Below are 48,346 nucleotides of genomic sequence, written 5' to 3' on the forward strand. Positions count from 1 at the left end.
ACGAAATCATAGATTTCTGTACTTCTCCCATGCAAGCGAGAGTCAAAACATTGAAAATAAAAGCTATTATGTCACAGAGTATTGAAATAATCATTATAGTTGCTAAAAAGGAGAAGAAATAAACACTATAGATTTTTATATTTTAGGTTCCTATCCATCAATCATAACTTTTCTGAAAAGACACCAGAGATGATATCATGAGAGAATCTACTATTATATGTTTCTTACGTTGAATCATAGAATTAGTATAGCTTTAATGGTAAATTATAAAGTAGAGACATATGAAATAATAAATCTATGCGTACTACAATTGAGAAATGAGGTTTAAATTATGGCTAGAAAAGTTGTAGTAGTTGATGACGAAAAACCAATTGCAGATATTTTAGAATTTAATTTGAAGAAAGAAGGTTATGAAGTGCACTGTGCTTACGACGGTAATGACGCAGTGGACTTAATCTATGATGAAGAACCGGACATCGTCTTACTCGACATTATGCTTCCTGGACGTGATGGTATGGAAGTATGTCGTGAAGTCCGCAAGAAATATGAAATGCCGATTATCATGTTAACAGCGAAAGACTCTGAGATTGATAAAGTATTGGGCTTAGAGTTAGGCGCAGATGACTACGTAACGAAACCATTCAGTACACGTGAGCTTATCGCGCGTGTGAAAGCGAACTTACGTCGTCATTATTCTAAACCAGCTCAAGAAGAAGACGATAATGCGACAAATGAAATTTCAATCAAAGACATCGTGGTTTATCCTGATGCATACTCCATTCGCAAGCGTGGTAAAAATATCGAATTAACACATCGTGAATTCGAATTATTCCATTATCTATCTAAACACATGGGTCAAGTGATGACACGTGAACACTTGCTACAAACGGTATGGGGCTATGATTACTTTGGTGACGTGCGTACTGTAGACGTAACGATTCGTCGCTTACGTGAAAAAATTGAAGATGATCCTTCTCATCCAGAATATATTGTGACGCGTCGTGGTGTTGGATATTTCCTTCAACAACATGACTAGAGGTCGTCTGAGATGAAATGGTTTAAACAGTTTCAATCACTTCATACTAAGCTGGTAATCGTCTATGTCCTACTCATTATTATTGGTATGCAGATCATTGGATTGTATTTTACCAATAGTTTGGAGAAAGAACAGACGCAAACGTTTAAAAGTAATATTTCCCAATATGCGAAACAGATTGAACTTGGCATAGAGAAAGTCTATCAAGATGACAAATCGGTCAACAGTCAAAAGGAAGTTCAGAACTTATTAAATGAGTATGCGAACCGTCAAGAAATCGAAGAAATTCGCTTCATCGATAAAGATCAAATCATTGTGGCGACGTCGAAGCAGTCTACCCGCAGTCTAATAAATCAAAAAGTGAACGATAATTCGATTCAAAAAGCATTATCTCTAGGTGAATCGAATAGTCATACTGTGCTTAAAGATTACGGTAACGGTAAGCAACGTGTCTGGGTTTACAATCTACCTGTAAAGACAAGCAAAGGTACGATTGGCAACATTTATATCGAATCAGACATCAATAACGTGTATGACCAACTGAATAATATCAACCAAATCTTTATCGTAGGTACGGCGATTTCACTCATCATCACGATTGTGCTCGGTTTCTTTATCGCGCGTACGATTACGAAGCCGATTACGGATATGCGTAACCAAACGATTGAGATGTCTAAAGGTAACTATACGCAGCGTGTGAAGATTTATGGTAACGACGAAATAGGTGAGCTCGCCCTCGCGTTCAACAACTTATCGAAACGTGTTCAAGAGGCACAAGCGAATACAGAAAGTGAGAAACGTCGACTGGATTCTGTCATCACGCACATGAGTGATGGTATTATTGCGACCGATCGTCGAGGTCGTGTGCGTATCGTCAATGATATGGCATTGAAGATGATGGGCATGATGAAAGATGAAATTATCGGTCAGCATATGCTTAACATTTTAAAGCTAGAAGAAGATTTCTCACTCGACGAGATACAAGAGAATAACGATAGTTTCTTGCTCGATATCAACGAAGCGGAAGGTATCATTGCCCGAATTAACTTTAGCCGTATCGTACAAGAGACAGGCTTTGTGACAGGTTATATCGCCGTGCTTCATGATGTTACTGAACAACAACAAGTTGAACGTGAACGTCGTGAGTTCGTAGCAAACGTGTCACACGAATTGCGTACGCCATTAACCTCAATGAATAGTTATATTGAAGCACTCGAAGAAGGTGCTTGGAGAGATGAAGAGATTGCGCCTAGTTTCTTAAACGTGACGCGTGAGGAGACAGAGCGAATGATTCGTCTCGTTAACGATTTACTACAACTCTCACGTATGGATAACGAATCCGATCAAATCACGAAAGAGATTGTCGACTTTAACATGTTTATCAACAAGATTATTAATCGTCATGAGATGTCGGCGAAAGATACGACGTTCGTGCGTGAAATTCCGAATGAGACTATTTTTACCGAAATCGATCCAGACAAGATGACGCAAGTGTTCGACAACGTCATTACCAATGCGATGAAATATTCTCGTGGCGAGAAGCGGGTTGAGTTTCACGTGAAACAGAATGCCGTTTACCACCGTATGACAATTCGCATCAAGGACAACGGTATCGGTATTCCAATCAACAAAGTAGATAAGATCTTCGACCGCTTCTACCGTGTGGACAAAGCTCGTACGCGTAAAATGGGTGGTACGGGTCTCGGTCTCGCGATTTCCAAAGAAATTGTTGAGGCACACAATGGTCGTATCTGGGCTAACAGTGTCGAAGGCCAAGGTACGTCAGTCTTTATCACGCTTCCATGTGAAGTCATAGAAGATGGTGATTGGGATGCGGAGTAAAGAACATATCAAGACGGTCATCCTAGCCCTACTTGTACTGATGAGCCTCGTTCTGACCTATATGACATGGAAGTTCACGCCAGACTTACAAACGGTTGATAAAGAGACGAATAAAGATCACGCTTCACAGTCGATAGGTAAGACGAATAACGTGGATATGAGCGAGGTGATCACACCTTATCAAATCATCTATTCGAAGGCGGATCATCCAGAAGGTATGGTCGCATCACGTCAGAACGTGTCGACCGTTCTGAAACCGCTTAAGAATCAGCACGTGACGCATTCAGATCAGATGCACAGCGATCACAACCTCATCATCCCTGATCTGACCGATGAGTTTCTCGTGCTCGATTTCACCTATGACATGCCGCTAGCGACATATCTCGGGGACGTGTTGAACATCAGTGCGAAAGTGCCGAGCAACTTTAAGTTTAATCGCTTATTGATTGATCAGTCGCATGACAATAAGATTCAGCTTTATGCGATTAGTAAAAACCGACATGACGTCGTTCGTATGACGTTATCTTCAAAAGCAAGTTCGGTTAATAAGACAGTTGCAGCCTTGAAGAAAGACATGGAACCTTATTCAGAGATGATTACGAATAAAGATACGATCGATAGTGCGACACATATCTTTGCGCCGAAATCACCGAAGCATCTGAAGTCTTATCGTACGATTTACAACCACATTAGTGTGGATAAAATGAATTCCGTACTCTTTAACGATTCCGTTGTCGTGCGCAGTGCGAAGAATGGAGCGACTATGTACAACAACAATACGGGCGTTGCTAACTATGACAATAAGACTGAGAAATATAAATACAATAACTTGTCTGAAGATAAAGCAACGTCGAAGAATATGCATGAAACGATTCCAGGTACGTTTGATTACATCAATGAACATGGCGGTTTCACAGATGACTTTAGACTGTTCCACACAGATAACAAGTCCGGTCAACTCACGTATCAGATGTTCCTCAACGGACGTCCGACGTTTAATTCAGGCGACTTAAATACAGTGAAAGTCTCCTGGAGCGAAGATGGTATCTATAGCTACGCACGTGCATTGTTGAAATCCAATGTCACGATTGATAGTGGCGAGAAAGATGAGAAACTGCAGGGTGCCGAAAAAGTACGCTCAGCCTTGGCCAATAACCCAAATATTGATTTTGAAAAGGTCAATAACATCACAATTGGTTACAAACGCGTCGATCAACCTGACAAAGACGATATCGAAGTGCAACGCAACAGTGAGTTCAAACCACATTGGTACATCGAATATGATGGCAAATGGTACGCCTATGACAATGATGGGGGGCTAGAATAAATGAATTGGAAATATGCAAAGACGTTATTTATCTTAGTATTTATTCTAGTGAACATCAGCCTCGTCGTCATTTACGTAGACAAAGTGAAGAAATCTCATATTCATGAGAGTAAAGAAGAGAACGAAGTGAATTTTAAACAAGAGCAGATTAAACTTCCGAATGATATCCCAAGTGTCGACGGTGTAAAGATGCAGCTACTGACGGCACGGTCCAATGATTTCACTCAAGCGGCGAAAGGGAATTCTGACAAGCATGTAGAGGATGACGGCGCGCATGTGAAGGTAGATATCGACAAGCAGGTGCCCGTGAGTGCGGACAACGTTTCGGATCTCAAGGATTACGTGAATAAGAACGTTTATGATGGCAAGCATTATCAGCTTAGTGATATGGATAGTAAAAGTGCCACGTTTGAACAAACATACGGTGGCTATCCGATTATGAATAACAAGAAAGCGCGACTAACGTTCAATATTGATAATGATAAAGCGAAAAGTTATCAACAGTCCGCGATGAAGACGATCGGGCCTTCTAAAGGTGAGAATAATGATGCGAAGCAAGTCATCAGTGCAAAGAAAGCGTTAGAGGCGATGTACTTTAATCGTTACTTGAAGCGGAATGATGAAGTCACTCAAATTCGTCTAGGCTATTACACAGTTGTGCGTGAACCAAATGTACAGGTGTTGCAAGCGAATTGGGAAGTGACCGTGAAGCATAAAGATGAAACGAAGACGTATTATGTCGAGGCGATTTCTGATAATCCTAAGATTATTAAAGAGTAGCTGAAGGATGATACGTGAAAATGAAAAAAGCGTACACACTGTGAGGCGGTGTGTACGCTTTTTTATTGGAAGGAGTGTAAAACTACTGTTTTCAAAATTTTAAGGATTTTCGTTGCGACCGTAATCCCTCAAGCGTCTCAAGCCGTCCTTAAAACAAAATAATGTTAACTCTTTTCCTCTTACCATCTACTTTTTATTTATTTAAAAAGTACAGAGATATATTATCACTCTCATGGAAGTATAGAGTTCGTGGTAATGTAGTTATTTTGAATTCATCTGCTGTGAATCGTAACGCATTTTACTCACAACGAATTAAACCATGCCTTGAATGCGTAGGACGATTTCTGCAACGACAGCTGAGCCTACATAAGTGCTAATCAAGACGACCATGCCGACGATAATCGTTCTCCAACCGAGCTTGAGGAAAGCTAACCAAGAGTTACCGATTGAGATACCGGCATAAGCTACTACAGGTGTCGCAAGTGCCATCAAATCAACTTGTTTCGTCCAATGTGCGATGTGAGCAGCACCTGGCACACCAGGAATTGTCAGGATTAAGCCTAGGACGCCGATGTAAGCGATACTTGGAATACTCAATGGAATGAGACGTCCCAAGAGCATTCCGATGAAAGCGATCGCCATCAGTGCCACAATTCCTGGCAGAGCTTTAAATGGGCCATGATGGTAACCGAACCAGTTGTTAATGAGTGAAATTAATCCTACGACAACGAGCGTCATGCTCCAATTTTTAATTTGAGAAGTCATTGTCCCACCCCTTTACTTGAGAGAATTTCCCTTTCACTTTCGTTAAAAGTGCATAGTATTTTTCAGTCAACGGTAAAGCAAAGACGATCGCCATGTATAGTCCAGTGACAGATGTCAGTAAGTTACTTGTACCTGAGAATGCAGCAAGGGTACTCGCTTGGTCTGGAAAGGCTTCTACCAATGGCCCTAGAGCTGCAGTCGTCATTACGCCACTTCCTACGCCAGTAGCCATAGCAAATGACAGTGGATGAAGCGGCAAGATTGAGATGAGCACGCCAGAGAAGACACTAAAGAAGATTGCCCCAAATATCGTGCCGAAGATATACATAGACATTACACCTTGCCACTCAGGTGAGTTCGTCTTGTATCTTTCAGTGATGAGTGCGAGATTGACTTCGCGACCGATAGAATGAGTCATTCCGATTGTTTCACGTTTCAAGCCAAGCAGGATTGCGATAGGCAGTGAGATGAGTATTGTCGCTAGGTTACCAAGTTCTTGTAAAATGAGTGCCGGTCCAGCAGCGATAATCTTAGGTAGTGCGGGCCCAGCTTCCACACCAAACTTTGCGATGAGTAGCGCGACGGCGATAAATACCATTGGTTCAGCGTTCTTAGCCTGTTTCTTTTTGACGAGCGGAGTAAAATACGCGATGAGACCTAGAATAACCGCGTAGACGACGGGCATTAATAAGAGGGACGTGGGTCCTAAATTAAATTTGTGCGTTCCGATACCTTCTGAAATGAGCACAATTATGAATGTTAACGTGTGTAGTCGCCAATCTTTCCAAAGTTGTATTTGCTTATTCATAAAAACGTCCCCCTTTATTACTATTTATCTAAAAAGTAAGAATTTTTAAAAATATAATGACTCTAGTCTAACGATAATTCATGAAAAAGAAAAGGGGGCTGTGAGGAAAATGAGAGAAAAATAGAGATTTAAAAATATATACTGATGTTTTTAGATGATTTTCGCTTGTCTAATGGACTACATTAATCTCGTTTTTTGTCGCTTAAATAGCTCGAAAAAATGGATTTTCATTGTAGCTTAGTTCACTCAAAAGCGTCTCGATACATCTTTAAAGCGCTTGTTTATTACAGTTTTAAGAATTGTTCTCTTATGTTTTCAAGAAACAGGTTGATTGCTCAAGCAGTTTTTAAACTGATATAGTATAATGTGATTGTTATTTAAAATCGGACGTAAATGAAGGAATAGTAGGCTTAAAGATACGACAGCAAAGCTTACTATTAATAAAGTCTTAAACGCTGAATACACAAGGGTTTAGGGCATAATTAAGATAGACAGGTCAGACTGCCGTATCACTGCAGGTAGTATGCCCGAAGTATAAATTTCAAAAAATAATATAGGTAGAGTTAGGAATATGAGAAAGGGTGAATCGCTTGATACGAATGAGTGTCTTAGCGAGTGGTAGTACTGGAAATGCCACTTATGTCGAAAGTGATAAAGGAAGCTTGTTGGTCGATGCAGGATTAACAGGCAAGAAGATGGAAGGGCTTTTTAGCCAAATAGATAAAGAGATTAAGAACGTCAATGGAATTCTCGTTACACATGAACACGCAGATCATATTAAAGGTTTAGGTGTGTTGGCTCGTAAATACGGACTACCGATTTATGCGAACGAGAAGACGTGGTCAGCAATTGAGAAGAAAGACAGTCGCATCCCGATGGATCAGAAATTCATTTTTAATCCTTATGAGACGAAATCTCTTGCAGGATTTGATGTGGAATCTTTTAATGTTTCACATGATGCGATCGATCCACAATTTTACGTGTTCCACAATAACGGCAAGAAATTTACGATTCTCACTGACACAGGTTACGTTTCAGATCGTATGAAAGGCATTATTAAAGGCAGTGACGCCTTTATGTTCGAGAGTAATCATGATGTGGATATGTTGCGCATGTGTCGCTACCCTTGGAAGACGAAACAACGTATCTTGAGTGATATGGGTCACGTATCGAACGAAGACGCGGGTCTTGCGATGACAGATGTGATAACTGATAACACGAAACGTATTTATCTTTCTCACTTATCTCAAGACAATAATATGAAAGATTTAGCACGTATGAGTGTTGGTCAAGTGTTGAAAGAGCATGATATTGATTCAGATAACGAAGTGAAGCTTTGCGATACAGATAAAGCGGAAGCAACGCCGATTTATACATTATAATAAGTGGAGCGCACGTCCCTGGTTTAAGGGGACGTGTTTTTTATGCAGTTAGAGGATAAAAATGGTTCAGTTTATTAAGAATCATACGGACTTAATTCAAATTTTTAACTTTAAGACGGTAGGTAGTATGACCCCTTTGCATACGTGAAAGTGTTATTGTATAAAGATAATAAGACACAGAAAGGTGATCGGATAAGGTTTCAACCTTAATATTGTAAAAATAACGTTAAGGTTGTGAATAAAAATGTAAGACCGACGGCAAGTTATCCACTAAATTGTGCAGAGTTATCCAGAGTTGTGAACAATTCACAGTCACATACCCACATTATTCACAGACTTATCCACATATACACAGAAAATCACTTTCTTTTTGTGTATAACTCGTAAATTTTGTAAAATTTATGATGTATAATAGAGATAACTAAGAGGGAATACTGTGAACAAGTGAATAACTTGTGGATAATTAGGATAACTCAAGTATTATCAACATGTGTAGGAGGTCAAATTGTGAAAATCACTATACTCGCAGTGGGAAAGCTCAAAGAAAAATACTGGAAACAAGCAATTGCAGAATATGAAAAACGTTTAGGTAGCTATACGAAGATTGATATTGTGGAAGTCCCTGACGAAAAAGCACCAGAGAACCTAAGTGACAAAGAAGTTGAACAAGTGAAAGCGAAAGAAGGAGAGCGCCTCCTTAATAAGATTAAACCCCAATCCACAGTCATTACTTTAGAAATTGAAGGAAAGATGCTGACATCAGAAGGGCTTGCGAAAGAACTGGATCGACGCATGACACAAGGTCAAAGCGACTTCACATTCATCATCGGAGGTTCAAATGGCTTACACCAGGACATCTTAAATCGCAGTGATTACGCACTTTCATTTAGCAAGATGACCTTTCCACATCAAATGATGCGGGTCGTCTTAATCGAGCAAGTCTATCGTGCGTTTAAGATTATGCGTGGAGAAAGTTATCATAAGTAGGTAGGGGAAAGGAGAGGTTAAATATGAAAGAAAGATTGTTTAATTGTCCTGTTGAAGCAATTATCAGTTTAATAGGAGGCAAATATAAACCGATTATTCTATGGTATTTATTGGATGATAAATTAAGATTTAATGAATTACAAAAGCGATTACCTCAAGCTACACCTAAGATGTTAAGCCAACAATTGAAAGAGTTACAACAAGATGGATTTATTGAAAAAGTGATTTATCCAGAAGTGCCTCCTAAGACAGAATATTACATCACAGAGTATGGTAAGACTTTAGAAACTATTTTAAATGAAATGTGTAACTGGGGAGAAGAATATATGGGAGATTCTATTATTCAACATAGCAATTATTAAACTGGTATAGTTACTTTTTGGGTACTAACTTACAAAAAAGTGCAGTCTTCTCAAGGAAATTAAACGGTGCTATATTTATCTCTACTTTAATAAATAGGAGAGATAATATGTTAAATGAAATTAATTGGCCACAAAAATGATTACCAGGTACTACTGATAATTTTGCTTCTAATGAAATAATAGTAAAAGATTTAAGTTTTGAAACTGTTATAGAAAATCTTATCGATACTTCAAAATGGGAACAATATTATAAAAATAGTAGTGATATTCATATGTATCATCAAACATCGTCTAAATTACAACAAGATACACGTTTCAAATTTAAAACATTTGGATTTGATATTGAAGCGAAAGTTGAAGAACTCATCATCAAAGAAGGTGTTGCTCGTATCGCTTGGCATGGTTGGAACAATTCTACAGGAGATGACTTCTTAGACGTCTATCACGCATGGCTGATCGAAAAATTACCACTAAATAGATTAAGAATTTTAACGCAAGAATCACAAATAGGCATACCAGCACAACAAATGGCACAAGACAAGAATCACCCTATGATTAATGGACATCAAGACTGGTTAGACTGCCTCGCAAAATTTTCACAATAACAAATTCGCCCGATTCTGTAGTTCACTACGGCTCGGGCGATTATTTTATAGAATTATAAATGAATCTTTTCTGTTGAGTACAAATATAACTCTTTTTTGGGGTGTACAAATATCGAAATGATAATGAGTACGCCTATTTTACCAACTATCATTAGTAAGATGAGTATAATTTTAGACATTGAATTTAAATCAGCGGTTATGCCAGTTGAAAGCCCAACCGTCGCAAAAGCTGAAATCGTTTCAAATAACACCTTTGTTATATCAAGTTTTGAATTTTGAATTAAAACACTCAATGTTGAGATAAAAATTAAAGAACTTGATAAAAAACATATAGTTATTGCTTTATTTATTTGTTCCGGCATAATACTCTTCTTAAATATATGTGGATGTGTCTGACCTTTTAATAAAGAATATAAATATACGATAATGATAGCAAAGGTCGTAACTTTTATACCACCACCGGTACTCATAGGTGCGGCACCAATAAACATTAATAAACAAATATAAATAGAATAGAGTCGTGTAATTGACCTATGTCAACGGTATTGAATCCAGCAGTTCTAGTTGATATCGATTGGAAAACAGATTTAAAAATTTGAACAATCCAATTATCGTTTTTTAATACATTATTTGCTTCTAATAACCAAAATGAAAGTGGTCCAATCACGATTAATATGGCTGTAGTAGTTAATACGATTTTTGAATAAGGATAGATTATGAATATTTTTAGCAAAATTACTAATATGGCGAAAGTTATCATAAGTGACGTTAGAAATTACTAACCTTACAAGAAGTATTAGATTAATTACATTGATTGGATATTAATAACTTTAAAAAGACTATGGTATAACATTATCATCAGGAGACTATAATATGATTACCATTGATTCAAAAGTTAACAAACAAATCGCTAAAAATCTTTCGCTTGAAGGTATGGAATTAACTAAGGAACAACAGAAATAAATTCTTGATGCTATTAATAATAAGAAAGAAATTACGAATGAAGTAATTCGTAAAAATTGCATATAAATAGTGAAGCAACAGGAGAAACTCTATAATTTGAAAAACTAGGATTAGTTTCAAAATAATATAAATAAACACTTCCGCATTTTCATCTTTAATGAATAGAACGGAAGTGTTTTTTAATATCCCTTGAAAAGGGAGTACTATGGAAAAATTGATTAACCTAGATGAGATTATTTGTTAAAATCAATAACAATTTTTCCGAAAGCACCTTTAGCTTGATGTTCATATGCCTCTTTAGCTTGATCAAACGAATATACTGTATCAATCACAGGGTCGATACTTATTTGATTTAACGCCTTAGTGAAATCTTCAAATGCTCTATGATGGCCTACATTAATGCCTTGTATTTTAGCTTGTTTAGAAAGAAGTGAGAATAAATTAACGTTCGCTTCCATATCTTCAAGGAAACCAATGACATATATATGACCTTGAAAAGCTAAGGCTTCTATAGATTTAGCAATACTTGAGCCACCAACGACTTCGATAATATGCTCTACGCCTTTACCATTCGTTAATTTTTGAACTTCTTTTTCCCAATCAGGATGTTTTTTATAGTTAATGAAGTGAGAAGCTCCAAGTTCTTTAGCTTTTTCTAACTTTTCGTCACTGCTGCTTGTGACAATAACTTCAGCGCCTAATGCAGAAGCAATTTGAATCGCAAATATAGACACGCCTCCTGTGCCTTGAACTAGCACTTTATCGCCTGCTTTAATATTTCCATATTCAACTAATGAGAACCAATTTACAAATGCTGCTACTGGCAAGGTAGATGATTGGTTGTCTGTAAGTGTTTCAGGAGAGAACACAGCTGCATCTGCATTTAATACCATATATTCTGAAAGACCACCGTTAACTGTAGCACCTAATGCATGTGATGGTTCATCTCCTGTGGGTTGGCCTTCAAGCCATGTCGTAAACATGTGAGAAATGACACGATCTCCTTTTTTAAATTGAGTAACGTTAGAACCGATTTCTACCACTTCTCCTGAAGCATCTGAAACTGGTATAAAAGGAAAGTTCAATAATTCAGGAGTATATATACCTTCAACGATAGCAATATCTCTATAATTGAGTGATGCAGAATTAACTTTTATTAAAATTTGATCCTCATTAATTTCTGGTTTTTCTAATTCAACTTGTTTTAGGTTATCTAAACCAAAGTCCTCTAATTGCCAAGCTTTCATTCTAAAGACTCCTTTTATTTAAATTATGGAAAAACATTTCGTCATATCGTTAAAAAACGATATGTTTGAGTAAAAATAAAAAGAACTACAACCTCAATAATTATAGTTCTTTCTTAATCACTTCACCTACATTTTTAATGCCTTCTTCATTTCTTTTATAATACGTCCACTTTCCCAAACGTTTATAATTGATAAGACCTGCTTTATGCAATATAGATAGGTGTTGTGAAGCTGTGGATTGCGTCATGTTTAGTTTATCTTTAATTTGGCTAACACAAACTCCAATTTCAACTAAATCAATACCGTTTTGGTCAGCAAAGTTACTTTTGGGATCCTTTAACCAATCTAGTATTTGAATTCTTGTCGGACTTGATAATGCTTTAAAGACTTCTAGTTTTTCCATGTTTGCATCATAAATCGTTATTTAACGATTTGTCAATGAGTTTAGCTCAAATAAATACGTAAATTTCAAGTTTAACTTAGCCACCTATTTTGGATTAGATCATGTTATTTCGAAGTCGTTATTTTTATTCATGTCGTACCTTTTATTTGGAGAAGGCAAAGCGTTAACTTTATTTATCCACAGCTATACAAATGGAAATTAACTTACTTTTCTAGAGCAATTTGTAGAAATGTAAATCATGGTTTTTCCTAAGATAACTTCAATCAAAAAAACAGAGTCAGCTCATAAGAAATTTGTGAGCTGACCCATTATACAACTATTAATTCTGACCATATTGATATGGCACGTTTAAGTGGTCACGAAGTGTATGACCTTCGTATTCAGTATGATAAAGGCCACGTTTTTGTAGTTCTGGAATCACTTTATCCACAAAGTCAGGCAGTCCATCGAAGTAACGGTCAGGAGAAATAGTAAAGCCGTCACAACCACCGTGTTCGAAGAGTTCTTGCATCTCATTAGCAATATCAATTGGGCTTCCTATGATTGTTCTGTGAAAGTCTGTAACGCCATGTGCAAGAACATCAAATACAGTATAGCCCTGTTTAAATAGATTTACTGCACGTTGTGAATGGAGTTGATAAGGATGAGCTTCTAGCATAGCTAACCATTCTTCTGGAAGTGATTCATGTAACATGCTGTAAGGAATGTTAAGGCCAACGAGTTGTGATAAATGCATCACTTTATCTTCGAGCCCTCCAACTGTTTCATTTAGCATAGCTCTTCTTTTATTTAAAGCATCTTCAAATGTATCTCCAACTGTAACGATAAGTCCCATAAATATATTTATATGCTCTGTATTTTTACCTAGTCGTTCTCCCATTAACTTTAACTCTGCTTGATGCATGCGACTACTTTCGATGTCTGAAGCGATGGAATAAATGCCTGAAGCATAATTTACAGCTAGTTCTAAACCTTCTGCTCCTCCACCTGCTTGGAAGATTACAGGTTGACCCTGTGGAGAGGCAGGGATAGGAAGGGGGCCTCTTGAAGAGACATATTGACCTTGGGCGAAGATAGGTTCTATCTCTGAAGTATCTGCAAATATGCCTCTTTCTTTGTCCATTTTCATAGCATTTTGACCAAAGCTCCCCCAAAGTGCTTGTACAGTTTGGATAAATTCGTGTGCACGTGCATATCTTTCTTGACGTGGAGCAATCGTTTCTCCGTAATTTGCACCAATTCGAGGATCATTTGTCGTAACAGCATTCCAGCCCATTCTTCCATTACTCAATACATCAAGAGTTTTAAGTTGTCTAGCTACAGTATATGGATAGTTAAAAGTTGTAGATTGTGTTAAAACAATGCCGATGTGATTTGTTTCACGTACGAGTTGACTTGCAATGACGATAGGATCAATCGTACTAGAAGGTGAAGAAGTTGAGATATCGTCTCTTAAAGCAGGATGATCTGCCATAAATATAAAGTGAAATTTCCCTTCTTCAGCTTTTTTAACAGATTCGATTATAGAATCTGAATTAGTTAAACGATCAGGGGCGGCTGCTTCATTTCTCCAAGCGCTACTTGAAGCACCATAGCTCGTACATTGAGCACCTAGTATCATTTGTTTAGATGAGGACATATTATTTCACTCCTTAAATGATTATGCTAAATTAATAATGCATTAACGTTATAACAGTAATTAATTTAAAACAAGTACTGTTTTTTTAAGAAGTTAGTATCTTTTATGGTAGTAATGGATAATTACGGGAGTTAAATTGAACGATTTTTTTACTGAATGGAGATGAATGAAATGGAATATTCACATGATTGTGGTTTAGCAAAAGTTCAAAAACTGGTAGGTGGAAAATGGAAGTTAGTCTTACTATGGTATGTGTCGGAAACACCTCGTCGTTTTGGAGAAATCAATCGTACGTTTCCAGAATTAACTCAATCTATGCTAACGAAGCAATTACGCGAACTTGAAAGAGATGGTTTGGTCCATCGTGAAGTGTATAAAGAAATTCCACCTAAAGTGGAGTATTCACTAACTGAACTAGGGAAGAAATTCGAACCTATACTCAAGTATATGTATGATTGGGGAGAAGAAAATCTATAAAAATTTCGATCGCTATATTCCTTGTTTCCTCATAATTCAACTATAAAATGGAGTAGCTACTAAAAAAAACAGTACTATTCATATTCCATATATTTGTTCAAAATAGAAATAACAATAGTTAGAAAGAGGGATATGAATGGCTAATGTATTAGTAGTTTATGCACATCCATATGACGGTAGTTTCAACAAAGCAATCTTAGATCGTACAGTAGAAACGCTTGAGAAACAAGGGGCTGAGTATAAAGTAAAAGATTTAGTCTCTATGAACTTTAATGCAACAATGGAAAGCGAAGACTTAAAAGCAGCAGTCACAAAGGAATATACTCCAGAAGTAAGACGTGAGCAAGAAGATGTCCTATGGGCTGATACGATCATCACAATCTCTCCAGTATGGTTTGGTTCTGTTCCAGGTTTCTTAAAAGGGTATTTTGATAAAGTATTTATTTCAGGCTTTGCGTATAACAAAAAAGGGGAAGGATTACTCAAAGATAAACGTGTCTTCTCGCTATTCACATTTGGTTCAGCAGATCCTTACATCGGATTAACACAGCAATATCAAGCTATCGAAATCTTATGGGATAATATATTCGGAATGACAGGTTTCCGAGATATAGCGCAACAGTATTTTACAGCTGTACCTGCAGTGAGTGACGAAACGAGACATCATTATTTAGATCAAACTGAAACATTTATTAATCAAATCTTTGAAACACAACTGGGTGATATAGGAAGAGGTAATGCACGACTAATGACTAAACTTGCAGCTAAAGGCTTGTTAAATGGTGGCGTCGATGAAGATTAATCATGGATATTTGAGAGGAGTGAATATCACATGAATTTATCTGTACTAGATTTAGTTCCTGTCGATGGTAATGAGCATGATAGAAGTGCGTTGAATCATACATTAGAGTTAGCTAAGAGCGTCGACGAACTAGGTTATCGACGTTACTGGATTGCAGAACATCATAACTTGCCTACAGTGGCAAGTGCAGCTACAGAAACGATTATGAATAGAATATTAAGTGTCACATCACATTTACGGGTAGGTTCAGGTGGGATAATGATTCCTAACCATTCCCCGTTAAGAATTGCAGAGTCATTTAAGACGATGGAAGCTTTCTATCCTAATCGCGTTGATTTAGGTATCGGACGTGCCCCTGGTACGGATGGTCTTACTGCATTTGCTTTACGACGTTCAACTCAACCATATAAAGCGAATGATTTAGATGCCCAATTAATGGAATTATTTAATTATGATTCCTATCATAATGAAGTCATTAATAATGAATTGTCACAAATTCGGGCGATACCTCAAAGTGTGCCGTTACCACCTGTATATGTGTTAGGTTCAAGCGTTGAAAGTGCACGTCTCGCCTCACAGAAAGAATTGTCTTATGTATATGCTTATCAATTTAACCAGAATGATGTGAAAAAAGCTGTAAAAGCATATCATCAAGAGACTCAAGGTCAGCAACATCAGAATATGATTGTTAGTGTTTCAGTTATTGGTGGCCAAACAGAAGAGGAAGTGCAGTATTTAAAAAAAGCAGCTATGCTTAAGTATTTAAATAGTGCTGGTATGATTCAAAATGTTGATTGGAGTCATATTGATGAAATTAAATTGAGTAAACAACAACAACTTATGGCAGAATCATATTTACAGTCTCAATTGATTGGAACATTTGAAGAACTCAAACAAAAGTTAACTCATTTGGCGAATGAATTAGCAATAGACGAGCTGATGATTACGACGACACAATTTGGCGCAGCATCCCGGAAAAATCTATATAAAGCACTTGCCTCTTTGATTACTAAATAAGACAAAGTAATTCATTTAAACGGTAGGTATGATAAATAACGAAGTGACTACGAGAGTAGATGTGCTTCGTTATTTTTTATTATGTCTTTTTTAGGAAGAGGTTAATAGTAGAGTCTACCTTGTGTATTTAGCATTGTGCTTGTGATTATTTGGAGGAGTTTAATATTAAATTCTACCATGAATTTTAACTATATAAGACTATGAATGTTTTAAAAGAAGAGGAGCAAAGTATATCTATAGAATTTGATGAAAACTTATGATAAAATAAATTAGATAAAAGTAAGTTGTAAAACCAATAAATAATATCTCTTTTGTATGGTTAATTTATATCGTATAATAAATGTCGGTTGCGATATTTTTAAAACTCAAATAATCAGATATGGTTATGCATATAAAAGGGAGAATACAAATGGGGCGTTACACTTCGGTTATTTTTTGGATGAGGGCCATTGCTTGCTTAAGTGTTGTAATGATACATACTATTACGACGACATTTTATAAATTCGATATGCCCAATAAAGGTTATCTATTAAGGATTTTTCAGCTAATATTGCTCTACGCTACACCGATGTTTGTGTTTATATCAGAATTTTTACTAGCTAAACGGTATAAGACGACAGTTAAAGAGGGGTTTTTCGTACAAAAACTGCTTACTTTAGGTATTCCATATATTATAATTAATTTAGGACTTGCTTATGTATATGGGGATTCTGAGAATTTCAATGGCTATTTGAAATCAGTCAACTCGATGATGTTTCATGGTGGCACATTGACTTATTTTATCATCATCATTTTTCAGTTTTATCTATTACATATGTTGCTAGCCAAGTATTTAGTGAAGTTAAATCCGATAAAAATGATCATATACTCATTAGTCATTACATCCCTGTTTTGGGCTATGAGAAATTTCATAGATGCGCCTGAATCCATTCTTGTTAATTGGCTTTGGCAAAGGGAAGGTTGGATGATCTTTATCGGTTGGTTGAGTTACTTTCTATTAGGTTTCTACATGGGATACCACTATGAGAGATTGATGAATCATATCCAAAGGTATACGTCGCATATTGTAAGTGGGACGATAATAGTAACGATAGTTGTTATTTTTAATTTTCAGTTTGGCATTTTAACTTTAGTTGATTCTAAACGCTTCGATACACCTATTTACGTGACGATGGTTATACTATTATTCTTTTTAATCGCATCTTACTTCAAATATGTTCCAAGATTTATCATTTTTATTAGCAATTATTCTTTTTCAATTTATTTAATTCACTACTTCTTTGTACATAGATTGGGAACATTAAGTGATCATCCATTGTTAAATGTTGTTTTTACATGGACGTTAACTGTGACTTTTTCAATATGTATCTCCTATATAGTGAATTTAAGTAAATATGGAAAGTATATTGTTGGAGGCATTGGGAAGACAACGCACGAAACCTATTATCAAAGCTATCAACAAAGGTTAGTAGATTAACATTGGGAGGGACAGCAACATGACTAAACTCGTTTCGATTATTGTGTCAGTGTATAACAAGGAGAATTTCTTAAATCAGTGTATAGAATCGTTAATTAATTTAGAAATAGATAAAGACAGTATTGAGGCTATCTTTGTGGACGATTGTTCGACAGATCGCTCTGTGGAGATTGTTAAAAATTATGAAAAGGACTATGACTTTATTCGATTAATTCAATTATCTGAGAATACGGGGAGTCCTGCTGAGCCGAGAAATGTGGGAATTCAAGAGGCTCAAGGCAAATATATTACGTTATTGGATGCGGATGATTGGTTAGATACAGAAGGCTTCCCTAAAGTAGTTGAAAAAGTAAATGCAGATGATGCTGATTTCGGTATCGGCCAGAGCTTCAAACATACTTCTAAAGGTGTGGGCTATCATGGTAAGTTCACAAATTATAAGGATGAATCTCACTTAAAGCCACAAGATATCGAGAAAATTTTTAGAGCTGTGGGGCCACCAGGAAAGCTGTTTAAACGTGCGCTTGTTGTTGATAATGACATTCAATTTGAGCATATGAAGTATGGAGAAGATAAGTTATTTTTCTTCCAACTCTTCTCTAAAGTAAATGATATTACGATGACTACGATACCGATGTATCACGTCAATCGCTTTGATGACAACGTTTCGTTGATTAAACAAACGTCCATGTTAGAGAAAGCGAAATTGAATTTAGAGATACTCAATCGAACTTGTGACATGGAGATGTCATCAGAGCTTAAGCGAATGGCGTTATCTAGAGTGCTTGAGATGGACTATATTGCACGTTTTCTACGTACGCGAACTTTTGTGAAATCGTCTGATAAACCCGCGTTTTATGAGATTTTTGATGAAGTAGAGCGTAAAATGAGTGAGTGCGGTTTTGAAGTTAAGGAGCTAATTACGGATCCAATATTTGAAATACTGCATACATTTTATCATCAGGCGGATGAGGAAGAATTTATCAATTTCGTATCAGATGTCGTGTATAAAAGATGGAAATTTACGATTCAAGATGACAAGATTTATCGCAATCTTACTCGATCTTATGAATTGTTTGAACCTCTTGCGGTGGATTGCTATCCAGTTTATGAAGGTACGCATGTGATTGATGGCGAAAAATATGAGGTTATTCGTGTCTTTAAGGCAGATAACGTCACAATTCAAGCGGTAAAAGCGGTTGAAATCAACAATGTGCCGAATGAAATGGAGTTGCCGTTTGAATATAAGGATGGCAGAACTTATGTTTCACATGAAGTATTTAAAAAGTTAGATACTGTGGATGTGAATTTGAGTGTTGAATATGGAAAAGGTGAATTCTCACTCGTGTATGCTTCATATCCTAGCTTTAATGACCTTTACCAGATGAAACGTCAAAATTTCAAAGTCGAGTTGATGAATAAAGAGAAAGCACAACAAAAAGTGGACTTGAGCGATAAATATTTTACAAAAGTGCCAGGACCGCTCATGACATTGAAGAAAGTGAAGCGTTATGAAGATATCGCGTTCAAAGCACCTATTGATACTGTGGAGGCTGGAACAAGAGTTGAAGCGGTGGATATACAGCATACATCTAAAGGCACGCCACGCTTCGTATTACAGGATGGTAGTATCTTGACGGCAAATAAAGACTTTGTGGCATTGATTGACACGTCAAATTTAGATCAATATATCACAGACGTGCCTCAAAAAGTGAAAATCACTAAATCATGTAAACTGTATGATACACGCACGTTTAAAGGTGAAGCGGTTCAAACGCTTAAAGTTAGTAAGAAATTGACAATTAAGGACATTATTTATACCAAAAATTCAACGCCAAGATTAGTGACCCAAGATGGACTGTTCCTGACTGCGAATAAAGACTTTGTAGAAGTGGTGAAGTAGTGTGTGTAAATGATTAATGGCTAAAATCGAGATTTTAGTGCAACTTCATATTAAATCTTTTGATGCAATTTTAAGTGGACATTTATTGTCCACTTTATTTGTTTAACTGGGTGTGTGAAGCGGTTTTTAAAATATGCGACCGTTCGATAATCATTGCATAGGAGAGATGAGATATGAGTGAAATCAGAATGGTAACGTATGAGCCTATGATATTTAAGAAAAGGGGTATCAAGGTTGTGGATAATAATAAGGATATACCAGAATTTTTAGATGCTTCTATTAGAACAGAACCATCATTGAATGTTGAATACCCTGGAGTATCATCCTTATGTAGAGGAAGTAAACTAGCTCCGAAGTTAAAAGAAGGAGATAAGATGGTGTATCTCACTAAAAAGAATATGTATGGCCAAGATTTTAAACATTGGCGATTGGTAGCTATTATAGAGGTCATTAAAGTTATGAAAACGCACGAAGATGCTGCTAAATGGTATAAAAATTATAACTATGAATTACCCAAAAATTGTGTGGTAGATGGCAATCCACCACTTTCTGCTAGTAAAACTACTATTGCTAAATCAAAAATACATGAGACAGAAAGAGGATATAAATTCAGAGCTAGAAAGTATAAGCAATTTAATATTTGTAAGAAAGTGCATGTAAATTTAAATGAACCCCCAATAATCGATGAATCGAAAATGAAAGAAATTTTTGGTACTAAAAATCCAGGTACTCAGAGTTTTAAAAAAGTCAGCGATGACGAGTACAAAAGTCTGGTAAAACTGATGGAGCTATAACGAAAATATTTAGAAAAAATGAATTTCAAGTTAAATTATAACCGAATTGCTAATTGGTAAGATAAATTATCAAAAGTGATTCGGTTATATTAATTAGAAATCTAAATATATACTAGCTTCTATAGTTAAATCAGATAGTTAACACTTTAAAAATTGCCACTATAAGATAAATAAAAGCAACACCCTTGTTTAATTTTTGAAATAAGTAACTTAATGATAAAATAAATTATAAGTATTAATTTTAAATTATGGAGAGATTTATATGAAAAAGGCTCTATTCTTATTACTAGATCAATATGCCGAATGGGAAGCAAGCTATTGTTCTTCAATGTTAAATAGAAGTAATGAATGGGATGTAAAGACTGTTTCTCTTGAAAATAATGTTACTTCAATTGGTGGATTTACTACTGAAATAGACTTGTTAATAGATGAAATTTCAGACTATGATGCTTTGATAATGATAGGTGGCAATAGTTGGAATATAGATAGCGAAAAGCTAAGAGGTTTCATTAAAAATGCTTTCGATAACGAAAAATTTATTGGTGCGATTTGTGGAGCAGTAGATTATTTAGGTAAACATGGACTCTTAAATAATTATAGACATACAAGTAATTCCGAAGAAGTTTTAAAAACTTACGCGGAATATAAGCCAAGACGCAAATTCTCTCCTCAACAAGCTATAATAGATCGAAATTTAGTCACAGCTAATGGGACAGCACCTTTAGAATTTACTAAACTTATTTTAAAAGGTCTTCAGTTTGATAACGAAGAAAATATAGAAAAACAAATTTACATGTATAAAAATGGTTTCTATGAGTATTGTAAAAAATATGGCAATCCTTATTAATACTATGATAGAAAAGTACAATGATTAGTTACTAAAAAGTACCCTAAGAGTTGGATTTCAACTAATTTTTAGGGTACTCTTCAGTATCTATATTTAATTTTTTGCCTTTACAACTACTCTCCATCCATCTGCTCTTCGAACTCATCCAACAACTTACGCACTTCGTCTGTCGAATTGGTACTCATTAATTCGTGGCGTAAACCGCTCGCACCTCTAATACCGCGCACGTAAATCTTGAAGAATCTACGTAAACTCTTGAATGGGCGACCAGTGTTTGCTGAATATTTATCAAATAATGTGAGATGGAGTCTTAATAAATCTAATAATTCTTTTGTGCTATGTTCACGAGGCTCTTTTTCAAACGCAAATGGGTTGTGGAAGATACCTCGACCGATCATAACACCATCGACACCGTATTTCTCGGCAAGTTCAAGACCGGTCTGTCTATCTGGAATATCGCCGTTAATCGTCAACAACGTACCCGGTGCAATCTCGTCACGCAAACTTTTAATCGCTTCAATCAACTCCCAATGAGCATCGACTTTACTCATCTCTTTACGCGTACGGAGATGGATAGATAGGTTAGCAATGCCTTGCTTGAAGACGTGTCTCAGCCATTCTTTCCACTCTTCAATTTTATAATAACCTAAACGCGTCTTAACGCTGACAGGAATCCCACCTGCTTTCGCTGCTTGAATAATCTCTGCCGCAACTTCAGGACGGAGAATCAGGCCAGAACCCTTACCCTTGCTCGCGACGTTGGCTACAGGACAGCCCATATTCAGATCCACGCCTTTAAAGCCCATCTCAGCCAGGCCAATACTCATCTCGCGGAACTGCTCAGGCTTGTCACCCCAGATATGCGCGACCATTGGCTGCTCATCTTCACTAAAAGTTAGACGTCCACGCACGCTGTGAATGCCTTCTGGGTGGCAGAAACTTTCCGTGTTTGTGAATTCGGTAAAATACACATCAGGTCTCGCAGCTTCACTGACTACATGACGGAAGACGATGTCCGTCACGTCTTCCATTGGTGCCAGAATGAAGAACGGGCGAGGTAATTCACTCCAAAAATTATCTTTCATAATCTATTAAACCTTCTTGTTTAGTAATATCGAAATTTATCCATGATGATACTACCACAAATCGCAGACTTATACAAAGGTATAGCGATGCGACTCAGAAAGTTGAGAGGGAAGTCTGCTGGGAGTCTAAAATATCTCTTTGGATATTAGTTTGTAAAATTAATTTGACCTTAAAGTAAGGTTTAATGATAGTTTTAAATACAAGAGGTGGAAAGACATGAGAATTGAAGAAGTATCAAAAAAATTTGATATTCCAAAATCACAAATAAGATATTATGAAAAAATAGGTTTACTTTATGTGCCACGAGATCTTAATGATTATCGTAACTTTGATGAAAGAAGTATTATAGACTTAAAAATGATTATAGATTTAAAATCACTAGATATAGATTTATCAGATATAAAATATATACTCGAGTTGTTTCATAAAACTACTAACCGAACGTGTAATGCTAATTCAACAGAATATATAGATAAAGTGATACAGAAGAAAGAAGAAGAATTATATAACTAAGTATTTATACTTAATAAATTGAAAAGGATTCATAATTTAGCGAAAAATAATCAATATGAACTAAATAAGGATGAGATTTTTAAAGAACTGAGCAAACGGAGAGGATAAAATGATTAGTGTTATATATGGTGGGAACCAATCAGGAGTGTGCTTTGAGTTATATCAATCAATTACTAGTGAGTTAAGAGAAATTAATACTAACGCATTTAATTTACAGCAAATGAAGTTACCTGTCACTTTAGAGGAAGGTTATCATACTGAACTAACGTCTCTACAAAAGGGGATAATCAATGATCTAAATCAATCAGATATATTAATTTTTATTTATCCACTTTACTGGTTCAATATGCCCCCTTTAATGAAAAGTTTTATAGATCAAACATTTTGGCCAGAGTATGCTTTTAGTTTTAAAAGAAAAATACTTTAAAAAGGGATTATGGAAAGACAAAAAGGCTATAATTTTATATACACAAGGTGGCCCTGAAATATTACATAGATTAAAGAAACGAATAGGGTATCACGTGTTGAAATATCCTTTAAATCTTTCAGGAATATATGACATTTCTGTTCATCATATTGATAATCTTAATAGAAATAAGAGCAAGTATAATAAAATTGATAAAAAGGTTAATCAAATTACAAAAAAGTATTAAATGAAGTAAAATCATTATCATAGTTAAATGGGTAAGACTTTATCAAATCACATTATAAGAGCCACGCACTTCTCATGCATGGCTCTTCAACAATTTTAACTTATACTATCATATCGCTACTTAAATTGACTTCTTAATCACTCGGTTGGAATGAACGAATGCGATAATCGCAAACACGAGGTAAACGAGTGTGTAAATAATCATGACGGTAAATACAGGTTTCATCGTCACGTTACCCATAATGTGCATAAATGTTTTGGCCGCAAAGAATGCATGTAACAGCGCAACAACGAGAGGGAGACCGAAGTTAAATAATATCTTCAATACTAAGCCTTTCGCCATATCTGAACTTGTAAAGCCGATACGACGCAGAATCTTAAAGTTATCACTCTCATCTTCAGTTTCGTCGACTTGCTTAATATAGATAATACAGCCAGCCGCAATTAGGAATGCTAAGCCTAGGAATGAAGTCACGAAGATGAAGATGCCGTTAGACGCATCGAGCTGTTTCTTCATCGTTTCTTTAGAAATGATTGATGGATCAATCTTCATACCTAATTTCTCAGCTTTATTCATATCACTGTGATGTTTTAAGTTAAATCCGTCATTGCGTAGAATGTTATCATCTGTTTTTACCGCATTATAAATCTCAGGACTCACTTCGACGACAGGCGCGTCATAAGACACATTTAAAGGATAGACTTTATCTTTATCGATTTGTGTCACTTTTACAGTTTTCTTCTCTTTTCCTTTTACAGTAATCTCTTTATTGTTGTGAATTTGAACGATACTTGGCATAGATTTTATGTTGGTTAGTTTCGCCTCGTTACCTTTCAGTTTAGAGTTGGCAGCTAGTGTCGATGTGTTGGCAGCATGTGTATCATCACCCATAGTCATAACTTCATCTTTCACATTTTTAGGGTTAATCGTTTCAGTTACTTTCTTTTCAAATGGAATATGTGCTTTATGGAGTTTATCTTCAAATTTCTCTGCGTGATTTGATTCTGAGATATTAAAATCTTGAGGTGTCATAGACTCCATAGTGTAATTCGTTTGTGACTGTGTAATGGCTGCGAAACATAAAATTGTAACCGTAATCGCTGAAATTACCGCAATAATTGTGAGCGACATCGCGTTTTTCTTCATTCTATGCATAATTGAAGAAGTGCTGACGACATCTGTGATTGATACGCGACCATTTTTAGCTCTCTTAGCCGTTTTAAAAATCAAAGAAACGGAACTTCTAAAGAAGAGATAAGCACCGACGACCGTTAAGAAAATAACGATAAATGGAGTTGCCATCGCCATCGTTAATGCTTTGAACGTAGTAAACATTCCCATTGCCATGTAATAACCGAAAGCAATCATCGCGATACCTAAGATACCGCCAATCACCTCAGGAATCGTAATACGTGCTTTCGTCGCCTCGGTTTTCGTGCTATCTTTCATCATCGTGAGAATGCTGCGACGTTTCAAGAATAAGGCGTTCTGAATCAGTATTAATACGAATGCGATGACAAGCATGATCACAGTAATACCTAACGCTTTAGGCTCAAAGCCGATCGCAATGTGTGTCTTGAGTTTCATGAGTTTCATTGCGATGTTGATCGCGAGTTGTGAACCAAAGATGCCAATAATCACACCTACGATACCTGTAATGATAAAAATCATGGATTGTTCAAGGCTCAACATTCTGAGAATATTGCCTCTGGATAGTCCAATAAGTTGGAATAACGCGAATTCTTTCGTACGTCTCTTGACGAATAAGTGGTTTGCGTACATCAAGAAGACGATAATGATGATAAAGAGTGTCGATGAGCCGATTGACGCGCCTTTTTTAAGGAACTCAGCAGAACCTGAATTATTGATACTATGTGAGTATTTTAAAGTTGCGAAACTGTAATAAATCACAATACTCAAGAGTAGAGAGAACAGGAACATCCCATAATGTTTGATATTCTGTCTTAAATTCTTTAGCGTAATTTGATTAAATGTCATGAGTCACACCACCTAATGTGGATTGTAGTTTAATGATTTCTTGGTAAAAGTCGTGCTTAGATTTACTATTTTGATGACTTTCTGAATGGATATTACCGTCTTTCAACATGATGACGCGCTCTGCGAAACTCGCTGCTGAAGGATCGTGCGTAACCATGATAATCGTCGTATTAAATTCGTTGTTCATATCCTCCAGACGTTTGAGTAAATCTTGTGCGCTCTTAGAGTCTAGCGCGCCTGTAGGTTCGTCGGCGAAAATGATGGACGGCTTATGAACGAAAGCGCGCGCAGCAGCTGTACGTTGTTGTTGTCCGCCTGAAATTTCACTTGGATATTTGTGACTTAAGTCATTGATACCTAATGCATCAGTAACTTCTTTGTAGTTTTGTTCCATTACGTATTTTTTAATTTTTTGCACTGACAATGGAAGCATAATGTTCTCTTTGACTGTGAGTGTCGGAAGTACGCTATAGTCTTGGAAGATGAAACCAAGTTGCGTTTTACGGAAATCAGCGAGCTTTTTATCATTTAATTTATTAATTTCTTTGCCATCAATGATGACCGACCCGCCTGAAATCGTATCGATTGAACTGATGACGTTGAGCAGTGTCGTCTTACCTGAACCCGAAGGTCCCATAATTGCGACGAATTCACCTTTTTCTACACTGAAATTGATATTTTTAAGTGCTTCATATTTTTGTTTATTGCCATAGATTTTAGATAAATTATTTACTTCTAGAATAGTCATTGTCTCACTCCTAATGATTGTTTATAGTTCAAGTTTACGAAAGAGTGCGCGTTGCAGCCTTTATCTAACCTTACAAATTGAGGGCTGTATCTTACAGATTTGTAAGGTTCTGTCAAAGAATACAAAAAACCACGACCTGAGTGTGCGGCCGTGGATCCATCGATTTATTTGAGTTTTTCGCGAGCATCTTGAGGAATATCTTTCTTCTCAACTTCTTCATAACTTTTAACAACTCCCGATTTTTTTATGATTTTTAGGTAGTGATTCTTTTTGAGCTTTTTCATACCTGTATACGTAATTTTTTTACTATGCCCATCTTTATCGTAGCCCGTCGTTTTATAAGTAGGTGCGATATCCTTTCCTTGCTTATAAGGTTTGTTCGTCTTCACGTAATATTTTTTAGTAGGCACTACCGGATTGATTAAGTTTAAACTTCGTACCTGAGTGTTCTGTGGATGCTTTTCACCATATATTTTAAGTCCAAACAATAATCCAACGATGAGTAGAATAATGACGACAATTGTCGTTAACGAGATTTTTAAAGCTTTCATGGCTAAGTTCTCCTTTCTTTAATTTCTATCTTTATTGTAGGAGCCTAGCGCTCTTCCAGCTTTTATCTAATCTTACAATTTGAGGGTATTATCTTACGGATTTGTAAGAAAGTTGAGGCGTGATATGGTAAAAGGGGCGAAGTAATAGGAAGCGATTCTACTATATAAAAGAAAGACGGATACATATTATGAAAAAAATATTACAGATACTTATTCTTTCTATCATTAGCATCATTTTTATAGTGTCGGCAGTTTTCACGACTATCATTACCTATCAAAAACTCAAAAGTGAAGCTGTTATTAATCATGTTATCTCCCAAAAAGGATGGTCTAAAAAGATTAAGCATGAGGAGATGCACTTTAATATTAAGATGGGTGAAGCGGAGAAAGAAGTAACTTATAAAGATCAACCACACAGTGTGTATAACTATACCGTGACGCCATCACCAGCGCCGTGGACGGATACTCGAGAGTATAAAGTTTGGGGTGAAACGGATTTAGAGAAAAAGGAATCTTACTATAAATATTTATTAGAATCGGAGCCATGTCGATAGTAGTTGTGAAAGACGGCGGGCAGTCTTCCCTGTAGAAGCAATATTTGAAAAATTGGAGGTTACGCATGAAGAAAATTGTGTTGTCCAAGACTCGCAACCCACTTTAAGCTAGTAAAATCAATTATTGCGCATGATTAATGAATCAAATCACTTAATTGTCACCTTAATGAGTGGATTTCAGAAAAAACTTAAAGATATTTCTTAAAAATCTTAATATTCGTCTCCCACCAGTTAGTTAAAAAATGTATAATAATAATATCACTACACAGTAGGAGAAATGCATACTATGAACAATCACAAACTCACAATTAAAGAAACTATCTTTATTGGATCGATGTTATTCGGTCTCTTTTTTGGTGCGGGAAATTTAATCTTTCCAATACATCTAGGACAAATTGCAGGCGCCAACATGTGGCCTGCAACGATAGGCTTTTTAATCGCCGCGATAGGGTTTCCATTCTTAGCTATTATAGCGATTGGTGTTTCTAAGACGAATGGAACTTTTGAAATTGCGACGCGCGTGAATAAGATTTACGCCTATTTATTCACGATTGCTTTATTTTTAGTCATCGGACCATTTTTCGCTTTACCAAGGCTTGCAACGACATCTTATGAGATTGCGTTTTCGCCTTTTATCACTTCAAGTACAGGCAAAGTCGTCTTACCGATATTTAGTATTTTATTCTTTGTCGTAGCCTGGTTCTTTGCGAGAAGACCGTCCAAGATTCTAGACTACGTAGGTAAATTCCTTACACCGGTCTTTCTCGTCCTATTAGCGATCGTCGTAGTCCTCGCCTTGATCCATCCACTGGGCAGTGTAAGTCATGCGCCAGTTAGTGCAGACTACCACCACAGTGCGACATTGAAAGGATTCATTGAGGGTTACAACACACTTGATGCGTTGTCTGCGTTAGCGTTTGGTGTCATCATCGTAGCAACGATCAAGAAGTTAGGTATCAAAGAGCCGAGCGGAATTACGAAAGAAACAGTGAAATCTGGAACGATTAGCATTGTAGGTATGGCTGTCATCTACGCTTTATTAGCCTTGATGGGAGCGATGAGTTTAGGTCATTTCAAAGTGAGTGAGAACGGCGGTATTGCCTTAGCTCAAATTGCCCAATATTATCTCGGTGATTATGGAATTATCATCTTATCACTTATTATCATTGTCGCTTGTTTAAAAACGACAATTGGTTTGATTACTGCTTTTGCAGAAACGTTTAATAAAATGTTCCCGAAATTTAGTTATCTGCAATTTGCGACTGCAGCGAGCTTATTAGCATGTATCTTCGCTAACGTCGGCTTAACGAAGATCATCATGTATTCAACACCGGTGTTGATGTTCATCTATCCATTAGCGATTACGTTGATATTATTAACGCTCGTCAGCTCATGGTTCCACCATTCACCTATCGTCTATCGCTTTACGACTTATTTCACGATGATCGCCGCATTTTTCGACGGAGTCAAAGCTAGTCCAGAATCATTCGCGAACACTGGATTTGCTCAAAGTTTAATCCACTTTGCTGAACACTACATACCTTTCTTTACGATTGGCATGGGTTGGATAGTTCCAGCAGTTGTAGGATTTATCATCGGGTTAATTGTCTATAAATTACGTGGTGGAAAACGAGGACACGCCTAACACTTTTGAGATAAGCTATTGAAGCGCTTAGGAAAGTTCATCTTTCTTAAGTGCTTTTTTCTTTGTTATGGATAAAAAAGACGGCAATTCTCAAGCGCTCTAGGTTTCGTTTTCCTCAAAGACGGGCATAAATTTAATAATTACAATGTGGGGCATATATTTAAAACAATGGGGGAATTGACTATGAAAATCTTTAAATTACGTTATCAACATTACAAAGATATTGTCGATGATAATGTGTTAACTTGCTATGTGCTGGCAAAAAATAAAAAAGAAGTAGAACAATTTGCGAAAAAAGTAAGTTACAAAATTGAGCATATGGAAAAGATTTCTAAACGAAAATACCAAAAAGAAAAAGCAAAAGGTAATGACTACGCACTTGAACATGCAGATCATTATTTAGATTAAGGGGCATTAATTACTCAGTAGGTCAAAGTGTGTAGTGAAAGTAAGTGAGGTGTACGAAAGTGCAACAAAGAAGCAATTCAACATCAAGAGGACAATGGGGGTTAATAGGAGCGGCGTATGCGTTTCTCATCATCATGATGGGGACAACTTTACCGACGCCGCTGTACCCAATTTATAGTGAAGAATTTAATTTATCGCCGTTAGTCATCACAATTATTTATGCTGTTTATGCAGGTGGTGTCATCTTCGGCCTATTAGTGTTTGGACAACTTTCAGATCGCATAGGGCGCCGTTATGTACTACTACCTGGCGTGATACTTTCAATTATCAGCGCGTTAGTCTTTTTATTCGCGACAAATTTAACTTTATTGCTCATTGGACGTATCATTTCTGGGCTTTCTGCAGGTCTTTTCACAAGTACTGCAACAGCAACGATAGTGAATCTTGCGCCCGATGATAAGAAGAATCAAGCGTCCACTATCGCGAGTAGTGTAAACATGTTGGGACTCGGTTGCGGACCATTAGTGTGCGGCATTCTCGCAGAATACTTACCTTATCCGACGCGTCTGATATTTATCGTTAATATTGCGACTTTAATCATTGCCTTCATCGCAATTTGGCTCATGCCTGAACCTGTAAAAGATCAACAAAGTTTCCACATTCAAGTTCAGAAATTAAGTGTGCCGGCTGAGATGCGCTCAACGTTTATTAATGCGGTGATTCCAGTGTTTGTTGGTTTCTCAATGTTGGGATTAATGACCGCCATTTCACCTAACTTCTTAGGTGAGATTCTAAATATGGATAATAAAGCGGTCGTGGGTGTAACCGTCTTCCTAGTATTCTGTGCTTCAACAGTAGGGCAACTCTTGTTTAAACAGAAGTCAGACTATCACGTGTTAAGACTCGGTAGTATGACCTTAATTGTAGGTGTCGCTTTAGTTGCCGTGTCATTAATTCTACATTCTTATATTCTGTTGCTCATTGGGGCAATGGTTTCAGGTCTTGGCCAAGCTTTCAGTTTTCGTGCGGGACTATCTACCGTTAATAGTGCAGCGCCTGATGATCAACGTGCTGAAATTACTTCAACATTCTTCACTATCGCCTATGTTGCAATTTCCATCCCTATCGTTGGTATAGGTTTATTAGAGTTAGGGCTCAACGTACAGTGGGCTGGCGTAGTCTTCAGCATTATCGTTGTACTTCTTGCGGTAGTTTCATTATTATTACTACTACGTCAAGGTCATCAAAGTACGAGTGAATAGAGAATGTTTAACGTGAAACAGCGGGAGGTCTCAGAGTAGGCTAAACGCTGTTTTTTTAAAGTTTAGTGTGAGGAGAGTTAGATTTTGGAAAAGTTGTGGCATATTTCAAAAGACGATAATCGCGTGCAGAAGTTAGCTGAAAAGGATAAAGTGATGGGTCAGTTAATCGAACGAATCGGTGATGTAGAAAGAACATTGCGTCCGTATCCATTAAAGTCACTCGTACGTTCAATCGTCGGTCAACAAATTTCAGTTAAAGCTGCAGAAACGATTTTTGGTCGATTAAAAGAGAAGATCAATGACGAGTGGACGATAGCGGCTTTTAAAAAGTTAACCGAAGAAGATTGTAAACAAATCGGATTATCTCGGTCTAAGCAGAAATACATCTTTAATCTAGTTGAACATATCGATAACGGAGAACTTGAATTTGAAAAATTAGACCGCCTTTCTAACGAAGAAATCATTAAACAACTTACAGCCGTGAAAGGTATAGGAAAGTGGACAGCAGAAGTATTTCTCATCTTTACGATGCAAAGAGAGAATGTCGTGCCAATCGATGATGTGGGTCTACAACGTGCAGCGAAACGTCTGTACAATCAGCCGGATGCGCGGGGTAAAGCTTTATTGAAAGAGTGTAAGGCCACATGGGGTGACCAAGGTACGATCGGTTGTCTCTATCTCTGGGAATATATTCATCAATATCAAATTTGAAGAATATAAGAGGGAAGGCAGTCTTAAATATTAAATTCTCGATACGCGAGTAAGATATAGAAAGAAGTGTGAATATGACCATTTATACAGTCGGACACTATGATTATGATTTAGAACAGTTTTTAGAAATGTTGAAAGAAGCAAAGGTAACGAAAATTATCGATGTACGCTCATTCCCGAATAGTAAGCGTCACCCTCAGTACAAGCAAGAACCTTTTCAGAAGTGGTTGAAAGAACACGATATAGGTTATCGTCATCTCACTGCGCTAGGTGGACGTCGTCAGCGCTCGGGCGAAGTAGGAGAGAATTTGAATGCTGGGTGGCAGAATCAGTCGTTTCACAACTATGCAGATTATACATTAACGAACGACTTTAAAGAAGGGATTCAGTATTTGTTTGCTGAAGCGGAAGAGAACACTGTCGCGTTGATGTGTGCGGAACGTCATCCTTCGCGCTGTCATCGTCTGATTATCAGTAACTGGTTGGTAGGTCACGATGTCGAGGTGAAACATATCATCGTCAGCAACAAAGGTGAGATTAATATCGTACCTCACGAGTTAGGAAAATGGGGCGCAATGCCGATTCTTGAAGATGATGGTGAAGTAGTCTATCCGAAGCTAGAAGCGAAGTAGTGAAGATATATAAGTGAAAGAGAGAGAATAGAGTGAGCTCACAGAAATCGTTGTGAGGGTCACGCACTGCTCTCTCCTTTTCTTGATTAGTCATCTTTACGCAATATCACACTATGGTCTTTGGTTTCCCACAGCTCAAGTTGGTCGAGTGTATTACCCTCTGGTAAATGCGTTTCAAATTGATCCCAAATTCACATCGCGATATTCTCTGCCGTTGTATTCATTTCAGGCAAGGTTTCGTTAATCACTTGTTGATGCAGATAAGTTTTTACATTTTGGTTAAAGATAGCATCCACCTCGTTGAAGTCTAACGCTAGCCCCATTTCATTCACTGGAGATTGAACGTGAACCTCTAACTCATACGTATGCTGAAGTAAATCTTTGTGTACAGTAGGCGTGAAATAAATTCGATTATCACATATAAAGTCATATTTTAAATTCAGTATCACATTGCGCTTACGATATTGAAATTGACTCGGTGGATTGAGATGATTCATTTCTTTGGTCATGGTTAGTGGCTCCTTTCGAGATCATTTATTATAATTTAAGATTACCCTAACTTCTTTAAATACAGAATCGCATTAAATCGACGAAATAAGCACTTTATATCAACTTAGCATTGAAGTATCTTAATTTTTTAAATGCTGAGTTGATGTAAGGTGTTTTTTTTAATAGTCATATTGAGTTTAACTGAAATATAAGAACAACTACACCTTATATATATTTTAGTTTTTTAATAACACTGCTTCATTATTTTTGACTTTCTGCGTACAATCTTGTGTCAGTATGATGACTTTTTCGTGTGATTTAACACTTCTTCATATTCTCTGCCGCCTCAATTCTTCTTCCCAAATTATGACATTTCTGAGACAGAGGACAAATTTTATACCTGCCTTGAAATCGGCCAATCCCCGTCATTATAAGATTCTTTATAGTTTAAAATACAATAATACTCTTTTATAAAAGGAGAAAAGAAAAATTCCTATAGATAAAAATTTGACTTTAATAAATTTGAGAGCTATGTTTTATGTGAAAACATTCACAAGGAGTTGTTTTGAAATGAAGATTGGAATCATTAAAGAATTAAAACCTGGTGAAGGACGTGTCGCATGTACGCCTGAGAATGCCCAGAAACTGATTGAAGCGGGCAACGAAGTACTCGTGGAACAAGATGCAGGTGTCGGTTCTGGTTTCACAAATGAAGAGTACGAATCAGCGGGTGCACGTATTGTTTCTCACGAAGAGGGCTGGCAGTCTGACCTCATAGTTAAAGTTAAAGAACCGGATAAGAAAGAGTTCAAATACTTTAAAAAAGGACAAATTATTTGGGGCTTCCAACACTTAGCTTCGTCTAAAAAAACGGTGGAAGCGATGCAAGAAGCGGGTGTCACAGCAATTGGCGGCGAAACGATTGAAATTGATGGTGGTGCGCCACTTTTAGCACCAATGAGTGCCATTGCAGGTCGTCGTTCAATGTTAATGGGTGCGTACTATCTAGAAGCGCAACATCAAGGTGAAGGTATCCTAATCTCAGGGATTGACGTCATTTCTGGTATTCCATCTGGAAAAGTCGTTATCTTCGGTGGTGGCTCTGCGGCAGTCAATGCCGCAACGATTGGCTTAGGTCTTCAAGCAGAAATCACGATTATCGAACTGAAAGATGAACGTATCAAGTGGCTTGAAGAACATTTTAAAGGGCAAAATGTACGTGTAGTGAAATCGAATGAAGAAAATCTAGCGAAAGAAATTAAAGAAGCAGACGTCTTTATCTCCACAATTCTAATTCCAGGTTCGAAACCGCCGAAACTCGTGACGCGAGACATGGTGAAATCAATGAAAGAAGGAGCTGTGCTCGTGGACATTGCGATCGACCAAGGTGGTACTGTTGAAGGTATTCGACCAACAACGATTAGCGACCCTGTGTATGTAGAAGATGGTGTCGTACACTATGCCGTGCCAAACCAACCAGGCGCTGTGCCACGTACATCTACTATGGCGTTGGCAGCAGGAAACTTGGAATATCTCCACGCCATCAGCACGAAAGGACTCGACCAAGCGATTAAAGAATGTGATGCTTTAGCGACAGGAGTCAACGTTTATAAAGGCCACGTGACCAATAAAGGTTTAGCCGACTCTCTTGATATGAAATATGAAGAACTTAGTACGTTGTTATCTTAACTTGTGACTCAGCATAACGAATATATAGAGAAAGAAGATGCGAATTATGTCTACAAACAGTATCGTATTACAAACCGAATCATTCTGTGATATACATGATATTAAAGAAGCGAAATCTTATATCCGACCTTACGTCCGTCATACACCTTTGATTCAGTCCATGTTTTTAAGTAATAATGTCACAGGCGGTAACGTATTCTTGAAATTAGAGAACATGCAGTTTACAGGTTCGTTTAAATTTCGAGGCGCATTAAATAAGATTCTGCACTTATCTGATGAGCAGAAAGAGAAAGGGATTATCACAGCGTCAGCAGGCAACCACGCCCAAGGGCTTGCATTGACCGGTAAACTCCTCGACATTAAGACGACGGTCATCATGCCAAACGAAGCACCTATCGCGAAACAAGAAGCGACACGAGGCTACGGTGCTGAAGTGATTCTCGAAGGCGACACCTTTAATGATTCCCGACTTTACATGGAACAAATGGCGAAAGAGACAGGCAAGACAATCGTCCATCCATACGACGATAGTGAAGTTATGGCTGGCCAAGGTACAATTGGCTTGGAAATTCTCGATTCTATTTGGAACGTCGATACAGTTGTGCTCCCTGTTGGAGGCGGCGGTTTGATTTCTGGCGTAGCGACGGCTTTGAAATCCTTTAACCCGAACATACACATCATTGGCGTTCAGTCTGAGAACGTGCATGGCATGGCGACTTCCATCGAAACAGGCAAGATTACTTCTCAATTCACGGATCATACGATTGCGGATGGTACTGAAGTGGCGATTCCAGGCGACAAGACGTTTGAAGTCGTCGATAAACTCGTCGACGAATTTATTCTCGTCTCTGAAGAAGAGATTTCAAGCGCGATGCGTCACCTCATGCAACGTACGAAGATAGTTACTGAAGGTGCAGGTGCGTTACCAACTGCTGCTTTGATTAGTGGTAAGATTGACCCTTGTTATTTAAAAGACAAGAACATTGTTGCACTCGTGTCTGGTGGGAATGTTGACCTCACACGTGTATCTGATATCATCGACCATTTATTGAAACCTGCGGATACGAGCGAGGGCGTGGTCGGATAAGTTGAAACATTGAAGAACAGGGAGGATTCACAATGAGTAACGATAAAGGGTTGAACAAGAACATCGGTTTCTTCGCAGCGCTCTCACTCGTTATGGGTTCCGTTATTGGAGCCGGCGTCTTCTTTAAAGTATCGAGCGTGACCGAAGTAACAGGATCGACAAGCATGGCGATATTCGTGTGGTTTATTGGAGGCATAATGACAATCTGTGCTGGTCTCACTGGGGCAGAACTTGCGGCAGCTATACCTGAGACAGGTGGTTTAACGAAATATATTAAGTATACGTACGGTGATTTCTGGGGCTTCCTTTCCGGTTGGGCTCAAGCCTTTATATACTTCCCAGCTAACATCGCGGCCTTAGCCATCGTCTTTGGAACGCAAGTCGTCAATTTATTACATCTGAATGCGATTTACTTACTTCCGATTGCAGTGGTAAGTGCGCTCTCAATTCTATTCATCAACTGTTTAGGTTCAAAAGCAGGCGGTTATCTTCAAACGATTACACTTGTCATCAAGTTGATACCAATCGCGTTAATTGTCATCTTTGGTTTGTTTGCGAAGAATGATGTTCAATTCTCCCTGTTTCCTATTACGAACGGCACACATTCAGGATGGTTTACAGCATTAGGAAGCGGCTTGCTTGCGACGATGTTCGCTTATGACGGTTGGATTCACGTCGGCAATATCGCAGGTGAAATGAAGAATCCGAAGAAACACTTGCCAGGTGCCATCGCCCTAGGTATCGGTTTAATCATGATTGTTTACTTGCTCATTAATGCGACGTTCCTGATGACACTACCGATTGACCAAATTGTAGGCAACCTCAATGCGGCGAGCGATGCCTCTTCTATCTTATTCGGCACATACGGCGGTAAGATTGTTACGATTGGTATTCTTATTTCAGTTTACGGCACAATGAACGGCTATATTATGACAGGAATGCGTATTCCATATGCCATGGCAGAACACAATCAGTTGCCATTCCGTAAGTTCTTCTTGAGTCTGACACCAAGCAAAGCACCTTGGACAAGCGGGCTCGTGCAAGTCATTATCGCGATAGTGATGATGGCCATCGGTGCCTTCGATACGATTACGAACATGTTGATCTTTGTGATCTGGGCTTTCTACTGTATGGCTTTTCTCGCAGTCTTTATACTTCGACGTCGAGAGCCTGACTTGCCACGTCCGTACAAAGTTCCTTTATATCCAGTCATCCCTCTCATCGCTTTAGTGGCAGGCGTGTTCGTGCTGATTAACACCTTATTTACTCAACCGATCCTCGTGTTAGTCGGCGTAGTGATTACCTTGTTAGGTATACCAATTTATCTGGTTAAAATGAAACGTGTGAATCACTGAGACAGACGATAACCTCTGAGTTAGCGCAAGCTAATTTGGAGGTTTTTTAGGTGGGAAAAGGGGGGCAAACGTGGCTTGGCGACATACATTTTTTTAAATTTAACTCAACTTGGGTCTAGGCATTTTACCAATCACCGGAAAGTGACGATTATTTAAAATTATAGCCATTATGTAGCGAACAATTCGTTGCAAATGCTAAAATAAAGAAAACGCTTTCATTTTACATATAGAAAGAAAATGAAGTGGAGAGATTGATGAGGGAGGAGTTAACATGACAAATCAACTACCTGAGAAGATGAACATCGCGTTATTGAATGAACCGTATGATATCGAAATCAAGGAGGTCGACGTGCCTGAAATTGGACCAGAGGATGTCCTCGTAAAAGTGATGGCAGTCGGCGTATGTGGCTCAGACGTGCACTACTACGCACACGGTAGCGTGGGTGAATTCGTCGTCAAAGAACCGTTAATCTTAGGTCACGAATGTTCAGGAAAGGTCGTTGCAGTGGGCTCTGAAGTGACAGACTTTCAAGAAGGTGACCGTGTAGCGATCGAACCCGGCGTACCATGTGGTCGATGTGAGCACTGTCGTGAAGGTAAATACAACTTGTGTCCTCACGTCGTCTTCCTAGCGACGCCACCTGTTGATGGTGCATTCTGCCAGTATTTAAGCCACCCGGCAGACTTCCTTTATCACATACCAGATGAGTTAACTTACGAGCAAGCGACGTTAAACGAACCGTTCTCAGTCGGTATCCAAGCTTGTAAAAGGGCGCAAGTGAAAGCAAGCTCTACCGTAGTAATTATGGGCATGGGGCCAGTTGGGTTAATGACCGTGTTAGCGGCTAAATCCTTTGGTGCCACACGCATTATCGTGTCAGATCTAGAAGAGAAACGTCTAGAAGAAGCGAAAGAACTCGGCGCGACGCATACGATTAATATTAAAAATGACGATGTGCTCGCACGTATTGAGGACATCACAGGAGGCAAGGGCGTTGATTACGCGATTGAAACAGCAGGTAATCCAACAGCATTGAAAAATTCAGTTAGCGCGTTGAAAAATGGGGGCACACTTGCGATTGTTGGTCTAACACAACAAGACGAAGTTGGTTTCAATGCACCATGGATTGCAAATCACGAATTGAATATCGTGGGCGTCTTCAGATACGAGAATACGTATGAAATGGGCATCGACTTACTTTCGAATACGACAAGCGATCTCGATACGATGTTCACAGACTTCTATGACTTAGAAGATACGAAAGAAGCAATGGAACGTACGCGTACGAATAAGAGTGGTTCCATTAAAGTCATGGTATATCCAAATGGCAAACCACAATAGTGACGGTAGTTGAAGAGATTTAATAATTGAATAGTTGAAATGGTTGAAGTGACTGAAGTCCCAGTATGGCACGATTTGAGTGGTAGCAAAGTAAATTGCTGCTCAAGTTGTGCGTGTGCTGGGGCTTTTTGAGTGGGGTTGACGTTTAGTAATGATGAAATTCATATGAATAAAAATAATTTTTCTTTTCTTGATAATTAATTGATTTCTTTTTGGTAGCTTGAGAGATGAGGAGGTCATGAGATTGAATACGATTGCAATTTCTCATTTAGAAAAGGTTTTTAATAGGAAAAAGAAAGCTTTAAATAACATCAATCTACATATTCACAATGGCATGTTTGGTATTTTAGGACGAAATGGTTCAGGTAAATCAACGCTTATGAACATTCTCTCTACATTAACTCCCGCTACTAAGGGGGAAATTACTATAAATAATATGTCGATAAAAGAGACTAAAAAAATTAGAAGAATCATAGGTTACTTACCTCAAGATTTTGATTTTTATCCTAATATGAAGGTCGAAGAAGCACTTTACTACCTAGGAATATTATCGAATATATCAAAAAATCAGCTAAAAAGTAGGATTACCGAAGTGCTCGAGAAAGTCAATTTAATTAGTTATAGACGGCAAAAGATCAAAAGATTGTCAGGTGGAATGAAGAAAAGGCTTGGAGTAGCGCAGGCAATCATGCACGATCCTTCTATAATTATTGTGGATGAACCGACAGCAGGTCTAGATCCAGAGGAAAGAGTTCGTTTGCGAAATTTATTATCGCATTTAGCTAAAGATAAGATTGTAATTATATCCACTCATATTGTGAGCGATATTGCCTCTACATGTGAACAGATTGCGATTTTAGAACAAGGTTCACTTGCTTATACAGGAAGTATTTATACATTAATGCAGGATAGTAATCATAAAGTATTTGAACTTACGATTAAGCCTTCTCAGCTCGATGAATTGAAAAAACAAAGTCTCGTTATTACAAAAGTGCACGAAGTTGAATCACATTTACAAATAAGGTTTGTGTCAGATGAATTATTTGAAGCGGCAAATGAAGTAAATCCAGATTTAGAAGACGCCTATATGTACTTTTTAAAAAATATTTAAGGAGTTAGTAATTATGGGTTTATTATTGAAAGAAATCAAGAAATTATTCTTTAGTAAGTTATTCATTGTTTATAGTGCGCTCGTTATCATATTCGGAATTCTTAACTGCCAACAAGTATTGAACAAAAATTTACATTCTAACATTTATCAGCCTCAGAATATGACGATTTATACTAATGATAGTCGGACCATCATGGATAACGTCACAACTCAGTTAGAAGAAGAAGTTAAAAATAATAACTTTAAAACTTATCAATTCGGTTTTCTAAAAGAAAAGCGATTATCAAAAGAAAAAGTCGAAACGGTTAAGCATTTACTTTCAAAAATGAAGAACACTAATGACTTCCAAATTTTTAAAACATATTCCGATAAGGTGGCTCATGAGATTGGATGGGGATCGTACTATTCGGCGAGGGACCTACATATGTTGGGTGAGAAAAGCATGAGCCAAAGTGATTTTAATAAGGAACGAGCAGTCATTCAATCTCAAGATTTATATTATGGCGCTTATAGTAGATATTTATCTGATGTTATGGGAGTCATTCTCGGAATATTACCCTTTTTCTTAAGTGCATATCTATCCCTCATAGATCATAAAACTAATACTTATAGAGTAATTTATTCAAGAAATACAAGCTCATTTAAATTAATGTCACTGAGACTTTTAGCGATTATTCTTTTATCACTGTTGCCTGCAGTTATTTTCTCTATTTACTTTAACTTCATCATCAGCATGATTCATGGCTTCTTTATGAGAGGGCTACTTACGTTCTATAAAATTTTTATTATGTGGTTACTACCTATTGTATTAGTGACGAGTGTACTCGGAATGTTAATTACTAGTTTATTTAATTCGTATCTTGGAATTATCATACAGTTTATTTTATGGTTCATTAATTTAAATATAGGAGCTACGCATATTGAAGGTAATTATGGTTATTTACTTATTCCACGCCATAATTCTCTATTTAATGCCTCTTACTTTTACGATAATTTATTGAACATCTATGCTAATAGAATTTCCTATTTTGTTGTTGGGATGGTGCTACTAGCATTAACGACACTTATTTTCAGTTTAAAAAGAAAGGGAGTCATTTCTGGTGTTAGCTTTTTTAAAAATAGAAGTAAAGTCTAATTTATTAAAAATATATTTAGCATGCTTTCTTTTAGTGATATTTGGCTTTGTTGTGTTAGGAATATCAAACTTAACACACGCTAAAGTCATTCAATTTGAAGAGCTTATTTTTAATATTGTCGGTCTGATAGCGTTCAACTCTTTAGTAAATATTGATAATAATACGGTGTATATCTCAGTTATCGATTCAAAGGAGTATGATTATAAGTTTGTTTTTATTAATAGAATACTCTTCACGATAGTTTACACTTTACTACTCATCCTAAGCAGTTTGCTTATTTTTATATTCGGCCATTCAGAAGTGAATTTTATGCAAGATTTCTTTGTAAGCCTTACTCGTTCAATGTTCCTTGGCAGTATTTGTATGTTCGTTAGTCAAGTTACACAGAGTGCTATTAACGGTTTTATGGTAGGGATGAGTTACTTTTTAGTATGCTTAGGATTTAGAAACTTAGGAATACTATATCTTTTCTCAGAAACATTCAACTATCCGTCATATATTAAGGTAATTCAATTTATTATAGCTATATGCTTACTTAGCTTCGTTATTATATTAAAAAATAGGAATAACTGATTTTGAACTTTTAGTAAAATATTCATTTAATAAAGATAAATAAACTAAAGTAAAGTTATAATATATAATGAGAATGGATAAGCGAGGTGATAAAATGTCTAATATCATGATTGTGGATGATGAAGAAGATATTATTTCCTTTATAAGCGAAAGTTTAAAGCTGGAAGGGTTTACTACTATCACTGCTTACAATGGACGAGAGGCGATAGAAAAGTTAGATGAATCAATTCATTTAATCATTTTAGATATAAGAATGCCTTATTCTGATGGTTTTGAAGTAGCTAAGATTTTACAAGATAGTGGTATACCCATTATTTTTCTAACTGCTAAAGACAATTTAGATACACGGTTAAAGTGTTTTTCTCTAGGTGCGATGGATTATGTGGCTAAGCCGTTTTATATGCAAGAGTTAACAGCACGAATAAAGAATGCTCTAGGTAAAAGTGAAAGAAATGCTATGAGAGATAATATCAAAAAGTGTAAGGACTTAGTTATCAATTATGATAATTTAGCTGTTTTGGTAAAAGGTGTTGAAATAGAGATGACTAAAAGGGAATTCGAAATTATAAAGTTACTTTCTCTGAATTCGAACTTTTACTTCAGCAAAGATCAAATTTATGATGCAATAAACTTTAATAAAGAAGGTAGTACTCAAGTTGTCGCCGAACATATTCGAAAGATTAGAAAGAAATTGAGTGACTATAGTCAATACGAATATATAGAGACAAAATGGGGAGTGGGCTATAAATGGCTAGAGTAGAAAGCATAAAAACGAAAATGAGAAAGCTTAATATTTCAATTATAGTCATCAGTTTGATAGTAGTGTTCATATTGCAAATATTGCTCAATAGATTAGAATTCTCAAGTTTAGGGAGATATTTATATCCGAATTTTTGGCAACAGCCTCATTACCTTTTTACGTGTTTAAGTATAGGTATTAATTTACTTACTCCTCTTATTATCATATATTTCTTAACTCGTTTTTTCTATAAAAAGTACCTATCTAAAAACATCGATTATCTTAATAATGTAATTCAAAATTTAAAGGACAACGATCGATTTTATAGTGATAAAACTGATATAAAGGAATTTAATGATGTTATTAATGAAGTTGAAGAAATTAACGTATATTTAAAAGAAAGAATCAAAAAACAATTAACGATTCAAAACAACTTTAAGAAGAAATTGGACATATTCGAACATGATTTAAAGACACCTTTAACAGTGGTACAAGGTCATATTGAATTACTGAAGAAGATAAACAATTCTGAGCTAAGTCAACAAGAAATCAAAGAAAAAATAGATAGAGAAACGCAGATTGTGATGGAATCACTAGATAGAGTTAATAATCAATTGCGAATACATATTAATAATATTAATTTGCTCCCAGAAGATACCTCTGAAATTTCGTTAGATAAAGTATTATCTACTATTAGAAATAGTTATAGCACGAATTATATTCTTGGCGGCAAAGAACTAGAATACAAAATTGACTATAGCGCACTAAATGAAGAGGTATACATCAATAACCAAATCCTCTATCATGTTATCGATAATATAATAAATAATGCACTTAAATACGCCGAAACGTTAATTATAATTGAGGTTTATATAGAGAATTACATGTTGCATTTTGCAGTAGAGAATGACGGGAAATGTTTCTCTGAGGATGAATTGCTTTCAGCTAAAGAATGGGGTGTTAAGGATGCTCACTCGAATGGTTCGGGAATAGGATTATATTTTGCAAACGAAGTCATTAAGCAGTATGGTAGTGAAATTAAGATAGAAAATGTGAATCATAGAGCACGCGTGTCGTTTAAGATGGAAGTAAAGATATAATATGCATTATCTTTTTCTTGAAAGTTTATTTAGAGAAAGGAGAATTATTATCTCAAACACATCGTTTTTATTGCAAAACTTCTTAAAACATATAAGACAGCTTAAAGATTTAATATCTGAATTACATGAAGAAGCATTTGAGAAATTACAAAATAGTAAAGGTAATCAGAAGTATTACAACATTACTCTTTTACTGATAAAAACGCTACTCTTTAGATTAATTAAAAACAAAACATTTTGGAAGAAAGAAACTGATAATGGTTTAGTTGAAATGAATGATCGAGAAATTATTGAGACATTGTTATTGTGGAGAGATGAGATTGATATAGACAATTTAGATATATCTCAACGTATGGAAGAGATGTATTTAAATGTGGGAGACAACATAATAGAAATAGCAAGCTTAATTAATCGAGTTGTTAGAGGTAATGAAGATGAAATGGAATTTGAAAAATTTCAAAGTTTTAATAATGATGTTGAACTCGTTATATATAAATTAGTTAAAAGACACCTCTGGTTATTAACTCAATTACTTAACGAGCCATATTGTTCCACTAGTTTTAATAAACAAATTGATGAAGCTATATTAGATACTTATCGAAGTAAGCCAACTTGTGAACTATTGAATAGAGCTGTTGAGTATATAACAGAACAGAAAAGAAAGAGTAAATAATCTTCTTTCCACTCCTCAGGTAAGCCTCCGGGTTGTCTGAGGTAAGCATGACCTCTGCATAACAAACCTTGTTTCTAGTACAATGTGGAAAGATAAATGATCTGGCATCTCTTTTCGAAAGGAAAGGGGTGCTTTTCTAATGGAGGTATAGTCTATGGCATATTTATATCTTTTAGCTGCAATCGTCATGGAAATCTTAGCAACCAGTCTATTGAAACTCTCGTCTGGTTTTACGAAATTATGGCCGACGATGGGCACGATCGTTACATTTTTATTCTGTATTTATTTACTAGGATTAACGATGCGCGATTTACCACTTAACGTAGCTTACGCGAGCTGGTGCGGGCTTGGTTTGGTACTTACTACTTTAGTTTCTATCTTATTTTTCAAAGAACAAGTGAATCTCGTAAGCGTCATTTCGCTAATCTTAATCATCGTAGGTGTAGTAATGTTGAATCTGTTTGGCTCAAATTCTTAACTTACACCCATTATTCTTCTAATTTCTTCACTTTCTCTAAAAGAGTTGCTGAAACGACAGGTGTTGAAGTTTGTTCTTCGTGATGTGCTTGAAGAAATGCTTCAGGCGTAGTCCCGATAATCTCAGTAAAGGCCTTTAAGAAACTGGAATAACTCGGAAAGTGATAGGCTTTCCAAATATCAGTAATCTTATAGCCTTGAAAGAGATCTCTACATATATGTTGAATTTTAATCTTTTTAATATACTTAATCAGCGTGATATCCATGCTTTCGGAGAATTTTCGAGACAGATAACTTTGATTTACATAGAAATCTTGCGCAATTTGTTTCAATGATAGTTGCGATTTGTAGTGACTATTAATGTAATCAATCACCTGCTGAACAGTTTCAGGCAGCTTCTTCTGCGTCGCATGGGTATACACATCTAGCTCTGTATTATGAATCCAGTTAATGAGTCGAATTAACTGGATTTCTGCTTCAAATGACTCATGACTAACGATATTTTTAACCAAAGTAATAAACGCATCTTTAATACAACCTTTAGCTTCTTCGAGTTGAGTATTTTGCAAATCGCTATTGATAAAAGTAAAGCGATTGTAGGTGTAAGCATTAACGACGAGCACGGCCACACTCGCATGATGCAGCTCAAAGTAGAGCGTACTTTGTGAGTTGGTAATAATAATTTCTCCCGCACGATAAGTCTCACTTTCCTGGTCCGATTGTAATAACACGGTCCCTTCAACCACTAAATATATATAAATACTATCGAGTGAACTCGTGAATTCTTGTTGACTAAATGATTGCGTGTGATGCGAAAGTGTATAACTCAAATTAAAATCCCCTTAGATAGTACTTTTTTGAATAAAACAATCCCTTAAAGAGACACAGAAATTTATTAATTTCAAAGAATTTGTTTAATACCTAGTATTTTAACAAGTTTCGGAATTAAATTCTCGTGTGAGCTAATATCATTCGAACTTAAGTGAAGATAAATTAACTCTTACTAATGAATCATAGGTAATCCAAATGAAAATAGTTGGGCTAGTATAATAATAGTCAATTAAAAGGTGTGACTTTATTTACTGATTTACTATAAAAATTTTACCTCTTTGGTTGCGCGCGTCTTAAAAGTGAACAATTTGGATATACTGAATTAGTGTATCGATTAATAAAGTGGAGGTATTATATCAGATGAAAGACAAAAGAAGATTAGACTTCATACCCAATCGATTAAATAAATATTCTATACGTAAATTTTCAGTAGGAATCGCCTCTATACTTGTAGGTGCAACCCTCTTTTTCGGATTAAACAATGAAGCGAAAGCCGACGAAGTTAATGTGACAAGTGAACATGGTAATAATAACGGTGAGAATGCCTCAACCACGAGTGAAGATGAGACAGATCACGCACAAACTCAAGAAACAGCTCATAGTGATGCATCAACTCCAGAAGCATCGCAAGAGACTCAAGATCAGACAACTTCTCGCGATGATAATGCGGGTAGTACAGCGTCAACAGAACAAACTCAATCAGCTGACAGTCAAGCAACTTCAGATAAAAGTGACTTAGAATCAGAAGATGCACAGAACGAAGCGTCAAACTCATCTTCTGAAGATAAAGCATCCGAGGGGCAACAAGACAACTCAGCACATAGTCAAGAAGATGATAATGTAGCTCACGAAGATGCGGCGCAACAAAGTGAGAATGATAGCGCCTCTGAAACATCTCAGCAAGATGAAGCCGACGACAACGCTGCAAAAGACGTAGACGATAAATCACAAGCGGATAAAGGGTCTACGGATGGTGACAAAGACAAAGCACATGAAGACAAGACATCTTCAAATGACGCTGAGAACCAAGCGCAAGACAACAAGTCATCTACAAGCAAAGGTGAACATGCAGAATCAGACAATAAAGATACTGATGCATCAAAAAGTAATGAAACTGCAAAATCTGACAAAACAACTGAACACGCTAAAGACCAAGTAACATCAGATGAACAAGATAAAGATACTGCGTCATCAAATCATTCCACAGAAACTGATAAATCTGTAAGGAAGGACGTCTTAAATCAGAAGTCAGATAAAGCATCAAATAGTTCAAAAACTGTATCCGATGCTCGCGAAGAAGAAGCGAAAGTAAGTGCAGCTTCAGATGAACTAGACACGTTAGCTGAAGAGGCTGAAACACCAGAAGAGCTCTATGAAAAGATTAAGGATCTCTCTTCTGATATGGATAAATCTAAAGCTTTAGCAACACTTCAAAGCCGTGCATCAAGTTCTCCAATATTCCGTCAAGCGTATGCAACGACGGCATCTAACGAGAAGTATAATGGTAAAATTATCGACTTTGATGACCCATTAGTGAAAAAAGTTGACCAACCGAACACTGCCTTAGCACCTTCAGATATTAACTTTTCACCCCGTTTTAAAGAAGGAAAAAGTAAATCATACGCCTTTGTTATCGATAAAGACGGTAAGGTGTCTAAAAAGCAATTAGCGACTAAAAACAACGATGACATTCGTGCGTATAAAGGTAACTATATTCGAATCAACAACGATAATCCTGAAGCCTATGTCTACTTCAGTGACATCGGAGTGGCAAATGGTAAGACGGTCGATGCACTCGCCCATGTAACAATGAATCCTTCTGAGAACGGCGATCGTAACAATACGCGTTATTTCATGACGTCAGGTACAGATGTGCTATCACTTTTATCAGACAGTGGTGGCGGTGCGCACGTCGACTTATCATTCTATCAACATGCGGATCAGTCGAAATACGATGATTATTACAATCAAGCTGATACGAAGACATTGACGAAGAATCAATTATTTGATGATTTAGCGTCAATGAATCACAAGAAGACGAAAGTCAGCGGTCTATTCAATGTGTACGACTTGGATGATTATGACAAGAACAAAGCAAAGGATGTACGTAAATCCATTACTTTTAACCGGAATGAAATCGACAACTTATACATCAGTAACGAGAAAGGTAAGGAAGCGACCTCCCTCCTCGAGCTTGATGGCGACGATGTAACGATTACTTCAGGTCCGGGTGCGGCATCTGGCACGTATGAGAATAACAAACGTGTGACAGTGTCTTACTTAGATAAAAGTGACATTTCCTATACGATGACTGGCCGTGGTTCAAGTGGTCCAGCCTTTGACGTTAAAGGGCTATTGTTGAAACAAATTCCACCGTATAATACGGATCAACGCGCTTCTGCTAGTAAAGGAGATGCTCAGCTCGATATCACGCAAGAAATCCCAGCACGTGATGTGGATAAGAAAGCGACTTTACCAGGCAATTTAAGCATTGGTGTCGAAGTGCCTGAGGGAATTCGTCTCGCTTTAGAAGAGAATTCAGATGGTCTGTTTACATCAGATAGTTCTCAAAGTAGTACAAATAAACTATCTATCGTCCCAGGTATGAATGGTAAAAAGGATTTAAGCCTTTTAGAAAAACAAAAATATTATGATACGATCCAGAACTTAACACTCACGTTGACACATGGCTTAACTTTATCAGATGTGGAAAATAATACAGATAAATGGACGAAACTCAAAGATTATTACGATAAAGATAGTGAAACGTTGAAAGTGCCAGTAAAATGGTCATTTAATAATGGTGACAAATCATGGGATAACTTGGAAACAGATGTTGCGCATGCGAATTTGAAATTGCCAGATGATGTGAAAGCCTTAATCAATCAAATCAATGATGCAGAGGAAGCTGTTGAAGCAGCGAAACGTGCAGACCAAGATGCGAAAGATCAGTTACAAGATGCGAATTCTGATCAGCTCATCACACCAGGTGAACATGACAAGTTGATTGAAGCTCGTGATAATGCTCGCGACAAGAAAGCTGAAGCGCAACGTAAAGTGGATGCGTTACCACAGGCTCAGAAGAGAGATTTACCTGATCAGCTTGCACGTCTTACAGGCATTGATGTGCCAGACGTGAACGACGCCAACGAGAACGGTGTGGACGATAAGATTGATGCTCAACGTGAAGAGGCAGAACATGCGGTTGAAGCGGCTAAAAATGCAGACCAGGCTGCCCAAGATAAGTTGAAAGAAGCGAATGTGGATGGACTTATTACGCCAGATGAGCATAAGGCTTTAGAGAAAGCGGCTCAAGATGCGGCGGATGCTAAGCAAAATGCGCAGGACAAGGTGGATGTGTTGCCAGATGATCAGAAAGGTGACATGCCGGGTGAATTAGATAAATTGAATGGCATTGATGTGCCAGATGTGAACGATTCTGATTCAAATGGCATTAGTGACGATATTGATCAGCAACGTGAGGAAGCAAAATCAGCGGTCGATGCAGCTAAAAGTGCAG

Annotated in this window: 45 protein-coding genes and 1 pseudogene; 34 read left to right on the forward strand and 12 right to left on the reverse strand. The window is 37.0% G+C overall.

Annotated elements, in window-relative coordinates:
* Positions 1-331: 331 nt before the first annotated feature.
* The 4 genes from yycF to HMPREF2802_RS09835 are packed head-to-tail and all read left to right on the forward strand — an operon-like array spanning position 332 to position 4,985.
* Complete coding sequence (yycF, locus tag HMPREF2802_RS09820; RefSeq protein ID WP_002472735.1) at positions 332-1,036, forward strand: response regulator YycF; 705 nt, start codon at positions 332-334, stop codon at positions 1,034-1,036.
* Positions 1,037-1,048: 12 nt separating this feature from the next.
* Positions 1,049-2,878, forward strand: coding sequence for a cell wall metabolism sensor histidine kinase WalK (gene walK / locus HMPREF2802_RS09825; protein ID WP_070504103.1), 1,830 nt, complete (start codon positions 1,049-1,051; stop codon positions 2,876-2,878).
* Positions 2,868-4,205, forward strand: a complete 1,338-nt coding sequence (locus HMPREF2802_RS09830) for a YycH family regulatory protein (protein ID WP_070504106.1) — start codon at positions 2,868-2,870, stop codon at positions 4,203-4,205. Before walK ends, HMPREF2802_RS09830 begins: the two co-directional genes overlap by 11 nt.
* On the forward strand, positions 4,206-4,985 hold the full coding sequence (locus tag HMPREF2802_RS09835; RefSeq protein WP_070504109.1) for a two-component system regulatory protein YycI: 780 nt from the start codon (positions 4,206-4,208) through the stop codon (positions 4,983-4,985). It abuts the gene before it with no gap.
* A gap of 312 nt (positions 4,986-5,297) precedes the next feature.
* On the opposite strand, the gene HMPREF2802_RS09840 is transcribed toward HMPREF2802_RS09835, so the two are convergent.
* Both HMPREF2802_RS09840 and HMPREF2802_RS09845 read right to left on the reverse strand, forming a co-directional pair.
* Positions 5,298-5,750: a hypothetical protein gene (locus HMPREF2802_RS09840; RefSeq protein WP_070504112.1), complete on the reverse strand. Its 453-nt coding sequence runs from the start codon at positions 5,748-5,750 to the stop codon at positions 5,298-5,300.
* Positions 5,734-6,558 carry a DUF3100 domain-containing protein gene (locus HMPREF2802_RS09845; RefSeq protein ID WP_070504115.1) on the reverse strand — a complete coding sequence of 275 codons (825 nt, stop codon included), beginning with the start codon at positions 6,556-6,558 and terminating at the stop codon, positions 5,734-5,736. Before HMPREF2802_RS09845 ends, HMPREF2802_RS09840 begins: the two co-directional genes overlap by 17 nt.
* Positions 6,559-7,139: 581 nt before the next feature.
* Here HMPREF2802_RS09845 and HMPREF2802_RS09850 point away from each other — a divergent pair.
* The 4 genes from HMPREF2802_RS09850 to HMPREF2802_RS09865 all read left to right on the forward strand — a co-directional run bounded on the left by HMPREF2802_RS09850 (position 7,140) and on the right by HMPREF2802_RS09865 (position 9,894).
* A complete protein-coding gene (locus HMPREF2802_RS09850) occupies positions 7,140-7,940 on the forward strand; it encodes an MBL fold metallo-hydrolase (protein ID WP_002472777.1) in 801 nt (266 codons plus the stop codon).
* 507 nt (positions 7,941-8,447) lie between these two features.
* A complete protein-coding gene (gene rlmH / locus HMPREF2802_RS09855; protein WP_070504118.1) occupies positions 8,448-8,927 on the forward strand; it encodes a 23S rRNA (pseudouridine(1915)-N(3))-methyltransferase RlmH in 480 nt (159 codons plus the stop codon).
* 23 nt (positions 8,928-8,950) lie between these two features.
* Positions 8,951-9,289, forward strand: a complete 339-nt coding sequence (locus tag HMPREF2802_RS09860) for a winged helix-turn-helix transcriptional regulator (RefSeq protein ID WP_070504120.1) — start codon at positions 8,951-8,953, stop codon at positions 9,287-9,289.
* 272 nt (positions 9,290-9,561) lie between these two features.
* Complete coding sequence (locus tag HMPREF2802_RS09865) at positions 9,562-9,894, forward strand: SRPBCC family protein (RefSeq protein ID WP_218085172.1); 333 nt, start codon at positions 9,562-9,564, stop codon at positions 9,892-9,894.
* A 53-nt stretch (positions 9,895-9,947) separates the two neighbouring features.
* Here HMPREF2802_RS09865 and HMPREF2802_RS12490 read toward each other — a convergent pair.
* The 4 genes and pseudogenes from HMPREF2802_RS12490 to HMPREF2802_RS09885 all read right to left on the reverse strand — a co-directional run bounded on the left by HMPREF2802_RS12490 (position 9,948) and on the right by HMPREF2802_RS09885 (position 14,146).
* Positions 9,948-10,654 (reverse strand): annotated as a pseudogene (locus HMPREF2802_RS12490) (potassium transporter TrkG).
* Positions 10,655-11,090: 436 nt separating this feature from the next.
* Positions 11,091-12,104: a zinc-dependent alcohol dehydrogenase family protein gene (locus tag HMPREF2802_RS09875; protein ID WP_070504126.1), complete on the reverse strand. Its 1,014-nt coding sequence runs from the start codon at positions 12,102-12,104 to the stop codon at positions 11,091-11,093.
* A 100-nt stretch (positions 12,105-12,204) separates the two neighbouring features.
* Complete coding sequence (locus HMPREF2802_RS09880) at positions 12,205-12,507, reverse strand: ArsR/SmtB family transcription factor (protein ID WP_070504129.1); 303 nt, start codon at positions 12,505-12,507, stop codon at positions 12,205-12,207.
* A gap of 319 nt (positions 12,508-12,826) precedes the next feature.
* Positions 12,827-14,146: an NtaA/DmoA family FMN-dependent monooxygenase gene (locus HMPREF2802_RS09885; RefSeq protein WP_070504132.1), complete on the reverse strand. Its 1,320-nt coding sequence runs from the start codon at positions 14,144-14,146 to the stop codon at positions 12,827-12,829.
* 171 nt (positions 14,147-14,317) lie between these two features.
* Here HMPREF2802_RS09885 and HMPREF2802_RS09890 point away from each other — a divergent pair, with 171 nt between their 5' ends.
* The 7 genes from HMPREF2802_RS09890 to HMPREF2802_RS09920 all read left to right on the forward strand — a co-directional run bounded on the left by HMPREF2802_RS09890 (position 14,318) and on the right by HMPREF2802_RS09920 (position 21,463).
* Positions 14,318-14,623, forward strand: coding sequence for a winged helix-turn-helix transcriptional regulator (locus HMPREF2802_RS09890; RefSeq protein WP_242249967.1), 306 nt, complete (start codon positions 14,318-14,320; stop codon positions 14,621-14,623).
* Between the two features lie 136 nt (positions 14,624-14,759).
* A complete protein-coding gene (locus HMPREF2802_RS09895) occupies positions 14,760-15,425 on the forward strand; it encodes an NAD(P)H-dependent oxidoreductase (RefSeq protein ID WP_070504135.1) in 666 nt (221 codons plus the stop codon).
* A 30-nt stretch (positions 15,426-15,455) separates the two neighbouring features.
* Positions 15,456-16,442, forward strand: coding sequence for an MsnO8 family LLM class oxidoreductase (locus HMPREF2802_RS09900; protein WP_070504137.1), 987 nt, complete (start codon positions 15,456-15,458; stop codon positions 16,440-16,442).
* Between the two features lie 409 nt (positions 16,443-16,851).
* Complete coding sequence (locus HMPREF2802_RS09905) at positions 16,852-17,919, forward strand: acyltransferase family protein (RefSeq protein WP_070504140.1); 1,068 nt, start codon at positions 16,852-16,854, stop codon at positions 17,917-17,919.
* A gap of 19 nt (positions 17,920-17,938) precedes the next feature.
* Positions 17,939-19,822, forward strand: coding sequence for a DUF5776 domain-containing protein (locus HMPREF2802_RS09910; RefSeq protein ID WP_070504143.1), 1,884 nt, complete (start codon positions 17,939-17,941; stop codon positions 19,820-19,822).
* 173 nt (positions 19,823-19,995) lie between these two features.
* The gene (locus HMPREF2802_RS09915; RefSeq protein WP_070504147.1) at positions 19,996-20,616 is read left to right on the forward strand and encodes a hypothetical protein; all 621 of its coding nucleotides are present in this window, start codon (positions 19,996-19,998) and stop codon (positions 20,614-20,616) included.
* 262 nt (positions 20,617-20,878) lie between these two features.
* Positions 20,879-21,463: a type 1 glutamine amidotransferase family protein gene (locus tag HMPREF2802_RS09920; protein ID WP_070504150.1), complete on the forward strand. Its 585-nt coding sequence runs from the start codon at positions 20,879-20,881 to the stop codon at positions 21,461-21,463.
* Between the two features lie 113 nt (positions 21,464-21,576).
* Here the strand turns inward: HMPREF2802_RS09920 and HMPREF2802_RS09925 are convergent, their stop codons facing one another.
* Positions 21,577-22,548: a tRNA dihydrouridine synthase gene (locus HMPREF2802_RS09925; RefSeq protein WP_070504154.1), complete on the reverse strand. Its 972-nt coding sequence runs from the start codon at positions 22,546-22,548 to the stop codon at positions 21,577-21,579.
* 217 nt (positions 22,549-22,765) lie between these two features.
* On the opposite strand from HMPREF2802_RS09925, the gene HMPREF2802_RS09930 reads away from it, so the two are divergent.
* Together HMPREF2802_RS09930 and HMPREF2802_RS12395 are read left to right on the forward strand one after the other, a co-directional pair.
* Positions 22,766-23,062 carry a MerR family transcriptional regulator gene (locus tag HMPREF2802_RS09930; protein WP_242249963.1) on the forward strand — a complete coding sequence of 99 codons (297 nt, stop codon included), beginning with the start codon at positions 22,766-22,768 and terminating at the stop codon, positions 23,060-23,062.
* A gap of 109 nt (positions 23,063-23,171) precedes the next feature.
* The gene (locus tag HMPREF2802_RS12395; RefSeq protein ID WP_256277938.1) at positions 23,172-23,489 is read left to right on the forward strand and encodes an NAD(P)H-dependent oxidoreductase; all 318 of its coding nucleotides are present in this window, start codon (positions 23,172-23,174) and stop codon (positions 23,487-23,489) included.
* 346 nt (positions 23,490-23,835) lie between these two features.
* Here the strand turns inward: HMPREF2802_RS12395 and HMPREF2802_RS09940 are convergent, their stop codons facing one another.
* From HMPREF2802_RS09940 to HMPREF2802_RS09950, 3 genes are all read right to left on the reverse strand, one after another.
* Positions 23,836-25,713, reverse strand: a complete 1,878-nt coding sequence (locus HMPREF2802_RS09940) for an FtsX-like permease family protein (RefSeq protein ID WP_070504157.1) — start codon at positions 25,711-25,713, stop codon at positions 23,836-23,838.
* Positions 25,703-26,461 carry an ABC transporter ATP-binding protein gene (locus HMPREF2802_RS09945; protein ID WP_070504159.1) on the reverse strand — a complete coding sequence of 253 codons (759 nt, stop codon included), beginning with the start codon at positions 26,459-26,461 and terminating at the stop codon, positions 25,703-25,705. Before HMPREF2802_RS09945 ends, HMPREF2802_RS09940 begins: the two co-directional genes overlap by 11 nt.
* A gap of 164 nt (positions 26,462-26,625) precedes the next feature.
* Entirely contained in the window at positions 26,626-27,012 is a 387-nt protein-coding gene (locus HMPREF2802_RS09950; RefSeq protein WP_070504162.1) for a YxeA family protein, read from the reverse strand.
* 188 nt (positions 27,013-27,200) lie between these two features.
* Between HMPREF2802_RS09950 and HMPREF2802_RS09955 the strand changes: the two genes are divergently transcribed.
* The 6 genes from HMPREF2802_RS09955 to HMPREF2802_RS09980 all read left to right on the forward strand — a co-directional run bounded on the left by HMPREF2802_RS09955 (position 27,201) and on the right by HMPREF2802_RS09980 (position 32,224).
* Positions 27,201-27,566, forward strand: a complete 366-nt coding sequence (locus HMPREF2802_RS09955; protein ID WP_070504165.1) for a DUF3139 domain-containing protein — start codon at positions 27,201-27,203, stop codon at positions 27,564-27,566.
* Between the two features lie 286 nt (positions 27,567-27,852).
* Complete coding sequence (gene brnQ, locus HMPREF2802_RS09960) at positions 27,853-29,211, forward strand: branched-chain amino acid transport system II carrier protein (protein WP_070504168.1); 1,359 nt, start codon at positions 27,853-27,855, stop codon at positions 29,209-29,211.
* A 183-nt stretch (positions 29,212-29,394) separates the two neighbouring features.
* Positions 29,395-29,619, forward strand: coding sequence for a hypothetical protein (locus tag HMPREF2802_RS09965; RefSeq protein ID WP_049406339.1), 225 nt, complete (start codon positions 29,395-29,397; stop codon positions 29,617-29,619).
* Positions 29,620-29,678: 59 nt separating this feature from the next.
* Positions 29,679-30,881: an MFS transporter gene (locus HMPREF2802_RS09970; RefSeq protein ID WP_070504171.1), complete on the forward strand. Its 1,203-nt coding sequence runs from the start codon at positions 29,679-29,681 to the stop codon at positions 30,879-30,881.
* Between the two features lie 84 nt (positions 30,882-30,965).
* Positions 30,966-31,592 carry a DNA-3-methyladenine glycosylase family protein gene (locus tag HMPREF2802_RS09975; RefSeq protein ID WP_070504174.1) on the forward strand — a complete coding sequence of 209 codons (627 nt, stop codon included), beginning with the start codon at positions 30,966-30,968 and terminating at the stop codon, positions 31,590-31,592.
* 74 nt (positions 31,593-31,666) lie between these two features.
* Positions 31,667-32,224: a DUF488 domain-containing protein gene (locus HMPREF2802_RS09980; protein ID WP_070504178.1), complete on the forward strand. Its 558-nt coding sequence runs from the start codon at positions 31,667-31,669 to the stop codon at positions 32,222-32,224.
* A 191-nt stretch (positions 32,225-32,415) separates the two neighbouring features.
* On the opposite strand, the gene HMPREF2802_RS09985 is transcribed toward HMPREF2802_RS09980, so the two are convergent.
* Positions 32,416-32,733, reverse strand: a complete 318-nt coding sequence (locus tag HMPREF2802_RS09985) for a 6-pyruvoyl trahydropterin synthase family protein (protein WP_308409852.1) — start codon at positions 32,731-32,733, stop codon at positions 32,416-32,418.
* A 550-nt stretch (positions 32,734-33,283) separates the two neighbouring features.
* Between HMPREF2802_RS09985 and HMPREF2802_RS09990 the strand changes: the two genes are divergently transcribed.
* The 10 genes from HMPREF2802_RS09990 to HMPREF2802_RS10040 all read left to right on the forward strand — a co-directional run bounded on the left by HMPREF2802_RS09990 (position 33,284) and on the right by HMPREF2802_RS10040 (position 43,996).
* Entirely contained in the window at positions 33,284-34,402 is a 1,119-nt protein-coding gene (locus HMPREF2802_RS09990) for an alanine dehydrogenase (protein ID WP_070504181.1), read from the forward strand.
* Between the two features lie 46 nt (positions 34,403-34,448).
* A complete protein-coding gene (gene tdcB / locus HMPREF2802_RS09995) occupies positions 34,449-35,489 on the forward strand; it encodes a bifunctional threonine ammonia-lyase/L-serine ammonia-lyase TdcB (protein WP_070504183.1) in 1,041 nt (346 codons plus the stop codon).
* A gap of 32 nt (positions 35,490-35,521) precedes the next feature.
* Positions 35,522-36,844: an APC family permease gene (locus HMPREF2802_RS10000; protein WP_002471674.1), complete on the forward strand. Its 1,323-nt coding sequence runs from the start codon at positions 35,522-35,524 to the stop codon at positions 36,842-36,844.
* A gap of 271 nt (positions 36,845-37,115) precedes the next feature.
* Complete coding sequence (locus tag HMPREF2802_RS10005) at positions 37,116-38,186, forward strand: NAD(P)-dependent alcohol dehydrogenase (RefSeq protein ID WP_070504186.1); 1,071 nt, start codon at positions 37,116-37,118, stop codon at positions 38,184-38,186.
* Between the two features lie 244 nt (positions 38,187-38,430).
* Complete coding sequence (locus HMPREF2802_RS10010) at positions 38,431-39,297, forward strand: ABC transporter ATP-binding protein (protein WP_002471673.1); 867 nt, start codon at positions 38,431-38,433, stop codon at positions 39,295-39,297.
* A 13-nt stretch (positions 39,298-39,310) separates the two neighbouring features.
* Positions 39,311-40,432, forward strand: coding sequence for a hypothetical protein (locus HMPREF2802_RS10015; protein WP_070504189.1), 1,122 nt, complete (start codon positions 39,311-39,313; stop codon positions 40,430-40,432).
* A 668-nt stretch (positions 40,433-41,100) separates the two neighbouring features.
* Entirely contained in the window at positions 41,101-41,766 is a 666-nt protein-coding gene (locus HMPREF2802_RS10025) for a response regulator transcription factor (RefSeq protein ID WP_002470918.1), read from the forward strand.
* Positions 41,754-42,845, forward strand: a complete 1,092-nt coding sequence (locus HMPREF2802_RS10030) for a sensor histidine kinase (protein WP_070504195.1) — start codon at positions 41,754-41,756, stop codon at positions 42,843-42,845. Before HMPREF2802_RS10025 ends, HMPREF2802_RS10030 begins: the two co-directional genes overlap by 13 nt.
* A gap of 1 nt (position 42,846) precedes the next feature.
* Positions 42,847-43,518: a hypothetical protein gene (locus HMPREF2802_RS10035; protein ID WP_070504198.1), complete on the forward strand. Its 672-nt coding sequence runs from the start codon at positions 42,847-42,849 to the stop codon at positions 43,516-43,518.
* Between the two features lie 154 nt (positions 43,519-43,672).
* On the forward strand, positions 43,673-43,996 hold the full coding sequence (locus tag HMPREF2802_RS10040) for a DMT family transporter (protein ID WP_002470909.1): 324 nt from the start codon (positions 43,673-43,675) through the stop codon (positions 43,994-43,996).
* A gap of 10 nt (positions 43,997-44,006) precedes the next feature.
* Here the strand turns inward: HMPREF2802_RS10040 and HMPREF2802_RS10045 are convergent, their stop codons facing one another.
* The gene (locus HMPREF2802_RS10045; RefSeq protein ID WP_070504201.1) at positions 44,007-44,825 is read right to left on the reverse strand and encodes a helix-turn-helix transcriptional regulator; all 819 of its coding nucleotides are present in this window, start codon (positions 44,823-44,825) and stop codon (positions 44,007-44,009) included.
* A 361-nt stretch (positions 44,826-45,186) separates the two neighbouring features.
* Here HMPREF2802_RS10045 and HMPREF2802_RS10050 point away from each other — a divergent pair.
* Positions 45,187-48,346 (forward strand): GA-like domain-containing protein (locus tag HMPREF2802_RS10050; RefSeq protein WP_141746397.1); only part of this gene is annotated, 3,160 nt, incomplete at its 3' end.

It is taken from the genome of Staphylococcus sp. HMSC071G07, assembly GCF_001811435.1.
GTDB lineage: Bacteria > Bacillota > Bacilli > Staphylococcales > Staphylococcaceae > Staphylococcus > Staphylococcus pettenkoferi.

What these genes read in the sequence shown, in the direction of transcription:
- yycF (WP_002472735.1), top strand. Translation starts at nt 332, where the DNA reads ATGGCTAGAAAAGTTGTAGTAGTTGATGACGAAAAACCAATTGCAGAT.
- walK (WP_070504103.1), top strand. Translation starts at nt 1,049, where the DNA reads ATGAAATGGTTTAAACAGTTTCAATCACTTCATACTAAGCTGGTAATC.
- HMPREF2802_RS09830 (WP_070504106.1), top strand. Translation starts at nt 2,868, where the DNA reads ATGCGGAGTAAAGAACATATCAAGACGGTCATCCTAGCCCTACTTGTA.
- HMPREF2802_RS09835 (WP_070504109.1), top strand. Translation starts at nt 4,206, where the DNA reads ATGAATTGGAAATATGCAAAGACGTTATTTATCTTAGTATTTATTCTA.
- HMPREF2802_RS09840 (WP_070504112.1), bottom strand. Translation starts at nt 5,750, where the DNA reads ATGACTTCTCAAATTAAAAATTGGAGCATGACGCTCGTTGTCGTAGGA.
- HMPREF2802_RS09845 (WP_070504115.1), bottom strand. Translation starts at nt 6,558, where the DNA reads ATGAATAAGCAAATACAACTTTGGAAAGATTGGCGACTACACACGTTA.
- HMPREF2802_RS09860 (WP_070504120.1), top strand. Translation starts at nt 8,951, where the DNA reads ATGAAAGAAAGATTGTTTAATTGTCCTGTTGAAGCAATTATCAGTTTA.
- HMPREF2802_RS09865 (WP_218085172.1), top strand. Translation starts at nt 9,562, where the DNA reads ATGTATCATCAAACATCGTCTAAATTACAACAAGATACACGTTTCAAA.
- HMPREF2802_RS09875 (WP_070504126.1), bottom strand. Translation starts at nt 12,104, where the DNA reads ATGAAAGCTTGGCAATTAGAGGACTTTGGTTTAGATAACCTAAAACAA.
- HMPREF2802_RS09880 (WP_070504129.1), bottom strand. Translation starts at nt 12,507, where the DNA reads ATGGAAAAACTAGAAGTCTTTAAAGCATTATCAAGTCCGACAAGAATT.
- HMPREF2802_RS09885 (WP_070504132.1), bottom strand. Translation starts at nt 14,146, where the DNA reads ATGTCCTCATCTAAACAAATGATACTAGGTGCTCAATGTACGAGCTAT.
- HMPREF2802_RS09890 (WP_242249967.1), top strand. Translation starts at nt 14,318, where the DNA reads ATGGAATATTCACATGATTGTGGTTTAGCAAAAGTTCAAAAACTGGTA.
- HMPREF2802_RS09895 (WP_070504135.1), top strand. Translation starts at nt 14,760, where the DNA reads ATGGCTAATGTATTAGTAGTTTATGCACATCCATATGACGGTAGTTTC.
- HMPREF2802_RS09900 (WP_070504137.1), top strand. Translation starts at nt 15,456, where the DNA reads ATGAATTTATCTGTACTAGATTTAGTTCCTGTCGATGGTAATGAGCAT.
- HMPREF2802_RS09905 (WP_070504140.1), top strand. Translation starts at nt 16,852, where the DNA reads ATGGGGCGTTACACTTCGGTTATTTTTTGGATGAGGGCCATTGCTTGC.
- HMPREF2802_RS09910 (WP_070504143.1), top strand. Translation starts at nt 17,939, where the DNA reads ATGACTAAACTCGTTTCGATTATTGTGTCAGTGTATAACAAGGAGAAT.
- HMPREF2802_RS09915 (WP_070504147.1), top strand. Translation starts at nt 19,996, where the DNA reads ATGAGTGAAATCAGAATGGTAACGTATGAGCCTATGATATTTAAGAAA.
- HMPREF2802_RS09920 (WP_070504150.1), top strand. Translation starts at nt 20,879, where the DNA reads ATGAAAAAGGCTCTATTCTTATTACTAGATCAATATGCCGAATGGGAA.
- HMPREF2802_RS09925 (WP_070504154.1), bottom strand. Translation starts at nt 22,548, where the DNA reads ATGAAAGATAATTTTTGGAGTGAATTACCTCGCCCGTTCTTCATTCTG.
- HMPREF2802_RS09930 (WP_242249963.1), top strand. Translation starts at nt 22,766, where the DNA reads ATGAGAATTGAAGAAGTATCAAAAAAATTTGATATTCCAAAATCACAA.
- HMPREF2802_RS12395 (WP_256277938.1), top strand. Translation starts at nt 23,172, where the DNA reads ATGATTAGTGTTATATATGGTGGGAACCAATCAGGAGTGTGCTTTGAG.
- HMPREF2802_RS09940 (WP_070504157.1), bottom strand. Translation starts at nt 25,713, where the DNA reads ATGACATTTAATCAAATTACGCTAAAGAATTTAAGACAGAATATCAAA.
- HMPREF2802_RS09945 (WP_070504159.1), bottom strand. Translation starts at nt 26,461, where the DNA reads ATGACTATTCTAGAAGTAAATAATTTATCTAAAATCTATGGCAATAAA.
- HMPREF2802_RS09950 (WP_070504162.1), bottom strand. Translation starts at nt 27,012, where the DNA reads ATGAAAGCTTTAAAAATCTCGTTAACGACAATTGTCGTCATTATTCTA.
- HMPREF2802_RS09955 (WP_070504165.1), top strand. Translation starts at nt 27,201, where the DNA reads ATGAAAAAAATATTACAGATACTTATTCTTTCTATCATTAGCATCATT.
- brnQ (WP_070504168.1), top strand. Translation starts at nt 27,853, where the DNA reads ATGAACAATCACAAACTCACAATTAAAGAAACTATCTTTATTGGATCG.
- HMPREF2802_RS09965 (WP_049406339.1), top strand. Translation starts at nt 29,395, where the DNA reads ATGAAAATCTTTAAATTACGTTATCAACATTACAAAGATATTGTCGAT.
- HMPREF2802_RS09980 (WP_070504178.1), top strand. Translation starts at nt 31,667, where the DNA reads ATGACCATTTATACAGTCGGACACTATGATTATGATTTAGAACAGTTT.
- HMPREF2802_RS09985 (WP_308409852.1), bottom strand. Translation starts at nt 32,733, where the DNA reads ATGACCAAAGAAATGAATCATCTCAATCCACCGAGTCAATTTCAATAT.
- HMPREF2802_RS09990 (WP_070504181.1), top strand. Translation starts at nt 33,284, where the DNA reads ATGAAGATTGGAATCATTAAAGAATTAAAACCTGGTGAAGGACGTGTC.
- tdcB (WP_070504183.1), top strand. Translation starts at nt 34,449, where the DNA reads ATGTCTACAAACAGTATCGTATTACAAACCGAATCATTCTGTGATATA.
- HMPREF2802_RS10000 (WP_002471674.1), top strand. Translation starts at nt 35,522, where the DNA reads ATGAGTAACGATAAAGGGTTGAACAAGAACATCGGTTTCTTCGCAGCG.
- HMPREF2802_RS10005 (WP_070504186.1), top strand. Translation starts at nt 37,116, where the DNA reads ATGACAAATCAACTACCTGAGAAGATGAACATCGCGTTATTGAATGAA.
- HMPREF2802_RS10015 (WP_070504189.1), top strand. Translation starts at nt 39,311, where the DNA reads ATGGGTTTATTATTGAAAGAAATCAAGAAATTATTCTTTAGTAAGTTA.
- HMPREF2802_RS10025 (WP_002470918.1), top strand. Translation starts at nt 41,101, where the DNA reads ATGTCTAATATCATGATTGTGGATGATGAAGAAGATATTATTTCCTTT.
- HMPREF2802_RS10030 (WP_070504195.1), top strand. Translation starts at nt 41,754, where the DNA reads ATGGCTAGAGTAGAAAGCATAAAAACGAAAATGAGAAAGCTTAATATT.
- HMPREF2802_RS10035 (WP_070504198.1), top strand. Translation starts at nt 42,847, where the DNA reads ATGCATTATCTTTTTCTTGAAAGTTTATTTAGAGAAAGGAGAATTATT.
- HMPREF2802_RS10040 (WP_002470909.1), top strand. Translation starts at nt 43,673, where the DNA reads ATGGCATATTTATATCTTTTAGCTGCAATCGTCATGGAAATCTTAGCA.